A 46,313-nucleotide genomic window follows, 5' to 3' on the forward strand; every position below is an offset into this window, starting at 1 on the left:
CCGAGCGACCACTCGACCTCGATCGCCGCCCGGAACGTCAGGCCGTGCCGCTCGGCCGCGTCGGTCACGATCCGGCGCAGGAAGGTCCGGGCGCAGCCGGGGTGCCGGGCGCCCTCCTGGGTGATCCGGTCCACCGGCGCCCACGCCCAGCCGGGCTGCCCGGCCAGCACCACCAGCTGGTCGAGGTCGGGGTAGAGCCGCAGATCGCCGTCCGGGGAGCCGAGGACGTCGGTGGTGACGACGGAGTCGTTCGCGAGGAAGGTGTCGAACACCGGGGACATGCCGACACCCCAGGACACGGCCGCCGCCAGCCGGGCCGTCGGCACGGTCTTGATCCGGCAGACGCCCGCGGTGTCGACGTACGCGAGGACGATCCCGCGCACGTCCCGCGCGGCCAGGCCGGTGGTGAGCGCGGCGACCCGGCGCAGATCCTCGGGGCGCCCGCCGGGCACGGGATCGGCAAGGGTGGTCATACGTCCTCCTCGGCTACGTCCTCGGCGGGCACGGCCCGGGCGCGTCCTCGTCGGCCGCGTCCGCCCTCGCGCGGCCCGCGGGGTGCCGGCCCCGGGCCGGCGTCAGCGTTTCACGGCCACCGCGCCGAACTGCGGCACCGGCGCCGCGACGGCCGGGTCGGCGCGCCACTGCGAGCAGGGCACGAGGCCCGGCTCGACCGGCTCCAGGCCGTCGAGGAACGCGGCGATCTCCGCGCGGCTGCGGGCGGTGATGGGCGGCGTGGCGTGGGCGTTCCAGAACTCCATCGCCGCGCGGTTGCCCTCGCCGCCCACGTCACCGTCGTAGGTCGGATGGGTGAGGACCAGAGCGCTGCCGGACGGCAGGGCCGCCACCAGCCGCCGCACGATGTCGCGGGCCTCGCCTGTGTCCAGGACGAAGTTCAGGATGCCCAGCATCATCAGCGCGACCGGCCGGGTCAGGTCCAGGGTGTCGGCGGCGCGCCGCACGATGGTGTCCGGGTCGCGCACATCGGCGTCGATGTAGTCCGTGGCGCCCTCGGGCGCGCTGGTGAGCAGCGAGCGGGCGTGCACCAGCACGATCGGGTCGTTGTCGACGTACACGATCCGGGACTCGGGCGCGATCCGCTGCGCGAGCTCGTGGGTGTTGTCCACGGTCGGCAGGCCCGTGCCGATGTCCAGGAACTGCCGGATCCCGCGCTCCGCGGCCAGGAACCTCACCGCCCGCGCCAGGAAGTCCCGGTCCGCGCGGGCCACGTCGCGGATCACCGGGAACAGCCCCGCGACGTGCTCGCCGACCTGCTGGTCGACCTCGTAGTTGTCCTTGCCGCCGATCCAGTAGTTCCACACCCGGGCGTTGTGCGCCACGGAGGTGTTCAGTCTCGCCGGTCCGGCTGTGGGGGAGCCCTCGGTCACGTCGCCGCCCTTCTCGCACGCGGTTGCCCGCCGTCATTGTGCCGCCCGTTGATCGCGCTGTCCCGGGAAATGCCCGCTCCGGGCGGTTCGGGGACGCTCCGGGACGTCCCCGGTCATCGGGGACCGGCTCCGGGACACCGCGTCGCACGAGGAACGATCGCATGAGGAACACTGGACGCCGTCACTCCCCCCGACCGGAAGCAGGACATGCCCGCCACGCCCGCGCCCCTCCCCGACACCGCCGGCCTGCCCACGGGTCCCGCCGACATCCGGCTGATCGTCACCGACATGGACGGCACCCTGCTGGACAACGCCAAGCGGATGCCCGAGGGCCTGTGGCCGGTGCTCGCCGAACTGCGCCGCCGCGGCGTGCTGTTCAGCCCCGCCAGCGGCCGCCAGTACGCCACGCTGGCCCGGCAGTTCGCCGAGGTCGCCGAGGGCATGGTGTTCATCGCCGAGAACGGCACGTACGTGGTCCGCGACGGCGTGGAGCTCAGCTCCGACACCCTCGACGCGTCGGTGGCCGCGCGGATCGTCCGGACGGTGCGGGGACTGGCCGAGGACGGTGTGGACGTGGGCGCCGTGGTGTGCGGCAAGCGGGCGGCGTACGTGGAGCGGACCGACGAGGCGTTCCTGGCGGAGGTGCGCACGTACTACGCCGAGCACCGCGTCGTGGCGGACCTCACGGCCGTCGACGACGACGTGATCAAGGTCGCGCTGCTCGACTTCGGGTCCGCCGAGCACACCACCGCCCCCGCGCTCGCCGAGTTCGCCGGCACCCATCAGGTCGTCGTCTCCGGCGAGCACTGGGTCGACGTCATGAACCGCACGGCCAACAAGGGCACCGCCCTGCGCGGCCTGCAGCGGGCACTCGGCATCACGCCCGCGCAGACCATGGTCTTCGGCGACTACCTCAACGACCTGGAGATGCTCGACGCGGCCGACTGGTCCTTCGCCATGGCGGGCGCCCACCCCGAGGTCGTGAGCCGGGCCCGCCACCTGGCACCGTCCAACGACGACAACGGCGTGCTGCGGACCATCTCCCGGATCCTCGGCCTGTGACCGAGGGGCCCGGTCAGGGCTTGGCGGCGACCGCGCCGTACAGGGAGACGGGGCCCCGGTCGTCCGGTGCCGTGTCCGCGCGCCAGTCGGCGACCGACACGACGCCCGGCTCCAGCAGGTCGAGGCCCCGGAAGAACGCGGCCACCTCGTCGCGGGAGCGGGCCACGAGGGTCACTCCGCCCGCGGCGTAGGCGGCGATGCCCTTCTCGACGTTCTCCCGCTCGAAGTCCGCCGTCATCATCGACAGCACCAGCCGGCTGCCCGGCGCCAGCGCGTCCACCAGCGTGGAGACCAGCTCGTGGGCGCCGTCCTCGTCGGCCACGAAGTGCAGCAGCGCGATCAGGGACAGGGCGACGGGACGGCCGAAGTCCAGGACGCGGGCGGCCTGTTCGAGGATGGAACGCGGATCGCGGGCGTCGGCCTGGACGTACGCCGTGACGCCCTCGGGTGTGCCCCGCAGCAGCGCGTTCGCGTGGGCGAGGACGATCGGGTCGTTGTCGACGTAGACCACCCGGCTGTCCGGGGCCACCGACTGCGCGATCTGGTGCAGGTTGGGCTCGGTCGGTATGCCGGTGCCGATGTCCAGGAACTGGCGGATGCCGTCCTCGGCCACGGTGCGTGCGGCGCGCTGCATGAACGCCCGGTTGGCGCGCGCGGCGCGCAGGGCGCCCTCGTCGATCGCCGTGATCCGGCGGCCCAGTTCCTCGTCGACCGGGTAGTTGTCCTTGCCGCCGAGGAACCAGTCGTACACCCGGGCCGGATGCGGCCGGGTGGTGTCGATGCGCGATGCGGCCGGCTCGGTCCCCGTCACGTGCTGCTCCTCCGCTCGGCCGGTCCCGGTGGTCGCTCCGGGACGTGCGGGCAGCAGTCTGGCACGATCATGCCATCCGGCGCACGCTCCCGCGGACACCGGCGGCCCCCTCAACCCGCCGCCCGGCAGGGCCCGTTGGGGTGTCATCCGGGCAGGGTGCGGTCCAGGAAGCTGCGCACCTCCGCGAAGGCCGCCGCCCGGTCCGGCTCCGTCTCGTGGAACACCTCGTGCCGCGCCCCGGCGAAGATCCTCTGGGTCAGCCGCCCGCCGCTCAGCCGCTCCACGCCCGTCCGGCTGCCGGGCAGCGGCACCAGCCGGTCGTCGTCCCCGTGCAGCCACAGCAGCGGCAGCCCGCCCACGTCGCCGCTCTTCTCGACGGTCTCCAGCGTCCGGGCGAACGCCTCCAGCGTCGGCCGCTTCATCGGCCCGTGCCACACCAGCGGATCGGCGGCGTAGGCGGCGCCCACGGCCGGGTCCCGGGACAGCGCGGCCGGGCTGACCGGGACGTCCGGGATCTGCGGCAGCGCCAGCAGCCGCCCCGGCAGCTCCCAGGCGCCGATCACCGGCCCGGACAGGACCAGCGCGCTCAGCTCGGCGCCGTACCGCTGGGCGAAGCGGGCCGCGATCAGCCCGCCCATGGAGTGGCCGACCAGGACGAGCGGCAGGCCGGGGTGCGCGCGGCGGGCGAGGTCCGCCGCGCCGTGCACATCGGTGACGACGTCCTCGAAGTCCTCGATCACCACGCGTTCCCCGGCCGAGCGCCCGTGGCCGACGTGATCGGGCCCGTACACGGCGGCCCCGTGCGCGTTCAGGACGGCCGCGAGGCCGTCGTAGCGGCCCGCGTGCTCGCCGTACCCGTGCACCACCAGGGCCAGGTAGCGGGGCGCCGGGTGCGGCCATTCGCGTACGGCGATGGGGCCGCGGGTGCCGTCGAGGGTGTGCTCGCGGACGTGGGGCATGTCTCCTCCGGGCGACTCGGTGAGGGCCGGGAGGATCTTCCCAGCGGGCCGGTCCGAGGTCTATAGTCCAAAACTAGCAGTGCTAATTAATGACACCCGTCGGTCAGGAGTCCAAGCCGTGCGTCCCGTCCACTTCGCGGCCGCCCGCCGCACCCCCATCGGCAAGCTGCGCGGAGCCCTGTCGGGTGTCCGGCCCGACGACCTGGCCGCCACGGTGATCCGCGCACTGGTCGCCGGCGTGCCCGCGCTCGACCCGGCCCGGATCGACGACGTCTACTGGGGCGCGGCCAACCAGGCCGGCGAGGACAACCGCAACGTCGCCCGGATGGCGGTCCTCCTCGCCGGGCTCCCCGAGTCCGTGCCCGGCGCCACCGTCAACCGGCTGTGCGCCTCCGGCCTGGAAGCGGTCGCCTCGGCCGCCCGCACCATCGCGGCCGGCGAGGCCGACATCGTGATCGCCGGCGGCTCCGAGTCCATGAGCCGGGCCCCCTTCGTGCTGCCCCGCCCCGACGAGGCCCTGCCGCCGCGCATCGAGACCCACGACACCCGGCTCGGCTGGCGCCTGGTGAACCCGGCGATGAAGGACCTGCACGGCCTGCTGTCCATGGGCGAGACCGCCGAGGAGGTCGCCGAGCGGTACGGCATCTCCCGCGACCGGCAGGACGAGTTCGCCCTGCGCAGCCACCAACGGGCCGCCACCGCCCGGAAGAACGGCCACTTCGACGCCGAACTCCTGCCCGTGGAGCGGCCGGACGGCGTCGTGGTCGAGCAGGACGAGTGCGTCCGCGAGGACACGTCGCTGGAGAAGCTGTCACGGTTGAAGCCGGTCTTCCGGCAGGGCGGGACGGTCACGGCGGGCAACGCCTCGCCGATGAACGACGGCGCGGCCGGACTGCTGCTGGTCAGCGAGGAGGCCCTGGAGGAGCTGGGCCTGGAGTCCCTCGGCCGCTACGTCGCGGGCGCCTCCGCGGGCGTGCACCCCGACGTCATGGGCATCGGCCCGGTACCGGCCACCCGCAAGGCGCTGGACCGGGCCGGCTGGGACGTCGCGGACCTCCAGGAGGCCGAGTTCAACGAGGCGTTCGCCGCACAGGCCCTCGCCTGCGTCGACCAGCTCGGCATCGACCCGGACCTGGTCAACCCGACCGGCGGCGCCATCGCCCTCGGCCACCCCCTCGGCTGCTCCGGCGCCCGCATCCTGACGACGCTGCTGCACCGCATGCGCCGCACGGGCGCGCAGCGCGGACTCGCGACCATGTGCGTGGGCGTGGGACAGGGCAGCGCCCTGCTGGTGGCGCGGGACTGACCTCAACAGACGCTCCCCACGAGGGAGTTCGGTAGTACGAGCCGCAGCAAGGAAACGGAGCACCCCTCCATGGCAACCCTGTCCGTCGCCGCCATCCTCGCCGAGAACGCCAGGCGCCGTCCCGGAAAGACCGCCCTCGTGGAAGGTGAACTGCGGCTCACCTTCGGCGAGGTGTGGCAGCGCTCCCTCGCCCGGGCGGGCGCCCTCACCGGGCTCGGCGTACGACCGGGGGACCGGGTCGCGCTGATGGCCCCCAACACCGCCGAGTTCCCCGTCGCCTACTACGCGACCGTCGCGGCCGGCGGAGTCGTCGTACCGGTGCATCTGCTGCTGTCGGCCGGCGAGGTCGAGCACGTGCTGCGGGACAGCGGGGCGAACCTGCTGCTCGTACACCCGGCCCAGGCGGCGACCGGGCGGGCCGCCGCCGAGGCCCTCGGAGTCCGAGTGATCACCCTGGGCGAGGAGTTCGACAGGCTCGCGGCGCAGGCCGAGCCGCTGGTGTCGTACGTCAGCCGGACCGCCGACGACCCGGCCGTGATCTTCTACACGAGCGGCACGACCGGCGTCCCCAAGGGCGCGGTCCTCAGCCACTTCAACATCGTGATGAACGCGACGGTCAACGCCTTCGACGCCAACGACATCCGCCCCGACGACATCGCCCTCGGCGCGCTGCCGCTGTTCCACGCCTTCGGGCAGACCGTCTCGCTCAACTCCACCTGGCGGGCGGGCGCCACACTCGTCCTGCTGCCCCGCTTCGACGCGGCCCGCGCCATCGAGCTGATGGTCGCGGAGGGCGTCAACACCTTCCAGGGCGTGCCGACCATGTACGTCGCCCTCGCGGCGGCCGCGGCGCGGGCGGAGCGGCTGCCCGAGCTGCGGGTCTGCGTCTCCGGCGGAGCCTCGCTGCCGGTGGCCGTGCTGGAGCGGTTCGAGGAGGCGTTCGGCGCGCGGATCTACGAGGGGTACGGGCTGTCGGAGACCTCGCCGACGGCCACCGTCAACCAGCCGCTGTTCGGCACCAGGCCCGGCACCATCGGCCACCCGCTGTGGGGCGTCGACGTGGAGATCGCCCGTGCCGAGGTGGAGGACCGCGTCGAGCTGCTGCCGGCGGGGGAGCTGGGCGAGGTCGTCATCCGCGGCCACAACGTCTTCTCCGGCTACCTCGGGCGGCCCCGGGCCACGGCCGAGGCCCTGGTCGACGGCTGGTTCCGCACCGGCGACCTCGGCACCAAGGACGACGAGGGCTTCCTGCGCATCGTCGACCGCAAGAAGGACGTCATCATCCGCGGCGGCTACAACGTGTACCCGAGGGAGGTCGAGGAGGTCCTGGCCCGCCACCCCTCGATTGCCCAGGTCGCGGTCATCGGCCTGCCCGACGAACTGCACGGCGAGGAGGTGTGCGCCGTCGTCGTCCCGGCGCCGGGCACCGCCCCCGACGCCGCCGCGCTCACCGAGTGGTCCAAGGAGCACCTGGGGCGGCACAAGTACCCGCGGCGCGTGGAGTTCACGGACGCGCTGCCGCTGGGCCCCAGCATGAAGGTGCTGAAGCGGGAACTCCGGGCGACGTACGCGGAAAAGTGCGCGGATCAGTCATAGCGGTCGGCAGGGGTCACCAGGCGAGACGGTGCTTACGCCGAAGGCTTGTCCGGACATAGCATCGGTCTCCGCATGAACACGATGACGCTCTGGCACATATCCGGCGGGGAGTTCGCCGCGCTCGCCTTCGCGGCCCTCCTCGTCGGCTTCTCCAAGACCGCGGTGAGCGGGGCCAACACGGTGAGCCTCGCCATCTTCGCCGCCGTCCTGCCCGCCCGCGCCTCCACCGGCGTGCTGCTGCCCGTCCTGATCGCCGGCGACGTCCTCGCCGTCCTGACCTACCGGCGGCACGCCCACTGGCCCACCCTGTGGCGGCTGTTCCCCGCCGTCGCGGCCGGGGTCGTGCTCGGCACGCTGTTCCTGGTGTGGGCCGGCGACGGAGTCGTGCGGACCTCCATCGGCGCGATCCTGCTGCTGATGGCCGGTGTCACGCTGTGGCGGCGGCGCCGGACGGAGCGCGCGGACGAGCCGGACGGGCCGGACGCCGTGACCGGTCGGGCGGGCCGGGCGAAGGCGCGCTCGTACGGCGTGCTCGGCGGGTTCACGACGATGGTCGCCAACGCGGGCGGCCCGGTGATGTCGATGTATCTGCTCTCGGCCGGTTTCCGGAAGCTGGGCTTCCTCGGCACGTCGGCGTTCTTCTTCCTGATCGTGAACCTGTCCAAGGTGCCGTTCAGCGCCGGCCTCGGCCTGATCGACGGACGCTCGCTGCTCCTCGACGCCGCGCTCGCGGTGTTCGTCGTGCCCGGTGCGCTCATCGGCAAATGGGCTGTGAACAGGATCAACCAGCGACTCTTCGAACAACTCGTGATCGCGGCGACGGTGGTGGGCGGGGTCCAGCTGCTCCTGCGCTAGGCCGAGGGCGACGACAGCCCCAGCAGTGCCGGGAGGTCCGCGAAGGAGTCCAGGACGTGGTCCGGGCGCCCGCTCGCCCGCTCCAGGCTCCGCGGCAGGAACTTGCCCGTGCGCACCAACACCCCGGTGATGCCGAGCCGTTGCGCCGCGAGGACGTCGTACTCGACGTCGTCCCCGACCATCAGCGCCTGCTCCGCGCCGACGCCGAGACGCCCGAGGGCCGCCTCGAAGAACGCCCGCGACGGTTTCCCGGTGACCTCCGCCTCGACCCCCGCGGCCGCCTCCAGGCCCGCCAGGAACGCCCCCGTGTCCAGCCGGAGTCCCTCGTCGGTGCGCCAGTACAGGTTCCGGTGCATGGCGACCAGCCGCGCGCCCCGCCGGATCCGGCCGAAGGCCCGATTGAGCGCCTCGTAACCGAACTCCGCTCCGGCGCCGCCGAGCAGCACGACGTCCGGGACGTCGTCGTCGCGGTCCCCGACGAGGGTGATCCCCGCCAGATCCTCCCCGACGTCCCCGCTGTTCAGCAGCGCGACGCGGGCCCCGGCCAGCCGGTCGGCGGTGGCGGCGGGGGCCGTCAGTACGTCCTCGGCGCCCACCGGGAACCCCGCCCGGGCGAGCGCCGCGGCGACGGACGCCCGGGACCGGGAGGTGGTGTTGGTCACCAGGACCACCCCCAGCCCCGCGTCCCGGACGGCCCGCAGCGCCGCCACCGCACCCGGCAGCGGCTTCCAGGAGACGGTGAGGACACCGTCGATGTCGATCAGCACGGCCCGCACGGATTCCATGGCCCCGACCGTAGCGACCCGGGCGCCGTACGGGCCCGTACGACCGCCTACGCTCACCCCTATGCCCGCGCACGTCCTGATCCTCGGCGGCACCACCGAGGCCCGCCGCCTCGCCGCCGACCTCGCCGCCCGCCCCGGCGTCCGGGTCACCACGTCCCTGGCCGGCCGGGTCGCCACCCCGGGCGCGCTGCCCGGCGAGGTGCGGACCGGCGGCTTCGGCGGCGCGCAGGGCCTCGCCGACTGGCTGCGCGCCCACCACGTGGACGCGCTGGTCGACGCCACCCACCCCTTCGCCGAGTCGATCACGGCCAACGCGGCCCGCGCGGCGGCCGCCACCGGGATCCCGCTGACCGTCCTGCGCAGGCCCGGCTGGCGGCCGGTGCCGGGGGACCGCTGGTACGACGTCCCCTCCCTGCCGGCCGCGGCCGAGACCCTGCCCCGCCTCGGCCGCCGGGTGTTCCTGAGCACCGGCCGGCTGGGTCTCGCGGTGTTCGCCCGGCTGACGGACCTGCACTTCGTCGTCCGCTCGGTCGACCCGCCCGAGCCGCCGCTGCCCCCGCACACCGGACTGGTCCTCGCGCGCGGCCCGTTCACCGTCGCCGACGAGACGGACCTGCTGCGCGCCCACCGCATCGACGTCCTGGTGACCAAGGACAGCGGCGGCGGGGCCACGGCCGCGAAACTGACCGCCGCGAGGGACCTCGGGCTGCCCGTCGTCGTGGTACGCCGCCCCGCGCTGCCCCCGGACGTGACGGCGGTGCCCGACGTGGCGGCCGTACGGGAGCGGCTCGGACTCGGCCCGGCCTGACGGCCGCCCCTACTGCTCGCCCGGGTTCCTGCGCAGCAGATACGTGTCCATGATCCAGCCCTTGCGCTCGCGCGCCTCGGCCCGCACCCGCTCGATGCGTTCGGCAGCCTCGGCGATCGGGCCGGAGACCAGGATCTCGTCCTCGGTGCCGAGGTACGCGCCCCAGTAGATGTCGATGTCGTCCTCGGCGTACCTGCGGAACGTCTGGTGCGCGTCCAGCATCACCACCACGTCGTCCACGTCCTCGGGGAAGCCCTCGGCCAGCCGCCGACCGGTGGTGATCTGCACCGGCCGCGCCACCCGGTTCAGGCCCGTGCGATGCCGGGCGACCAGCGTGGAGACACTGCTGATGCCGGGGACGACCACGTACTCGAACGCGACCGCCCCGCGCGCCAGCACCTCCTCCAGGATCCCGAGCGTGCTGTCGTACAGCGCCGGATCGCCCCACACCAGGAACGCGCCGGTGCCGTCCTCGTCCAGCTCCTCGGCGATCAGCCGCTCGTAGATCCCGGCGCGGGCGCTGCGCCAGTCCTCCACCGCCGGCGAGTACGCCGAGCCGCCCGCCGTCCGGTCCCGCTCGGGGTCACGGGCCTCCACCACCCGGTACGACCCCGCGGGCAGATGCGTGTCGAGCATGTCCCGGCGGAGCTGGGTGAGATCGCTCTTCACCTCGCCCTTGTCGAGCAGGAAGAACACGTCCGTGCTCCGCAGCGCCTTGACGGCCTGCAGGGTCAGCTGGTCGGGGTCGCCCGCGCCGATACCGATGACATGAATCTTTCGCACGCCCCGAGTCTGCCGCATACCGCTGACCACGCGTCCACCGCCTCCGTACGCACGGTCGGCACGGCCGGTCGGCCCTGCCGGTCAGTGCAGCTCGCCCCACCCGAGCCGAGGCGCCTCGGCGACCGGATCCACCGGGCCGGCCCCCTGCTCCACCCGCTGCGCCAGCTCCCACGCCCACCGGGCGAGCCCGGCGAGATCCATCCCGTAGGGCCGGTCCTCGCCGCGCGCCTTCTCCCACGCCGCCACCGCCCCCGCGCCCCGCCGCAGCAGGCGCGCCCCGCCGACGGCGTTGCCGCGCGCCGCGTGGGTGAGCCCCACCGCCAGCTGGGCCAGCCCCCGCCACAGCGCCCGCTCGTCCTCGGGACCCGACTTCCAGGCGTCCTCGAAGACCTCGTGCGCGTGGAAGGGCCTGCCCGCCGCCAGCAGGGCCTGCGCCTCGGCGACCGTCTCGTCGGGCGTCCGCACGACCCCCTCCGGCTGCCGGGGCACGCCCTGCGTGCCGTAGGGCAGCGGGCGCCCGAGCCCGTCCCGGGGCCGAGCGTTGCGCGCCCGCCCGTCGGCGTCGCGGTCCCTGGCATCCGATGCGCCCGCGTTCGTCATGGCGCCGATTCTCCCCCGCTCCCCGCGGCCGCTCTTCGGCGCACCCCCGGACGTGGGGTAAAGTTCTGTTCGCGCGATCACGCGGTTCACCGCGAGCGAGCGCATCGGGACGTGGCGCAGCTTGGTAGCGCACTTGACTGGGGGTCAAGGGGTCGCAGGTTCAAATCCTGTCGTCCCGACCAGCTTTGCAGCAGGTCGGAGGTCGTCTTCTCAGGGATGAGGAGACGACCTTCTCGTTTCCGTGGGGCCGTCCTCGCCGGGGAGTGTCGGGCGATGGTCGCCGGTGGCGATCCTGGCCACCATCCCGGCGAGCTGCCCGCAGGCCCGCGCGATCTCGCGCTGGGTCTCGTTCCGCTCGCTGATGACCGCCGCGACCAGCAGCGCGGTCAGCGAGGCGGAGCCGTTGAAGGCCTGGAGGGTGATCATGCTGGTGAGCAGGTCATGATGGGAGAACGGGCCTGATCCGCGTCCGGCGGCGATGACCGCGAAGGTGGACACGGCCAGCGCACAGGGCGCGGCCCCGGCCAGCTGGAAGCGGAAGGCCGCCCAGATCAGCAGCGGGAAGCCGAGGAACAGCAGCGGCGTGTCCCCGGACTCGACGACACCGACGCCGACGGTGGCCGCCGCCAGCAGCACCCCCTCCGCCCACCGCAGGGGCAGCACCTCCTTCGGCCGGTGGGCCGAGCTGAGGACGAGCAGGACCGGCGTGACCACGAGCACGCCCATCGCGTCGCCGGTCCACCAGACCGACCACGTCGGCCAGAAGCCCTCGGCGTTCAGGACGCCCGCGAGGATCAGGGTCCCGCTGCCCGTGGTCGCGCTGATCAGCATCCCGGTGAACGCACCGAGGAAAATCAGGGCGAGTGCGTCGCGCAGTCGGTCCAGTTCGTTCCGGAATCCCACGCGGCGCAGCAGCGCGGCGGAGCAGACGGGCGCCAGGGTGTTGCCCGCCGTGATCGCGAGGACGGCCGGGAGCGACGGCCCCAGCGAGATGTTGACCAGGAACGCGCCGAGCGCGATCCCGGGCCAGAGCTTCCAGCCGCGCAGGAGCAGGCCCGCCAGCGCGATCCCGCTCGGCGGCCACAGCGGGGTGACCTGGCCGCGCACCAGCTGCTGGAGCAGGCCCAGCCTGGCCGAGCCGTAATAGAGCGCGGTCATGGCGCAGATCTCCAGAACGGCCACCGCACCACTGCGGCCGAGCCGCACCTGCCGCGCGTCGGGCATCGGGCGACCTCCGCGTCGATGTCACCCCCGAGGTCCATCATCCGCCGGTTGTCCCGGATGCTCCATGTCGCCGGGCGGTGTGCGGACGGCGAGGATGGCCATGTCGTCGTGACCGTCGCTGGGGTGGTGCTCGGCCAGGGCCCGGACGAACGCGGGCAGGGACAGCCCGGAGTGTTCCACGGCGAGCTGGGCGAGTACGTTCAGCCGCTCGTCGATGGGGTGCTCGGGATGCTCGACCAGCCCGTCCGTGAAGAAGATCAGGGTGGCGTCCGGGGGCAGCAGCCGGGAGTGGTCCGGGCGCGGCTGATCCGTGTCGACGCCGAGCGGCAGTCCGGGCTCGCCGAGCAGGTACGTCGCGCGGCGCTCACGGGTGAGCAGCAGGGGCGGGACGTGGCCCGCGGTGCTCCAGCGCAGTCGCCAGCCCGGTCCCTCCGGTTCGACGCGGGCCAGCGTGGTGGTCGTGACGGGATTGTCCGTGATGGCCTCCAGCGCCCGGTCGAGCCGGGCGAGGACCACGCCGGGCGGGTCGCTCCGGTCGAACAGCAGAGCGCGCATCATGTTCCGGGTGGAGGCCATCGCGGCCGCGGCCCGCAGATCGTGGCCGACCACGTCACCGATCACGACGGCCACCACCTGGTCGGGCAGGGGGACGGCGTCGTACCAGTCCCCGCCCAGCTGGCTCGGCTCGGCGGCCGGCCGGTAGATGGCGGCCGCGGTGAAGGGCCGCAGGTCGGGCAGGGTGGGCAGCAGCAGCCGCTGGAACTGCTCGGCTCCGACCCGGATCCGTTCGAAGAGGCGGACGTTCTCGATCGCGATGCCCGCGGCGCCGGCCAGGGCGAGGACGACGTTCTCGTCGTGCAGGTCGAAGGGCTTTCCGTCGTACCGCTCCGACAGGTAGAGGTCGCCGTAGATCTCGCCGCGCACGCTGATGGCGACGCCGAGCAGGGTGTGCAGGCGCGGATGGCCGGGCGGGAACCCGGTGGAGGCCGGGTGGGCCGGGATGTCGTCGATCCGCAGGGGTTCGGGGTAGCGGATCAGGTGGCCGAGGACCCCCAGACCGCGCGGCATGCCGGTCTCGGTCAGGGCCTTGCGCTCGCGCTCGCTCAGGCCGGCCGTGATGAACTGCTCCAGGCGCTCCCCGGACTCGTCGAGTACGCCCAGTGCCCCGTACCGGGCGCCGACCAGCTCCATGGCGGTGGTCACGATGCGGTGCAGCACCGCGGGCAGTTCGACCTCGCGGCTGATGGCCACCACCGCGTCCAGCAGGCCCTGGAGCCGGTCCATGGAGGACAGCAGGGCGCGCAGCTGCTCGTCGATCCGGCCCAGCTCGGAACGCAGGCGCGCGTGCAGGTCGGGCAGGTGCGGCTGCCGAGGTTGTCTGCCCTGCCTCTCTCCCGCCATCACGGACGCCCCGTCCTTCCATGGGCCCCCTCACCACCGGGGCCGACGGCCATCGCTGCGTCGTCTTTGATTGTGCACCTGCGCCCGGGCCGCCGCGGGCGCAGGCCACCCGGGCGGGTACGGTGCGCTGCCCGGTTCGCTGGTGAAAGCCGCAGGTCAGGAGGTGTTCAGCCCTTGTTGGAGCCCAGTGTGAGGCCGTTGACGAACTGGCGCTGGAGGGCGAAGTAGACGATCAGGGTGGGGATCGCAGTCAGGAGGGAGCCCGCCGCCACCAGGTTGGGGTCCGTGAAGTACTGGCCGGAGAGGTTGTTCAGGGCCGAGGTGATCGGCATGTTCTCACCGGTCGAGATCAGCACCAGCGCCCAGAAGAAGTCGTTGTAGATCCAGATCGACAGCAGGGTGGCCAGGGCGGCCATCGCCGGCTTGCACAGCGGCAGCGTGATCTGCCAGTACAGCCGCCACACCGAGGCCCCGTCGACCAGTGCGGCCTCGGTCAGCTCGTGCGGGAGCGAGCGCATGTAGTTGCTCAGCACGAACGCGCAGAACCCCGACTGGAACGCCACATGGATGAGCACCAGGCCGAGCGCGGAGTCGTACAGCTTGCCGCTCGCCGTGATGCCCGGCAGGTCGGTCAGCAGGTACAGCCGGTACAGCGGGGTGATGATGACCTGCTGGGGGAGGAGGTTTCCGGCCGTGAAGACCAGCAGGAGGGCGAGGTTGACGCGGAAGTCGAAGCGGCTGACGTAGAACGCCACGCAGGAGGAGAGGAACAGGGTCAGCAGCACGGCCGGCACCGCGATGATCAGCGTGTTGCCGAAGTAGTGCAGCATGTCCGACTGCTGGAACGCGTTCGTGAAGTTCGCGAACGTCAGCTTGCTCGGCCAGGAGACGTAGCCCTTGGCGCTGGTCTCGCTGTACGGCCGCAGGGCCGAGAAGACCGCCCACAGGAGCGGGGCCAGCCAGGCCAGCGCCGTACCGGCGAGGAAGACGTGCAGCAGCACCCGGGCCGGGCGGATCGGGGCGCGGCGCGTCGGCGGGAGAGTGGTGCTGCTCATGCGCGCCGCTCCTTCCGGAAGGTGGCGATCAGGTACGGGATGATCACCGCGAGGGAGATGACCAGCAGGACGACGGCGATGGCGGAGCCGTAGCCGATCCGGCTGGACTCGCCGATGATGTTGTTCGTCACCAGGATCGACAGCAACTCCGTGCCCTGGGCGCCCTTGTTGAAGACGAAGACCAGGTCGAAGGCGCGCAGCGACTCGATGATGGTGACGACGAGGACGACCGTGTTGGTCGGGCGCAGGGTGGGGAAGATGACGTTCCTGAACGTCTGCCACTCGTTCGCGCCGTCCAGCGCGGCGGCCTCGCGCAGCGACGGGTCGACGCTCTTCAGGCCGGCCAGGTACAGGATCATCATGTAGCCGGCGTGCCGCCAGGACGCGGCGATGAGGACCGCCCACAGGTTCAGGTGCGGGTCGCCGATCCAGTCGATGTAGTGGCCGGGCTTGTTGGCGCCGATGATGCTGTTGATCAGGCCGGTGTCCGGGTTGTAGACGAGCTGCCAGACGAAGCCGATGCAGGCCATCGAGATGACGACCGGCAGGAAGAAGGCGGTCTGGTAGACCCGGCTGAAGCGGATCCGCTTGTCCAGCTGGACGGCCAGGAACAGGCCGAACGGCGTCGGGATCAGGATCAGGACCACGAACCAGATGACGTTGTGCTGCAGGGCCGGCCAGAACTGCGGGTTGTCGTTGAAGAGTTGTTTGAAGTTCTCCAGGCCGACCCACTTGATCGAGTCGAAGCCGATGCCGTCCCAGGTGGTGAAGGCGAGGAGGATCGAGGCGAGTGCCGTGACCCAGACGAGGGCCACGTGCAGGATCGTCGGCACGCCCGCCATGAGGCCGAGCGTGATCCGGTCGCGGCGGGTCAGCAGACGCCGGTGGCTCCGCGTGGCCCGCTTCGCCCCGGGCGTGGGCCCCGGGGACGGCGCGGCGGCCGCCTCCGGGGTCTGCGTCGTCGTGTCAGTCGTGTCGGTCGTCATCGGGTCGCTCACTGGGACGCGAAGATCGTCTTCTTCTGGCGCTCGATGGACGACAGCAGGCTGTCCACGCCCTTGGGGTTCTGGAGGAACTTCTGCAGCCCCGGCTGCATCACCGTGGAGGTGAAGTCGGGCCGGGAGTCGCGGTCCATGAACTGGGTGAGGTTCTTGGCGGCGCCGATCATCTCGAACGCCTTCTTCTGCAGCGGCGAGTAGGCGGAGGTGGAGGCCTTGTTGGAGGCGGCGACCACGCTCGGGTCGGTCTTGAGGTACGTCTCCTCGGCCGCCGGGCTGCCCAGGTACTCCATCAGCTTCACGACACCGTCGTGGTTCTTCGGGGACTTGCTGACCATGAAGCCGTCGGTCGGCGCCTCGACCGTCTCCTGGCCGTACGCGGAGTTGATCTCCGGGAAGGGGAAGAAGTCCAGGTCGTCCAGGTCGGCCTTGTTGGTGAACTGCTGGGCCACGAAGGAGCCGAGGAGGTACATGCCGGCCTTCTTCGACACCAGCGTCTGCGCGGCGTCCTCCCAGGTACGGCCCATGAAGCCGTCCTGGTGGTAGGGCAGGATCTCGGCCCAGTGGTCGAAGACGGCCTTCACCTTGGCGTCCGTCCAGGAGGCCTTGCCCGCCATCAACTGGACATGGAAGTCATAGCCGTTGAGCCGGAAGTTGATCTGGTCGAAGGTGCCCATCGCGGGCCACGCGTCCTTGTCGCCGAAGGCGATCGGGACCAGGTTGTCCTTCTGCATCTGCTTGCACAGCGCGACGAAGTCGTCCCAGGTGGCCGGGACCTTGTAGCCGTGCTGCTGGAAGACGCTCTTGCGGTAGAAGATCGCCCAGGGGTACGTCGTCAGCGGCACGAAGTAGTACTTGCCGTCCTGGCCCTTGCTGAGCTTCTTCATCGCGTCGGGGAAATTGTCCCCGATCTTCTGCCACACGTCGTCGATCGGCGAGGCCAGGCCCTTCGCCGCGAAGAACTGCATGCGGTAGCCGGCGAACCAGTTGAAGACGTCGTCCGGGGTGCCCTGCAGATACGAGTTGATCTGCTCCTGGAAGGTGTTGTGGTCCTTGGTGTTCACCGCGACCGTGAGGCCGGACGTCTTCTTGAAGTCGGCGTAGACGCCTTCGAAGGCCTTCTTCGGCACCGCGTCCGAGGCGTTGGAGCCGACCGTGACGGTCTTCGGGTCGGAGGAGGAGCCGCTGCCCCCGCAGGCGGACAACAGGGGGACGCCGGTACCGGCGAGCAGGGCGGCACCGCCTGCCGTGCGCAGCAGCGAGCGTCGGCTGGGACCCGGGACGGAAACACCGGAGGGCGAGAGGCGCATGGCGGCTCCTGAGGAATACAGGGCTCGGTCAAGGGGATGAGTTGATCACCGAAAGGTTGTCGAAACCGCTCAGAAACCAACTCGACCGAACATCGTGGGCGTCATAACACCCCCATGTCCGCTCATGCGTCAATAGGTCGGCTCGCACTCGGGGGTCTCTTGCCCGAAACGTAATCGTCATCGTTACCTGCAACTTCGGCGAAGAGCAGGCAGAGTTGAAGGAGTCAGGGCCTGACCAGCAGCTGGAAGTCGAAGGCGTAGCGCGAGGCCCGGTAGACGTGGCTGCCGTACTCCACGGCCCGGCCCGTGTCGTCGTACGCGGTGCGCCGCATGGTGAGCAGGGCCGCGCCCTCCTTCTCGTTCAGCAGGCCGGCCTCGTCGGCGGTGGCGCTGCGCGCGCCGATGGACTGCCGGGCGCTGTGCAGCACGATCCCGGCGGACCGCAGCATCTCGTACAGGCCCGTCGACTCCAGCCGCTCCGTGGGGAGTTCGAGCAGCGCGGGCGGCAGGAAGTTGCACAGGAACGCCACCGGCTGGCCATGGGCCGAGCGCAGCCGCTCCAGTACGGTGACCTCGGCGCCCTCCGCGATGCCGAGAGCCGCGGCCACGTCGGCGGGCGCCGGGATCCGCTCGCCCCGCAGCACCCGGGTGGTCGGGCCCTGTCCGGCCGCGGACAGGTCGTCGTAGAGGCTGCTGAGCTCCAGCGGGCGCTTGACCTGGCTGTGCACGACCTGCGTGCCGACGCCTCGGCGGCGTACCAGCAGGCCCTTGTCGACCAGGGACTGGATCGCCTGGCGGACGGTGGGACGGGACAGGCCCAGCCGTGCGGAGAGGTCGACCTCGTTGCCCAGGAGGTTGCCCGGAGCCAGCGCGCCCTGCTCGATGGCGGCCTCCAGTTGCTGTGCGAACTGGTAGTACAGCGGTACCGGACTCGTGCGGTCCAGGGCGAACGTGAGGCTGTCGAGCGCCCGGTCACCCGGTGCCGTTCGCTGCGGTGTGCGGTGTACTGGGCTCATGCCTGTCAGGTGTAGGCCCGTGAAGGTCCAGATGTCAATGATTTGTACTTACATTCGGACCTGCTCGTGAAATGATGTCTTAACAAAGTATTGACAGCGGGCTCACCAGGGACTTGGATCCCGTCCCAACGCATCAGCGTCCTTCCCCCGTCGCACGCACAGTGAGGTGCTGGAAAGATGGACCGCTCTTCTCCCTCCCGGTTTCGCCGATCGGCCCCCTTCGTGGCGGTGGCCGCGGCGGCGGCCCTCACCCTCGCCGGGTGCGCCAGCGCCCACGGCGGGAAAAAGGCCGAGGAGGCGGCCCAGAACGCCTCGGCGGGCAAGGCCAACACCCCTCGGATGACCGTCGCCATGGTCACGCACCAGGCGCCCGGCGACACCTTCTGGGACACCGTCCGCAAGGGCGCCGAGGCGGCCGCCGCCAAGGACAACATCAAGCTGGTCTACTCCGCCGACCCGAACGCGGGCAACCAGGCCAACCTGGTGCAGAACGCGATCGACCAGAAGGTGGACGGCGTCGCGGTCACCCTGGCCAAGCCGGACGCGATGAAGGCCGTCGTCGGCAAGGCCGAGCAGGCGGGTATCCCGGTAGTGGGCCTCAACTCGGGACTGAGCGACTGGAAGCAGCTCGGAATGCTGTCGTTCTTCGGCCAGGACGAGAGCGTCGCGGGCGAGGCGTTCGGCGACAAGCTGAACACGACCGGGGCCAAGAACGTCGTCTGCGTCATCCAGGAGCAGGGCAACGTGGGCCTCACCCAGCGTTGCGACGGCGTGAAGAAGACGTTCAAGGGCACCACTGAGACCCTGTACGTGAACGGCACCGACATGCCGTCCGTGCGCTCGACCATCACGGCGAAGCTGAAGCAGGACAGCTCGGTCGACACGGTCGTCACCCTGGGCGCCCCCTTCGCCCTCACCGCCGTGCAGTCGGTGGGCGACGCGGGCAGCAAGGCCAAGGTCGCCACGTTCGACCTGAACAAAGACCTCGTCAAGGCCGTCCAGAACAGCAGCATCGAGTTCGCCGTCGACCAGCAGCCCTATCTCCAGGGCTACCTGGCCGTCGACGCACTGTGGCTCTACAAGAACAACGGCAACTACAGCGGCGGCGGCGTCCAGCCGGTGCTCACCGGTCCGGCCTTCGTCGACAAGTCCAACGTCGACAAGGTCGCCGAGTTCGCCGCGAAGGGGACCCGGTGATGAGCATGGCCCAGCACGCCGAGCCGGCCGTGGGGACGACACCCCCGGCGTCCGGTCCCAAGGCGGCCGACGGCCGCACCGCCCGGCGCCCCCTGGTGCTGCGCCTGCTGGCCCGGCCGGAGGTGGGCGTCTTCCTCGGCGCCGCCGCCGTACTGATCTTCTTCCTCGTCGTCGCGCCCTCGGTCCGTCAGGGCAGCTCGATGGCCACGATCCTCTACCAGTCCTCGACCATCGGGATCATGGCCCTGCCGGTGGCCCTGCTGATGATCGGCGGCGAGTTCGACCTCTCCTCCGGCGTCGCCGTGATCTCCTCCGCCCTGACCGCGAGCATGCTCAGCTACCAGCTGACGTTGAACGTGTGGACGGGCGTGATCGTCGCCCTGGCCGTCTCCCTCGCGATCGGCTTCTTCAACGGCTGGATGGTGGTCAAGACCGGCCTGCCCAGCTTCCTGGTCACCCTCGGCACCTTCCTGATCCTCCAGGGCGTGAACCTCGCGGTGACCAAGCTCGTCACCGGGAACGTCGCCACCGACGACATCAGCGACATGGACGGCTTCGACCAGGCCAGGAAGGTCTTCGCGTCGTCGTTCGACGTCGGCGGGGTGCAGGTGAAGATCACCGTGGTGTGGTGGGTGGTCTTCGCGGCCATCGCCACCTGGGTGCTGCTGCGCACGAAGTACGGCAACTGGATCTTCGCGGTCGGCGGCAACAAGGAGAGCGCGCGGGCCGTCGGTGTCCCGGTGACGTTCACGAAGATCTCGCTGTTCATGCTGGTCGGCTTCGGCGCCTGGTTCATCGGCATGCACCAGCTGTTCTCCTTCAACACGGTGCAGTCCGGCGAGGGCATCGGCCAGGAGCTGCTCTACATCGCCGCGGCCGTCATCGGCGGCTGTCTGCTGACCGGCGGCGCGGGTTCGGCGATCGGCCCGGTCTTCGGCGCGTTCATGTTCGGCATGGTGCAGCAGGGCATCGTGTACGCCGGCTGGAACCCGGACTGGTTCAAGGCCTTCCTCGGCGTGATGCTCCTCGGCGCCGTCCTGATCAATCTGTGGGTCAGCCGCGCGGCGACCCGGAGGTGAAGCGATGACTGACAACAAGGCAGCCACCCACGGCGCCGTGCTCGCCGACACCCCGCCCGCCGGTGAGGGGGCCCTGGTCGAACTGCGCGGTGCGGGCAAGTCCTACGGCAACATCCGCGCGCTGCACGGCGTGGACCTCACCGTGCACGCGAACAAGGTGACCTGCGTGCTCGGTGACAACGGCGCCGGCAAGTCCACCCTGATCAAGATCATCTCGGGTCTGCACCAGCACACCGAGGGCGAGTTCCTCGTCGACGGCACCCCGGTACGCTTCTCCAGCCCGCGCGAGGCCCTCGACAAGGGCATCGCCACCGTCTACCAGGACCTGGCGACGGTGCCGCTGATGCCGGTGTGGCGCAACTTCTTCCTGGGCTCGGAGATGACGAAGGGCCCCTGGCCGGTCCGGCGCCTGGACATCGCCGGGATGAAGGCCACGGCGGACGAGGAACTGCGCAACATGGGCATCGTCCTGGACGACCTGGAACAGCCCATCGGCACCCTCTCCGGCGGCCAGCGCCAGTGCGTCGCCATCGCCCGCGCCGTCTACTTCGGCGCCCGCGTCCTGATCCTCGACGAGCCGACCGCCGCACTCGGCGTCAAGCAGTCCGGCGTGGTCCTGAAGTACATCGCCGCCGCCCGCGACCGCGGCCTCGGCGTCATCTTCATCACCCACAACCCCCACCACGCCTACATGGTCGGCGACCACTTCAGCGTCCTGCGCCTCGGCACCCTCGAACTGTCCGCCGAGCGCGCGCAGATCAGCCTGGAGGAGCTGACCAACCACATGGCAGGCGGCGCCGAACTCGCCGCGCTCAAGCACGAACTGGCCCAGGTACGCGGCGTCGACACCGAGGAACTCCCCGAGGAGAGCGACCTCACCGCACCCGTGGCGACCTCCCCGGAAGGAAACACCTGACCATGGCGCACCCCACCCCGCTGGACCGCATCCGGGTCGGCTCGGCTCCCGACTCCTGGGGCGTCTGGTTCCCCGACGACCCCCAGCAGGTCCCCTGGGACCGCTTCCTGGACGAGGTCGCCGAGGCGGGCTACGAGTGGATCGAACTCGGCCCCTACGGCTACCTCCCCACCGACCCGGCACGTCTGCGCGACGAGGTGGCCCGGCGCGACCTGAAGGTCTCGGCGGGCACGGTCTTCACCGGCATGCACCGCGGCCCCTCCGTCTGGGACGCGACCTGGGCGCACGTCAGCCAGGTCGCCGAGCTCACCCGGGCCACGGGCGCGCGGCACCTGGTGGTCATCCCCTCGTTCTGGCGGGACGACAAGACCGCCGAGATCCTGGAGCCGCCGGAGCTGACCGCCGAGCAGTGGGCGCACCTGACCAAGGGCATGGAACGGCTCGGGCACGAGGTCAAGGAGGAGTTCGGCCTGGACATCGTGGTCCACCCGCACGCCGACACCCACATCGACACCGAGGAGCACGTCGAACGGTTCCTGGACTCGACCGACACCGAGCTGGTCAACCTCTGCCTGGACACCGGGCACTACGCGTACTGCGGCGGGGACAGCGTCAAGCTGATCGAGACCTACGGCGAGCGCATCGGCTATCTGCACCTCAAGCAGGTGGACCCGGAGATCCTGGCCGACGTGCGGGCGAAGGGCACCCCCTTCGGACCGGCCGTGGCCCAGGGCGTGATGTGCGAACCGCCCACCGGCGTACCGGAGCTGGGCCCCGTCCTGGCGGCGGCCCAGCGGCTGGGCGTGGACCTGTTCGCCATCGTCGAGCAGGACATGTACCCGTGCGAGCCGGACCGGCCCCTGCCGATCGCGGTGCGCACCCGCAGGTTCCTGCGCTCCTGCGGGGCCTGAGCACCCGGACACGTCGCGGGCATTCCTCCGTGCCCCCGGTGGATTCGGCCGCAGGACGGCCGGGAACCAACCGGGGGCACGCGGGCGTTGAGGGGACGACGGGGGAGGCCCGCGCAGACGGGAGGACGCGATGACACACCGTACCGAAGCACGCAAGGCGCCCCAGGAGGCCGACGGCGCGGCGGCCTCGCGCCACGAACGCTTCGGCTCGCTGCCCGAGCGGATACGCCCGCAGGACATGGTCGAGACCAGGCCGGCGACCGCACCGGACCCGGCGCGGGACACGTACAACCCGGACGAGTGGCTGATCCGCTACTGCGGCTGACACGCTTACCGCCGGCACACGCGAAGCGGCGCCGGGCACGCGCCCGGCGCCGCTCCCCCCCCTACTGGCTCACGCCTGCCGTACCTCGGCGATCGTCACCGGGCGGTGCTCGCGCAGGGACAGCGTGCAGGCCTCGGCGATCCAGCCGGCCTCCAGGGCGTCCTCGACGGTGCAGGGCGACGGGCGGGTGCCGGCCACGACCTCCGTGAACGCGCTGAGTTCGGCGCGGTAGGCCTCGGTGAAGCGGTCCATGAAGAAGTCGTGCGGGGTGCCGGCCGGGAAGGTCACGCCCGGCTCCACCGAGCGCAGCGGGAGCTTGTCGTCCAGGCCCACGGCGATGGAGTCCGCGAAGCCGTGCAGCTCCATGCGGACGTCGTAACCCCGGGCGTTGTGACGGGAGTTGGAGACGACCGCGATCGTGCCGTCGTCCAGGGTGAGGATCGCGCCGGTGGTGTCGGCGTCGCCGGCCTCCTTGATGTAGTCGGCGCCCCGGTTGCCGCCGACCGCGTACACCTCGGTGACCTCGCGGCCCGTCACCCAGCGGATGATGTCGAAGTCGTGCACGGAACAGTCGCGGAAGATCCCGCCCGACGCGGCGACGTACGCGGCCGGCGGCGGCGCCGGGTCCAGGGTCGTGCAGCGGACCGTGTGCAGTGCGCCCAGCTCGCCCGCCCGCACGGCGGCCCGGGCGGCGGCGAAGCCCGTGTCGAAGCGCCGGTTGTAGCCGATCTGGATGGGCACGCCACGGCCCTGGACGGCCTTGAGCACGTCCACGCCCTCGGTCATCGTCTTCGCGACGGGCTTCTCGCAGAAGACCGGGACGCCGGCCTCGACGCCGGCCAGGATCAGGGCGGGGTGGGCGTCGGTGGCGGCCGCGACCACGACGGCGTCCACGCCGGCGGCCAGCAGCGCCTCCGGCGAGTCGACGACCGTGGCGAACTCGGCGCCGAACTTCTCGGCGGCGGCCTTGGCCGCGTCCGCGAACGGGTCGGTGACGACGAGCGACTCGACGACGTCGAGGCGGGAGAGGGTCTCGGCGTGGAAGGCGCCGATGCGGCCGAGGCCGAGGATTCCGATACGCATGAGGGGTGCTGCTCCTAGGGGATCGCGAGGGTGGGTGCGGAGAGTTCTAGTCGAGGCCGCCGAGCACGTTCTGGTCCCAGTCGATCACCGAGCCCGTGACCACGCCCGAGCGGTCGGACAGCAGGAAGACGACGAAGTCGGCGATTTCGTCCGGCTGGCCGAGCTTGCCCATCGGCAGCCTCGCCGCCGCCTGTTCGCGCCAGTCGTCGCCCGCGCCGTGGAAGGCGCGCTGGGTGGCGTCCTCGCCCTCCGTCGCCGTCCAGCCGATGTTCAGGCCGTTGATCCGGATCCGGTCGAAGCGGTGGGCGTGCGCCGCGTTCCGGGTCAGACCCACGAGGCCCGCCTTGGCGGCGACGTACGGCGCGAGGAACGGCTGACCGCCGTGTGCCGAGGAGGTGATGATGTTGACGATCGTGCCGGGCGCCTTGCGGGCCACCATGTCGGCGACCGACGCCTGCATCGCGAAGAACGGCGCCTTGAGGTTGATCGCGATGTGCTGGTCGAACAGCTCCGGCGTGGTGTCCAGCAGCGTGCCCCGGGAGGTGAGGCCCGCCGAGTTCACCAGGCAGTCGACGCGGCCGTACGCGTCCACCACCGCGGCGACCGCCGCCTTCGCCTGCCCGGCGTCCGCGAGGTCGGCCCGGACGAACATCGCCGTGCCGCCGTCCGCCGCCAGCTCGCTCACCAGCGTCTCGCCCGGCCCGGTCCGCCGGCCCGTGACCGCCACGGCGGCGCCCGCACGCACGGCGGCCCGCGCGATGGCGGCCCCCACGCCCTGGCTGCCGCCGTTGACGAGCACCACCTTGCCGTCGAGAAGTGCGTCATGTCCCATGCTCTGCCTGCCCTTTCAGCTCTCGCGCCGCTCGGCGCCCGACCGCAGCCCGGCCCGCAGCCGCTCCGGCTCCCAGCCCTCGCGCACCGCGCGCCGCACCAGGTCCGCCTGCGAGGGCGGGGCCAGACCGGCCACCGGCGGGTCGCTGTCGAGGTTGGTCGGGAACGGATACCCCTCGGCGCTCGCCGCGATCACATGCTCCAGCCACGCCTCGCCGGCCCCCTCGGCCGCGCGCCGCAGCAGCACCGGGAACACCGCGTTCGCCACCGCCTCCCGGTCCACCGTCTCCATCGCCCGGCCGAACGCGGACGAGATCTGGAGCAGATTGGCGGTGCGCCGTACGCCGGCCGTGCGGTTGCCGCCGGCGGCGTGGAACAGCGCGGGGTTGAAGAACACCGCGTCGCCCTTGGCGAGCGGCAGCTGCACGTGGTGCTCCGCGAAGTACGCCTGGAACTCCGGCAGCCGCCAGGCCAGATAGCCCGGCTCGAACAGCTGGGAGTACGGCAGATACAGCGTCGGACCCGACTCCACCGGCATGTCGCAGTGGGCGACCGCGCCCTGGAGGGTGAGCACGGGGGAGAGCCGGTGCACGTGCGCGGGATAGGCGGCCGCGGTCGCGTTGCTCAGGAAGCCGAGGTGGTAGTCGCGGTGCACGCTCTGCCCGGCGCCGCCCGGGTTGACCACGTTGACCTGCGAGGTCACCTGGTAGCCGGGGCCCAGCCAGGCGGTGGACACCAGGGCCAGGACGTCGTTGGCGTAGTAGTCGGCGAACGCCTCCGGGTCGTACAGGGCCGCCTTCTCCAGCGCGTTCCACACCCGGTCGTTGGCGCCCGGCCGCGCGAAGTGGTCGCCCGCGGCGGCCCCGGAGGCGCGCTGGTCGGCGACGAGCGCCTCGAAGACGGCGGTGAGCCGGTCCACGACCGCCGCGTCCGCGAACGCGCCCCGCACGACGACGATGCCGGGACCGTCGGCGAGGACCCGCACCAACTCGGCGCGCAGCGCGCCCCGGTCACCGGCCGAGCGCAGCCGGTCGGCGTCGTACAGCGGGACGCCGTCCCGCACGGACGTGGCGTGCGGGTGGTCGGCGAGGCGGGTCGTGCGGTCGGTCAGGGCACGGAAGGTGCCGAGGTCGCAGTCCTGCTCGGTCAGCCAGGCGCGGCCCGGTGCGGAGGCGAGGGACATGGGTGTCCTCATTTCGGGGATCAGGACGTGCGGCAGGCCGGAGCTCTGGGCGTTCGGCCGCGCGAGCGGCCCGGTCCTGTCATTCTTGTCATGACAAACCCCTCGAACAACCAGCAGCCAGCCATCAAAAACCCCTCAAGGAGCCGGAGCGTGGGCCATCCGTTCCCGATCCGGGAGATCGCACGTCAGGCGGGCCTCAGCGAGGCCACCGTGGACCGTGTGCTGAACGGCAGGGGAGGGGTGCGCGAGAGCACCGCGCAGGAGGTGCACCGGGCCATCGCCGACCTCGACCGGCAGCGCACCCAGGTCCGGCTGGTCGGCCGTACGTTCATGGTCGACATCGTGGTGCAGGCGCCCGAGCGGTTCTCGACCGCCGTCCGCGCCGCCCTGGAGGCCGAGCTGCCCTCGCTGCACCCCGCGGTGCTGCGCTCCCGCTTCCACTTCCGCGAGACCGGCCCGGCCGCCGAGCAGGTCAAGACGCTGGACCGGATCGCCCGGCGCGGCTCGCAGGGCGTGATCCTCAAGGCGCCGGACGTCCCCGAGGTCACCGCCGCCGTGGGCCGGCTCACGGCGGCCGGCATCCCCGTCGTCACCCTGGTCACCGACCTACCCGCGAGCGGCCGGCTCGGCTGTGTCGGCAGCGACAACCGCGCTGCCGGCGCCACCGCCGCCTATCTGATGGGCCAGTGGCTCGGCGACCGCCCGGGCAACGTCCTCACCAGCCTCAGCAGCGGATTCTTCCGCAACGAGGAGGAGCGGGAGATGGGGTTCCGCAGCCTCATGCGGGCCCGGTACCCCGAGCGGACCCTGGTGGAGACGGCCGAGGGCCAGGGCCTGGACGCCACCCAGTACGACCTCGTCCGCGCCGCGCTGACACGTGACCCCGAGATCCGCGCCGTGTACTCGATCGGCGGCGGCAACGACGCCACGCTGCGCGCCTTCGCCGACCTCGGCCGGGAGTGCGCGGTGTTCATAGCCCACGACCTGGACCACGAGAACATCCGCCTGCTGCGCGAGCACCGGCTGTCCGCCGTGCTCCACCACGATCTGCGCCAGGACCTGCGCGAGGCCTGCCACCTGGTCATGCGGGCACACGGCGCGCTGCCCCCGGCCGCACCGCCGCCGCCGTCCGCGATCCAGGTCGTCACGCCGTACAACATGCCGGCACAGCCGGGGGAACGAGGAGAACGGTGACGCGCACCGCACGCGTGGAGCGGGTGACGATCGAGGGGGTCGCGCTGCTCGCGACCCTCGTCCCCGGCGACGGCGTCGGGCTGCTGGCGCTGCACGGCAGCAACGAGGGCGGCACCGCCGAACTCGCCGGGATCCTGGCCCGGCGCTGCGGTGCCACCAGCCTCGTCTTCACCCAGCCGGGAAACCCGCGGCCGGTGCACATCACGTCGCCGCGGATGGCTGCCGAACACTGCGCGCTGCTGCGGGAGTTCCTGGCACGGGTCTCCCTCACGGTGTCCCTGCACGGTCACATGCGCGCGGCGCACACGGTCTTCCTCGGCGGCCGCAACCGGGCGGCGGCCCGCGTCGTGGCCGAGGCGCTGGCCGCCCGCGCCCCGCACTTCCCGGCGGTCACCGACCTCACGGCGATCCCGTCCGACCTGCGCGGCGTCCACCCCAGGAACCCGGTCAACCTGACCCGACTCGGCGGAGTCCAGGTCGAGTTGCCCCTGCTGGCCCGCACGAGCGGCGACACGAACCGTCCGCCGGACGCGGTGGTGGAGGCGCTGGCGGCGGGAGTCGAGGCGCTGGGCCACGGGGGCACGGGGGACCGCGCCGACACGTCGGCCGAGTTCACAGACTGATCGCGTACGCCTTGCGCAGCGTCTCGTGCACGATCCACCGCGTACGGTCCCCCTCCCGCAGCACCGCCATGTCCCCCGGCCCCACGCGCAGCGTCGCCCCGCCCTCCACCTCGATCGTCGCCGAGCCGCTGATCACCACGAACACCTCGTCCGCCTCCGTGTCCGTGACCACGCCCGGCGTGATCTGCCAGATCCCGCGGATCTGCCTGCCGTCCGGCGACTGCCAGACCACCTTCCCGGTGACCTCCGGGTTCCCGGAGACGATCTGCTCCGGATCGAGGGGCTCGGGTTCGAGGCCGGCGTCCGGGATGTGGAGCGCGAAGCTGTGCGTCATGAGGCGACCCTAGCCAGGGCGCCGGGCGGGCCGGGGGCGACAGGGTGTGGGGCATCGGGGCCGGTCACGGGACACTTCGTCGGGGCGCCACCGCTGGCGGCCGTACCGGGCCCAAGGGACCGTGGGAAGCATGGCTGACTCCACGGCGGCCGCCGCCGAGCCCGGCGGGCCGCAGCCGGACCGGCAGCACGGCACGCGCGAGGCGGTCCTCTTCGGCGGGGTCTACGGCGCCGTCCTCGCCAGCTCGATGGTCGCCGCGCTCTCCCAGTACGGCCGCACGACCCAGGCCGGCCGCCGCTACGACGCCGTCTGGCTGCTGGTGACCGCCCTGGCCTCCGCCCTGGCCCACGGCTACGCCCACTACATCGCCGAGCGTGCCCCGCACCGCCGCTGGGACGTCCTGCGCACCCTGCGCGACGAGTGGCCGCTGGTCACGGCCGTCCTGCCGACGGTCTTCATCCTCGCGGGCGCGGGCTGGGGCTGGTGGCCCCCGAAGGGGCTGGAGTATCCGGCCTTCCTCCTCAACATCGTGATCCTCTTCTCCCTCGGCCTGATCACCGCCCGCTGGTCGGCCCGCCGCTGGCCCACCGCGATCCTGATGGGGCTGGGGGACGCGCTGCTCGGAGTGATCGTGGTGGTGGCGAACGCGGTGATCAAGTAGGGCGCCCGCGGCGGGGGCTCAGCGGCCGGTGCGCACGCCGTCCAGGGCGATCGCGAGGACCCGGTCGCGCTGGGCGTCGTCGTCGAACACCGTCGCCGTGATCCCGGCGACCATCCGCAGCAGGTCGGTGAAGTTCATGTCCGGCCGGGCCACGCCCGCCTGCTGTGCGCGCTCCAGCAACGGGCCTCCGGCGGCGTACATCGAGTCGCGGCAGGACTGGAAGATCTCCGACTCGTCGTTGAGGGCCTCGCGCACCGCGCGCTTGGTGACCATGTACCCGGCGAACCGGTCCAGCCAGGCGGTCAGCGCCTCCCACGGCTCCCGGTCCGCGACCTCCAGGGCCGCCGTGCACAGGGCGTCGACCTCGTCGGCGTAGACGCTCTCGAACAGATCGCGGCGGGTGGGGAAGTTGCGGTACAGCGTGCCGATGCCGACGCCCGCGCGGCGCGCGATGTCCTCCAGGGAGGCGTCCGAGCCGTGCTCGGCGAACGCCTCGCGGGCGGCCGCGAGCAGGGCGTCGTAGTTGCGGGCGGCGTCCTTGCGGTGCGGCCGGCGGGCCGCCACGAATGCGCCGACGGGGAACGGCGTGGCCGTCACGGCTGCCTCCTGGGGTACGTGGACGATCCAGCGATCTGGAGGGTCACCTCCGCATCTTGAAACGGAGGCATGCCTCCGTTAGAGTGGAGGCGCACCTCCACTTTAGCAATCGCTCGTGCACTCCACACTTCCCTGTCCCGGTTTTCCGGAGAGGCTCCTTCATGCCCCGCACGTCCACCCGCCTCACCTTCGCGGTCCTCGCGACCGGTGCGGGCGTGTTCTCCATGCTCCAGTCCCTGATCGCGCCGGCCCTGCCGACCGTCCAGCACGCCCTGCACACCTCCCAGTCGACCGCGACCTGGGTGATGACGGCCTATCTGCTGTCCGCCTCGGTCTTCACCCCGATCCTCGGCCGCATCGGCGACCTCGTCGGCAAGAAGCGCACGCTCGTCGCCGTCCTGCTGACCGTCCTCGCCGGCTGCCTCGTGGCCGCGCTCGCGCCGGACATCGGCGTGCTCATCGTCGCCCGGGTCGTCCAGGGCGTCGGCGGCGCCCTCTTCCCGCTGTCCTTCGGCATCATCCGGGACGAGTTCACCGCGGCCGAGGTCAGCGGCAGCATCAGCAACCTCTCCGCGGTGATCGCCGCCGGCGGCGGGGTCGGCATGGTGGCCGCCGGCCCGATCGTCTCCGCGCTCGACTACCGCTGGCTCTTCTGGATCCCCGTGGCGATCGTCGCCGCCACCGTCCTGATCGCCGTGCGCTATGTCCCCGAATCCCCCAGGCGGGCCCGGGGGACGGTGAGTTGGGCCGGTGCCGCGCTGCTCTCCGCTTGGCTGGTGGCCCTGCTGCTGCCGCTGAGCCAGGCCGGGCAGTGGGGCTGGGGCTCGCCGAAGGTGCTCGGCCTGTTCGCCGCCGCCGTCGTGCTGTTCGCCGCGTGGCTGACCGCCGAGGCCCGCTCCCGCAGCCCGCTGATCGACCTGCGCGTGATGCGGCTGCCGGCGGTGTGGACGACCAACACGGCCGCCCTGCTCTTCGGCGCCGGCATGTACGCGATCTGGTCCTTCCTGCCCGGCTTCGTCCAGACCCCGGCCGCGGCCGGATACGGCTTCGGCGCCAGCGTCACCGCCTCCGGGCTGCTCATGCTGCCGATGCTGCTCGCGATGTTCCTCTCCGGCGTCCTCTCCGGCCGTCTGGAGCCCCGCGTCGGCGCCAAGGCGCTGCTCACCACGGGTGCCGCGCTCGGCGCGCTGGCCTGCGGTGTCCTCACCCTCTGGCATGACGCCCAGTGGCAGATAGCCGTGGTCGCGGGCCTCTTCGGCCTGGGCATCGGCCTCGCCTTCGCCTCCATGGCCAACCTGGTCGTCGGCAGCGTCCCGCCCGAGCAGACCGGCGCCGCGACCGGCATGAACGCCAACATCCGCACCATCGGGGGCTCCATCGGCGCCGCGCTCACCAGCGTCCTGGTGACCGGCCGCCTCCAGCCCTCCGGCCTGCCCTACGCCTCCGGCTACACCCACGGCTGGACCCTGCTCGCCCTCCTCTGCCTGGCCGCGGCCGGCGCCGCCCTCCTGGTCCCGGCCCGCCGCCCCGGCCGTACCCCGGCACCCGCCGCGACGGGGGTGACACGGGCACCGGCACGGGTGCGGTAAGGTTGACCTGCGTGATCACGCGGGACACCCCGCGTGGATCGCAACGGGACGTGGCGCAGCTTGGTAGCGCACTTGACTGGGGGTCAAGGGGTCGCAGGTTCAAATCCTGTCGTCCCGACGTTGCGAAACGCGGGAAGGCGCCGTACCGGATCTCTCCGGTACGGCGCCTTTTGCCTGCCCCGATCGGCCTCCGCGTCCTACGACGCGTTCCGCCGGCGGCGGGCCGCGAGGATCGCGTAGCCGAGGACGCCGGCGAACAGGAACAGCGTGCCCTGGTAGACCGCCGCGTATCCGGCGCCCGCCATCAGCCACAGGGAGAAGCCGGCGGCGACCGTGGTGATCACCGCGTCCCGCACCAGCCGGGCGCGGTTCACCGACTCGCCCTTGCCGGAGATCAGGTGGAAGAGCTGCGCGGCCGTCGCCAGCAGGTAGGGCACGGTCGCCGTGAAGGTGGTGACCAGGACCAGGACCTCGAAGACCCTGGTCGAGCCCGACAGGTAGTTGTACGCCGTGAGCAGCGAGGCGAGGACGGCCGTGACGGCGACGCCGAAGGTCGGCACGCCCCGGCGGCGCCGGGCGAAGGCGGCCGGGAACAGGCCGTCCTTGGCGGCGGCGTACGGGGTCTGGGCGCTGAGCAGCGTCCAGCCGTTGAGGCAGCCGGTCATCGAGATCACCGCCGCCACCGCCACCGCCGTACCGCCCCAGCCGCCGCCGAACATCGCGTTCACGGCGTCCGAGAACGGCGCGGTGGAGTGCACCAGCCGGTCGTGCGGGACCGTGCCGAAGACGGACAGGGTGCCCAGCAGGTACACCACGGCGGCGCCCGTGGTGCCGATGACGGTGGCGCGGCCCACGTTGCGGCGGGCGTCCCTGACCTCGCCCGCGCTGACGGCGGCGGACTCCACGCCCAGGTAGGAGAAGAGCAGCAGGGCGGCGGAGGCGGACACCGCGCCGACCGGACCGTGACCGCTGGAGTTGAACGGCCCCATGCGGGACGGGTCGAAGAAGAACAGCCCGCCGACCGCGACGAGCAGCAGCGGCACGAACTTCAGCACCGTGGAGACGAGTTGGACGGCGCCCACGTACCGGGTGCCGGCGAAGTTGGCGACGGCCGGCAGCCAGAGCAGGACGAGGGCGGCCAGGCACGCGGACCAGTGGCTGCCGCCCACCGGGAGCACCACGTTCAGATAGCCGACGGCGGCCACGGCGAGCGCGGCGTTCGACACCCAGCCGGTGATCCAGTACGACCAGGCGGTCAGGAAGCCCGCGAAGTCACCGAAGGCCTCGCGGGCGTAGACGTACGGCCCGCCGGTACGCGGGTCGCGGGCGGCGAGGCGGCCGAAGACCAGGGCCAGGGCGATGGCGGCGACGGTCAGCACGCCGAAGGCGATCAGGCTGACCGTGCCGTAGGGGGCGATGGAGGCGGGGAGCGTGAAGATCCCGCCGCCGATGATGTTGCCCATGACCAGCGCGGTGGCGACCGGGAGGCCGAAGCTCCGGGCGTGCTTGCTGGTGCCGGAGGGGTCCGTGGTGTCCGCGGTGTCCGTGGTGTCGGCGTGTGTGGTGTCGACGGCCGTGGCCATGTGGGTGGTCTGCCTCTCATCGAACAGATGTCCCGGGATCGCCGGAACGGGAGTATGGTCCGGGAAGCTCCCACCCACCGCAAAATTGGCGGTCGTTCTGGTGTCCGGCCGGGTCGATGACGTAAAAAGTGCAGATCAAGAGCATCAGGGCCGTGAAATATGCGGTAGCGCCCTAGTCGCTGTCTTCGCCCGCCGCCCACAGGCTGCGGACATGTCCCAGGTGCCGGGTCATGATCTCGTGGACGGACCGTTCGTCGCGCTCCAGGAGGGCGTCGAGGAGTTCGAGGTGTTCCTGGGCGGAGGCGAGGAGCCGGCCCGCCCGCACGAGGGCGGTCAGACCGTAGAGGCGGGAGCGGCCGCGCAGGTCGGCGACCACCTCGACCAGGTGGGCGTTTCCGGCGAGGGCGAGCAGGCCGAGGTGGAAGCGCGTGTCGGCCTCCACGTAGGCGATCAGATCGCCGGCCGCCGCAGCCGTGACGATCTCCCGGGCCGCCGGCCGCAGCGCCTCCAGGGAGACCCGGTCGGCCGTGCGGGCCAGGGCGGCCACGGTGGGGATCTCGATCAGCGCGCGGACGTGCGTGTACTCGTCCAGCTGCCGGTCGGAGACGGCGGTGACCCGGAAGCCCTTGTTGGGCACGGTGTCGACCAGGCCCTCCTTGGCGAGGTCCAGCATCGCCTCCCGTACCGGCGTCGCCGAGACACCGAAGCGGGCGGCGAGCGAGGGCGCGGAGTAGACCTCGCCCGGCCGCAGCTCACCCGCGATCAGCGCGGCGCGCAGCGCGTCGGCGACCCGCTCGCGGTAACTGCTGCGCCGGCCCCCGAGCCGGGGGAGCGCCGGCAGCCCCGGGTCCGGGTCCGGCTTGTGCTGTTCCTGTGCCATGTCACGCATCACCGGCGGGAGTCTAGAGGACGAAGCCTTCCGGGAACGGGTCGGCGGGGTCGAGCAGATACTGCGCGGTGCCGGTGATCCACGCGCGGCCGGTGAAGCTCGGCAGCACGGCCGGGACTCCGGCCACCTCCGTCTCGCCGAGCAGGCGTCCTGTGAACCGGGTGCCGATGAAGGACTCGTTCACGAACTCGGTGTGCAACGGCAGTTCGCCGCGCGCGTGCAGCTGCGCCATGCGCGCGCACGTACCCGTGCCGCACGGTGAGCGGTCGAACCAGCCCGGGTGGACGACCATCGCGTGCCGCGAGAGCCGCGCGGTGGCGCCGGGCGCGTAGAGGTGCACGTGGTGGCAGCCGCGGATCGACGGATCCTCGGGATGCACCGGCTGCGCCTCGGAGTCGATCGCCTCCATCAGCGCGAGACCGGCCGCGAGGATGTCGTCCTTGCGGGCGCGGTCGAAAGGGATGCCGAAGGCGTCGAGGGGGAGGATCGCGTAGAAGTTGCCGCCGTAGGCGAGGTCGTAGGTCACCGTACGGCCGTCCGGGAGGGTGATCTCGCGGTCCAGGGCGACGGCGAACGAGGGCACGTTCCTCAGGGTCACGTGCCGCGCGGCGCCGTTCTCGACCGCCACCTCGGCCACCACCAGCCCCGCCGGGGTGTCCAGCCGGATGGTGGTCACCGGCTCCACGACCTCCACCACGCCGGTCTCGACCAGCACGGTCGCCACCCCGATCGTGCCGTGCCCGCACATCGGCAGATATCCCGAGACCTCGATGTAGAGAACCCCCCAGTCGCAGTCGGGACGGCTCGGCGGCTGGAGGACCGCGCCGCTCATCGCGGAGTGGCCGCGCGGCTCGTTCATCAGCAACTGCTTGATCCCGTCGCGGTGTTCACGGAAGTACAGCCGCCGTTCGTTCATCGTCGCGCCGGGCACGGTGCCGATCCCGCCGGTGATCACGCGGGTCGGCATGCCCTCGGTGTGCGAGTCGACGGCGTGCAGGACGAGCTTGCTGCGCATGGTCCGACTACCTCCTGCGTGTGTGGGTGCTTACGCGAGGCCCGCGGCGGCGGCCTTCTCGGTGGCCGCGCGGACCGCGGCCGCCTGCTCCGGCAGGAGCGGGACGCGCGGCGGGCGCACCGGGCCGCCGTACCGGCCGACGACGTCCATGGACAGCTTGATCGCCTGCACGAACTCCGTCCGCGAGTCCCAGCGCAGCAGGGGATGCAGCTGCCGGTACAGGGGGAGCGCGGTGGTGAGGTCGCCGGCCGCGGCCGCGCGGTACAGCTGCGCCGAGGCGCGCGGCAGCGCGTTGGGGTAGCCCGCCACCCACCCCTTGGCACCGGCCACCGCCAGCTCCAGCAGGACGTCGTCGGCACCGATCAACAGGTCGAGTTCCGGGGCGAGTTCCGCGAGGCGGTAGGCGCGGCGGACATCGCCCGAGAACTCCTTGACGGCGTGGATGTGGCCCTCGCCGTGCAGCCGGGCGAGGAGTTCGGGCACCAGGTCGACCTTCGTGTCGATCGGGTTGTTGTACGCCACCACCGGCAGGCCGGAGCGGGCCACCTCCGCGTAGTGGGCGAGCACCGAGCGCTCGTCGGCCCGGTAGGCGTTGGGCGGCAGCAGCATCACCGACGCGCAGCCCGCCTCGCCCGCCTGCTCGGCCCAGCGCCGCGCCTCGGCGGAGCCGTACGCCGCGACGCCCGGCATCACCCGCTCCCCGCCGATCGCCGCCACCGCCGTCTCCACCACCCGGGCCCGCTCCTCGGGGGTGAGCACCTGGTACTCGCCGAGCGAGCCGTTGGGCACGACGCCGTCGCAGCCGCTGTCGACCAGCCAGGAGCAGTGCTCGGCGTAGCGGTCGTGGTCGACGGAGAGGTCGGCGCGCAGCGGAAGCGCGGTGGCGACGAGGACGCCGCGCCAGGGGCGGTTCTCCGGGTGGGTCATGAGCGGTCCCCAATCCATAAGTATGTGACATATCACTGTGGTGCGGGTGAATCGTCGTCCGGCAGGCCCGCCAGCACGCCGAGCGGGACGGGACGTGCGAACGGGCGGCGTCCCGGCGTGAGCGGGCAGCCGGTCAGGCCGGCCACCGCGGGCGCGCACATCCGGCCCTGGCACCAGCCCATGCCGGCCCGGGTGAGCAGCTTCGCGGAGCGCAGGTCGGTGGCCCCGAGCGTCCTTGCGGCCGCACGGACCTCGCCGGCGGTGACCTCCTCGCACCGGCACACCACCGTGTCGTCCGGGATCCGCTCCGCCCAGCCCGCGGGCGGCGCGTACACCGTGTCGAGCGCCGCGAAGAAGGCCCGGTGCCGGGTCCTGGCCCGGTCGGCGGCGGCCCAGGCGTGCGGGTCGGGGGCGGTGCCCCGCAAGCGGGCGGCCGCCGAGCGGCCGGCGATGTGGCCCTCGGCGAGGGCGAGGGCCGCGCCGCCGATGCCGGTGGCCTCGCCGGCGGCCCACACCCCGGGCACGTCGGTGCGCTGCTCCGCGTCCACCCGCACGGCCGTTCCGGCGAGCGCGCAGCCGAGGGTCTCGGCGAGGTCGGTGTGCGGCAGCATGCCGTGGCCGACGGCGAGGGTGTCGCAGGGGATGCGGCGCACGGTGCCGGGCCGGATCCGGCCGGTGCGGTCGAGCGCGGCGACGGTGACCGCCGTCAGCCGTTCCGTGCCGTGCGCCTCCACCACCGTGTGCCGGGCCAGGGCGCGCACCCGGTACCGCGCCAACAGCCCCGCGTACCAGGCGCCTTCGGCGAGCTTGCCGGGCTGCGAGGCGAGGTCCGGAGCGCGGCGCAGCAGGGCTTCGGGGCCGGCGGACTCCACCAGCGCGGCCACCCGCGCCCCCGCCGCGGCGAGCCCCGTGGCCACCGGCAGCAGCAGCGGTCCGGTGCCCGCGACCACGACCGTACGGCCCGGCAGCACCAGGCCGCCCTTGAGCATGGCCTGCGCGCCGCCGGCTGTGACGACTCCGGGCAGTGTCCAGCCCGGGAAGGGCAGCACACGCTCGTAACCGCCGGTCGCGAGCAGGACGGCGTCGGCGCGCACGGTGACGCCTTCCTCCTGCTCCGGTCCGAGCAGGGCGTGCACCGCGAAGGAGTCCGACTCCCGCCGCACACACCACACATGATGGTCCGTCAGATGTGTGAGGCGCCCGGCCTCGGTGTGCCGGGCCAGGCCGTCCGCGAGTCGCCGCCAGGTGCGCCACTGGTGGTGCAGGGCCTGTGGGCGGCGGGCGTTCAGGGCGGGGGCGGGCTGCCGGTAGAACTGGCCGCCCGCCCGGGCGGCCGCGTCGACCAGGGTGACGTGCACGCCCCGGGAAGCCGCCGCCAGCGCCCCGGCGAGGCCCGCCGGACCCGCGCCGACGACGGCGAGACGAACGCGCTCACTCATCGCCCCGCCCCGTCCCCTCCTGGGTGCGGATCACGTCGCCCGGGTGCGCCGGGACCAGGCAAGCGCGTTGGTTCGCACGGCCGTTGACGGTCACCAGGCAGTCGAAGCACACCCCGATCCCGCAGAACACCCCGCGCGGCCGGCCCGCACCGCGCGTGCTGCGCCAGGCCGTCACGCCCGCCGCCCACAGTGCCGCCGCGACGGTCTGCCCGGGCAGCGCCGCGACGGGGCGCCCGTCCAGGGTGACGGTGAAGTGCTCGCCCGGCCGGGCCCGGGCCAACTCCAGGGGATTCACGGCGTGTCGCCTCCGTCCGAGTCGAACCGCTCCGGGCGGAACGGGGTGAGGTCCAGCTCCGGTGTCGCGCCGGTGAGCGCCTGGGCGATCAGCCGGCCGGTGCCGGTGGCGAGTCCGATGCCGGCGCCCTCGTGCCCGCAGGCGTGGAAGAGCCCGGGCGCCCGGGGGTCGGGGCCGATCGCCGGGAGGTGGTCGGGCAGATACGGCCGGAAGCCGGCGTACGTGCGCAGCGCGCGGACCCGGTGCAGGAACGGGAACAGGCCGATCGCCCCGGCCGCGAGCGCCCGTACGGCGGACAGGGACAGCGAGCGGTCGAAGCCGACCCGCTCCCGGCTCGCGCCGATCAGCACGGGTCCGGCGGCCGTGCCCTCCACGACCGGCGAGGTGCGCAGGGCGGCCGAGTCGCTCGCCACGTCCGCCACATAGTCCGCCGCGTACACCTTGTGCCGGACCATGCGCGGCAGCGGCTCGGTGACGAGGACGAAGCCGCGCCGGGGGAGGACCGGCAGCCGGACACCCGCGAGTGCCGCGAGGTCGCCGCCCCAGGTGCCGGCCGCGTTCACCACCGCCGGTGCGGACAGCTCGCCCCGGTCGGTGCGGACGCCGCGGACCGTGCCGTCCGCCCCGCGGATCACCCCGGTCACGGTCCAGCCCGTGTGCAGCGAGGCGCCGGAGGCGCGCAGCAGATGCGCCGCGGCCAGGGCGGGCATGACCTGGGCGTCCTGCGGATAGTGCACCCCGCCCGCCATGCCCGCGGCCAAGTGGGGCTCCAGGTGGGGCAGTTCGGCCGCGCTCACCGGCTCGGCGACGACGCCGGCGGCGCGCTGTCCGGCCGCGAAGTCCGTCAGCGCGGCCAGGGCGGCGGGCGCCCGGGCGACCACCAGGCCGCCCTTGGGCTCGTACTCGGCCGCCGCACCCGGCCCGTCGGCCAGGCGCTCCCACAACCGGGCCGACAGCAGGGCGAGTTCGAGCTCCGGGCCCGGTTCCTTGTCCGAGACGAGGAGGTTGCCCTCGCCCGCCCCGGTGGTGCCGCCGGCCACCGGTCCCCGGTCCACCACCCGTACGTCGAGGCCGGCCCGCGCGGCGTACAGGGCACAGGCCGCGCCGACCATGCCGGCTCCGACGACCACGACATCGCAGGTCAATCGCTTTGCCACGGGCAGTACTATGTCACATGGCGCACCGTCTGAGGAGACCTCGGACACGCCCGGCCGCAGCATCGCGCGCCGACCGGCTCGTGGACCCCCTCTTGACGTCGCACGGAGCCGGATCGACACTTCAGGACGGGAATCCTAGTGAATTGGTAGGGAATGATGGCGCGCCTCGAAACGGTCGCCGGCCGCGCAGGCCGTACGCCGCTCCGCGCCCCCCTGCTCACCTCCCGCCGCCACATCGATCTGCTGCGTGTGTGCAGCGCGATCAGCCCGCTCCGCTGAACCGGGCTCCCGCGCGCCCACCGGCCGACGCCGTCCGCCGGCGCGCCCCACCGCACACCCATCACCCGGGGAGACGCATGTCCAGCACTCCGCTCGCCGCCGTCCCGTCCGTCCACCGCGCCGCTCCCGTCTTCCGGGGGCGGATCGGCCGGGATGCCCGCAGCGGCCATTACGCCGTGGCCCACCGCTACCGGCTCCACCTGTCCACCGCCTGTCCCGACGGACTGCGCCTCGCCGTCGGACACGACGTCCTCGGCCTGGGCGACAGGTGTCCCGTCACCCTCCTGTCCGCCGTTCCGGACCGTCCCGGCGGCGGTCACGCCGCGCTGCGCCCGCTGTACGAGGCCAGCGCCCACCACTACACCGGGCCGGCCCTTGCCCCCGTGCTCAGCGACGACTGGTCCGGCCGCATCGTCAGCACCCGGGCCCGCGAGATCCTGCGCGACCTCGACCGCTTCCCGCACGCGGGGCACGCCTCGCTGTACCCGTGCGGCCAGGAGTCCGTGATCGAGGCCGTCGAGGGGATGTGCGACGACATCGAGGAGGCCGCGCAGCGGGCCGGACAGGCGGGCGGCGACCCGGACGGGCGCGCCGCCGCCCTCGACGTGCTCCTCGACACGCTGGGCCGGCTGGAGAACCGGCTGGCGGGGGAGGAGTACCTGGTCGACGACCGGCTCACCGCCGCCGACGTCGAACTGTGGGTGACCCTGGTCCAGCTCGACACCGTCCACCGCTGCCACCTCGACGCCTCCGCCGTGCACCGCATCGCCGGCCACCGCGCCCTGTGGGCCTGGGCCCGTCGGCTGGCCGCGCGTCCCGCCTTCGGCCGGCACCTCGACCTCGACGGCATCTCCCGCCGTCACCACGGCCGTTGCCAGGGGCTGGAGGCCGCCGGGGCAGCCGTCCAGATCCTGGACTGGGCGGCTCACGCCGCCGACGCCGAGGATGCTTCCCGCAGGTGAGAGCGGTGCATGAGGGACGTCGAACGTCCACTTGGCGGACGGCCGTTGACATACCGGCGGCCGGCTGCCTTAACTGACGGCCAGAACGGTCATGAGCGTCAGCGCCAAGCCCTGGCTCGCTGACCGGCAACCCTCGCAGCGCGGTGGGGTGCCCCAGGTGACGACCGGACCGGAACGACGCATTTCGGTAAGCGCGAGGGCCCCGCGGGGCCGGAACAGTGACAGGTGACGCCATGGACGCAAGCCCCCGGACGGCCCTGAGCCGCCCCCAGGGCCGCGTCCCGTCGTACGCCGGCCTCCTCGTCGCCGACCGCGCCGTCGATCTGCTCCGGGTCAACAGCGCGCTGTGTACCGTGCCGGGCACCGCCCGCCGCCGCGGCTGAACTCCCTTTCCAGCCACTCGCGTTCCCGACGCACACCGCCCGCGGTGTGCCGTTGTCCGCCCCGCCCCAGCCCCCGGTGTCCCGTGCGCCGCCGTGGGCCGCCTCGCGCCGTAGCGCCGTCGCGGCCCACGCCCGTGCGGCGTGCGACGACCGGGGCGCCGACCCAAGCCGGAGCCCCGCCATGAGTGAACCCCCAGGCGCCGCCGTCTCCCTGGCCGAGGCGCCACCCGCCGACGCACCGTCAAAATCCCTCACTGCACAGCGAGTTCTGCCACTGCACCGGCCCGGACGGTGGATCGCCACGGCCGTCGTCCTGGTCCTCGTCGCCCAGATCGGGCACGGACTGGCCACGAACCCCTTCTTCCAGTGGGACCGCTTCCGCTACTGGTTCCTGCGCCCCACCGTCCTCGACGGGCTCGGCGTCACCCTCGAAGTCACGGCCCTGAGCGCGGTGTCCGGCCTCGTCGGCGGCGTCGTGCTGGCACTCGGCCGGCTCTCCGGCAGCCCCGTGCTGCGCGCGGTCAGCTGGACGTACACCTGGCTCTTCCGCTCGGTGCCGCTCATCGTGGTGCTGATCTTCCTGTACAACTTCAGTGCCCTGTACAAGACCCTGAGCCTCGGCGTGCCGTTCGGTCCTGCCTTCGTCACCTTCGACGAGTCGAAGCTGGCCACCGACATGGCGATCGCGGTCGTCGGCCTCAGCCTCAACGAGGCGGCCTACGCGGCCGAGGTGGTCCGCGGCGGCATCCTCTCCGTCGACCAGGGACAGCACGAGGCGGCCGCCGCGCTCGGTCTGCCCAGGGGCTACCGGTTCCGCCGGATCGTCCTCCCGCAGGCCCTGCGGTCCATCACCCCGAACTACGTCAACCAGCTGATCGGGCTCGTCAAGAGCACGTCCCTGGTGTTCTACGTGTCCCTGCTCGACCTGTTCGGCTCGGTGCAGACGATGGGCAGCACCTACCCCGGCGACGTCGTACCGCTCCTGCTCGTCGCCACCGTCTGGTACCTGATCCTGACCAGCGCCGTGTCCGTCGTCCAGTTCTACGTCGAGCGGTACGTCGCCCGGGGCGCCACGCGCACCCTGCCGCCGACTCCCTGGCAGAGGGCCCGCGCGGCCGTCACCGGGTTCCGGGCCCGACTGCGCCGGGAGGCCGCCGTATGACCACCACCGCGACCACCCTCCACACCACCGCCCCCGTCTCCGTCGACGTCCACGGCGTCCACAAGTGGTACGGCGCCCACCGTGTCCTCGACGGCATCGACCTGACCATCCGCCCCGGCGAGGTCACGGTGATCATCGGACCGTCCGGCTCCGGCAAGTCGACGCTGCTCCGCGTCGTCAACCACCTGGAGAAGCCCGAGATCGGCCATGTCAGCGTCGGCGGCGAGCCGATCGGCGTCCGGCGGGGCAGCGGCGGCCGGCTGAAGGAGCTGAGCGAGCGCGCCATCCTGGCCCAGCGCAGCCGGATCGGCTTCGTCTTCCAGAACTTCCACCTCTTCCCGCACCTGACCGCCCTCGACAACGTCGCCGCCGCCCCCGCCGCCACCGGCCGGCTGACCAGGCCGGCGGCCCGGGACCTGGCCCGCGAACTGCTCACCCGGGTCGGCCTCGGCGACCGGACCGGCCACTATCCGCGGCAGCTGTCCGGCGGCCAGCAGCAGCGTGTCGCGATCGCCCGTGCCCTCGCCCTGCGGCCCGGCGTCATCCTCTTCGACGAGCCGACCTCGGCCCTCGACCCCGAACTCGTCGGCGAGGTACTGGCCGTCATCAAGGACCTCGCCGCCGGCGGCACCACCCTCGTCATCGTCACCCACGAGATCGGCTTCGCCCGCGAGGTCGCCGACCGGATCGTCTTCCTCGACGAGGGCCGCATCGTCGAACAGGGACCGCCGAGCCAGGTGCTGGACCGGCCCCGGCACGAACGGACCCGCGAGTTCCTCGCCAAGGTCCTGTGAAACCACCCCAGTTGATCCCCAGCACCCACCGAACGACAAGGACAGCCATGACCGGCCACCTCTTCCGACGCAGCCTGATCCGAGGCATCACCGCGGCGACCGCCGTCGCCACCCTCGCCACCGGGCTCGCCGCCTGCGGGGGCGACAGCGAGGCCGCCACCACGACCGACGCGGCGGGCACGGTCACCGTGGGCCGGCTGTCCAACGGCGCCGCGAAGCAGACCACGCTGAAGGTCTCCGAGGTGGCGTCGATCAGCGCCGAACTGCCCGCCTCCGTCCGCAGGAGCGGCACGCTCGCCATCGGCGTCGGCGCGCTGCCCGCGGGGTCCGCGCCGCTCGACTACGTGGGCAGCGACCAGAAGACCCTCACCGGCTCCGAGCCCGACCTCGGCCGGCTGGTGGCCGCGGTGCTCGGCCTGAAGCCCGAGGTCAAGAGCTTCACCTGGGAGAACCTCTTCGTCGGTGTCGACAGCGGCAAGGTCGACGTCGCCTTCTCCAACGTCACCGACACCGAGGAGCGCAAGAAGAAGTACGAGTTCGCCACCTACCGCAAGGACAACCTGGCGTTCGAGACGCTGAAGAAGAGCACCTGGACGTTCGACGGGAACTACGAGAACCTCGCGGGCCGGACGGTGTCCGTGGGCTCCGGCACCAACCAGGAGAAGATCCTGCTGGAGTGGAAGGCCCGGCTGGCCAAGCAGGGCAAGCAGCTCACCGTCAAGTACTTCCCGGACCAGAACGCCGTCAACCTGGCGCTGAGCAGCGGCAGGATCGACGCCTACTTCGGACCCAACCCGGGGGTCGCCTACCGCGTCCGGCAGACCGCGAACACCCCGCAGGCCACCCGCAACGCGGGCACCTTCTCCGGTGCCGGAGAGTCGCTGCAGGGGCTGATCGCGGCCACCGCCAAGAAGGGCAGCGGGCTCGCCAAACCGCTCGCCGACGCCGTCAACTACCTGATCCGGCACGGGCAGTACGCCAAGTGGCTGGCCGCCTACAACCTCTCCAACGAGGCGGTCCCCACGTCCGAGATCAACCCGCCCGGCCTGCCGCTGAGCAATTCCTGACCATGCGTCACTCGACACTTGTCCCTCGCCGGCCGAAAGGGAACGTCGCCCCCGTGCTCCAGCAGACCGATCTCGGCGGCCTCGACAACGCCGTCTGGGCCGCCCTGACCGGCCCGCACACCCGCCTCGCCGAGCGCGTGGGCCGCGCCGCCCGCTACCGCGACGGCATCTACGCCTTCGCCGCGCTCGCCGACCCGGCGGACCCGGCCGCCTGGCACGACCTGCGCACCCTGGTCGGGCCGGGAACAACCGTACGGATCAAACCCGTCGACCGGGTGCCCGACGGCTGGCAGCTCCAAGGGGCCGGGGTGGGCGTGCAGTTGGTCGACACCGCGCTGCGCGCCGAACCCGCGCCGGAGGCCGTACGGCTCGGGCCCGGCGACGTCCCCGAGATCCTCGACCTCGTCGCCCGCACCCGGCCCGGTCCGTATCTGCGGCGGACCGTCGAGATGGGCACCTACCTCGGGATCCGGCACGACGGGCGGCTGATCGCGATGGCGGGGGAGCGAAGCGAGATGGGGGTCCCCCCGGCCGGAGGCTGGGGGAGGCTGCGGCTGCCCGGCTGGACCGAGATCAGCGCCGTGTGCACCGACCCCGCACACCGCGGCCGGGGGCTCGCCACCCGGCTGGTACGCGCGGTCGCGTGGGGCATCCGGGAGCGCGGGGACACCCCGTTCCTGCACGCCGCCGCCGACAACACCCCCGCGATCCGGCTCTACGAGTCCCTCGGGTTCACCCTGCGCCGCCGCTCACGGATCGTGCGCGTCCGCAGCGCGGGAACAGCGGGTACAGCGGGAACAAGCGAAGCCGGCGGCGCGTTGTGAGTGTCGAGGAGAATCGCCGGGCAGCACGTACGGAGGTGACGGCCGTGACACGCGTACACCCGCCGCGCGCCCCGCACGCGTACCGGTCCGTCCGTCTCCACTCCCGGCCGCACATAGATCTCCAGCGCGTGTCCGCCGCACTCTGTCGTCACTGACCTTCTCCCGGGGCCGTTCCGGGCCCGGGTTCTCCGCTGCCGCACCGGCCCTCGCCGACGCCTGGCCCCGCGAGCCGGTGTTCGCCGTGCCCCACCCTCGTACGGACGTCAAGGAAGGCACCGACGTGTCCCCAACTACCGCATCTCCCCTCCACCTTGCCGTCGCGCTGGACGGCACCGGCTGGCACCCGGCCTCCTGGCGCGAGCCGGTCGCCCGCCCCCGGGACCTGTTCACCGCCGGCTACTGGGCCGGCCTGGTCGCCGAGGCCGAGCGCGGCCTGCTCGACTTCGTGACCATCGAGGACGGCCTCGGCCCGCAGTCCTCGCACCTGTTTGATCCCGACGACCGCACCGACCAGGTCCGCGGCCGGCTCGACGCGGTGCTCATCGCCTCCCGGGTCGCCCCGCTCACCCGGCACATAGGCCTGGTCCCGACCGTCGTGGCCACGCACACCGAGCCGTTCCACATCTCCAAGGCGATCGCCACCCTCGACTACGTCAGCACCGGCCGCGCCGGTCTGCGCGTGCAGGTCAGCGGCCGGCCGAACGAGGCCGCCCACTTCGGGCGCCGCACCGTCGGCCGGATCGAGGCCTACGACAGCCCGGCCGCGCGGGAGATCGTCTCCGAGCTGTTCGCCGAGGCCGCCGACCACGTGGAGGTGGTGCGCCGGCTCTGGGACAGCTGGGAGGACGACGCCGAGATCCGGGACGTGGCGACCGGCCGCTTCGTCGACCGGGACAAGCTGCACTACATCGACTTCGAGGGCCGGCACTTCAGCGTCAAGGGCCCCTCGATCACCCCCCGCCCGCCGCAGGGCCAGCCCCTGGTCACCGCGCTGGCTCACGGGACGGTGCCGTACCGGCTCGTGGCCCGGCAGGCCGACGTCGGCTACGTCACCCCGCACGACGCGGACGAGGCCCGCGCCATTGTCGCCGAGATCCGCGCCGAACAGGAGGCGGCTGGCCGGGCCGGGGACACCCTGCACGTCTTCGGCGACCTGGTCGTCCTCCTGGACGACAGCCGGGCCGAGGCACAGGCCCGGCGGGAGCGGCTGGACGGGCTCGCGGGTGCGCCGTACACGAGTGACGCCCCGGTCTTCACCGGGACCGCAGAACAACTCGCCGACGTGTTGGAGGAGTTGGCGGCCGCCGGGCTGACCGGGTTCCGGCTGCGGCCCGCCGTCGCCGGGCACGACCTGCCCCGCGTCAGCCGTGACCTGGTGCCCGAGCTCCAGCGCCGGGGCCGGTTCCGCAGCGCCTACGAGGCCGGCACCCTGCGCGGCCTGCTGGGCCTCGCCCGCCCCGCCAACCGCTATGCCGCGACCGCCGTGTCCGCCACGGCCGCCGTGTCCGCCTGAGCAGCCGGAGAGGACGACCGACACCGCCATGAGCAAGCCCCTGAAGCAGATCCACCTGGCCGCGCACTTCCCCGGCGTCAACAACACCACCGTGTGGAGCGACCCGGCCGCCGGCAGCCACATCGAGTTCAGCTCCTTCGCGCACTTCGCGCGGACCGCCGAACGCGCCAAGTTCGACTTCCTGTTCCTCGCCGAGGGACTCAGGCTGCGCGAACAGGGCGGCGAGATCTACGACCTGGACGTCGTCGGCCGCCCGGACACCTTCACCGTGCTGGCCGCGCTGGCCGCCGTCACCGACCGGCTCGGGCTGACCGGCACGATCAACTCCACGTTCAACGAGCCCTACGAGGTGGCCCGTCAGTTCGCGAGTCTCGACCACCTCTCCGGCGGCCGCGCCGCCTGGAACGTGGTCACCTCGTGGGACGCCTTCACCGGCGAGAACTTCCGCCGCGGCGGCTTCCTGCCGAAGGACGAGCGCTACTCCCGCGCCAAGGAGTTCCTCACCACGGCGCACGAGCTCTTCGACTCCTGGCACGGCGACGAGATCCTCGCCGACCAGGCCACCGGCACCTTCCTCACGGACGCCCGGGCCGGCTCCTTCGTCCACCGGGGGCAGCACTTCGACATCCACGGCCGGTTCAACGTGCCCCGCTCCCCGCAGGGCCGCCCGGTGATCTTCCAGGCGGGCGACTCCGACGAGGGCCGCGAGTTCGCCGCCGCCGACGCGGACGCCATCTTCAGCCGCTACTCCACGCTGAAGGAGGGCCAGGCCTTCTACACGGACGTCAAGTCCCGCCTCGCGAAGTACGGCCGCCGCCCCGCCGACCTGCTCATCCTGCCCGCCGCGACCTTCGTGCTCGGCGACACCGACGCGGAGGCCGCCGAACTCGCCCACGAGGTACGCCGGTTGCAGGTCAGCGGCGCGACGGCCCTCAAGCACCTGGAGTTCGTCTGGAACCGCGACCTGTCGGCGTACGACCCGGAGGGCCCGCTGCCCGACGTCGACCCGCTGGTGGGGGAGGAGCACATCTCGCGGGGCCGCGCCCAGGTGCGGATGTACCGGGACCCGGTCGCCGTCGCCCGTGAGTGGCGCCGGCTCGCCGAGGCCAACAAGTGGTCCATCCGCGACCTGGTCATCAACACCGGCAACCGGCAGACCTTCGTGGGCTCCCCGGCCACCGTCGCGCGGACCATCAACGAGTTCGTGCAGGCGGACGCCTCCGACGGCTTCATCCTCGTCCCGCACATCACGCCCGGCGGCCTCGACCCGTTCGCCGACCAGGTCGTCCCGCTCCTCCAGGAACAGGGCGTGTTCCGCGCCGACTACGAGGGCACGACCCTGCGCGACCACCTGGGCCTCACCCACCCGGACGCGGCCCTGGGCGAACGGGCCGCCTCATGACGCACGCCGAGTGAAGCACGCCGTGCGGCGGAGAAACGGCGCGGCCGCGGCCCGGCCCCCCCCCCGGGGGGGGGGCCGCCGGCCCCCCCCCCGGCCCCGCCAGTGGGGCTGGGGGGGCCCCGGCCCGAACCCCCGAGGGGGAGAA

General features: G+C 72.5%; 49 protein-coding genes, 2 tRNA genes and 1 riboswitch (1 of these 52 cut by a window edge). Of the genes, 26 read left to right on the forward strand and 25 right to left on the reverse strand.

Annotated elements, in window-relative coordinates; genetic code table 11:
• Both ACFC8N_RS30620 and ACFC8N_RS30625 read right to left on the reverse strand, forming a co-directional pair.
• Positions 1-473 carry the 5' portion of a glutamine synthetase family protein gene (locus ACFC8N_RS30620; RefSeq protein ID WP_362821777.1) on the reverse strand. The gene continues 931 nt to the left of window position 1, outside the view, so the window shows 473 of its 1,404 coding nt (coding positions 1-473); it begins with the start codon at positions 471-473; the stop codon falls past the left edge of the window.
• A 102-nt stretch (positions 474-575) separates the two neighbouring features.
• Positions 576-1,385 carry an SAM-dependent methyltransferase gene (locus ACFC8N_RS30625; RefSeq protein WP_376291425.1) on the reverse strand — a complete coding sequence of 270 codons (810 nt, stop codon included), beginning with the start codon at positions 1,383-1,385 and terminating at the stop codon, positions 576-578.
• A gap of 207 nt (positions 1,386-1,592) precedes the next feature.
• On the opposite strand from ACFC8N_RS30625, the gene ACFC8N_RS30630 reads away from it, so the two are divergent.
• Complete coding sequence (locus tag ACFC8N_RS30630; RefSeq protein WP_376291427.1) at positions 1,593-2,447, forward strand: Cof-type HAD-IIB family hydrolase; 855 nt, start codon at positions 1,593-1,595, stop codon at positions 2,445-2,447.
• Positions 2,448-2,460: 13 nt separating this feature from the next.
• Here ACFC8N_RS30630 and ACFC8N_RS30635 read toward each other — a convergent pair whose 3' ends face one another.
• Both ACFC8N_RS30635 and ACFC8N_RS30640 read right to left on the reverse strand, forming a co-directional pair.
• The gene (locus ACFC8N_RS30635; protein ID WP_376291430.1) at positions 2,461-3,258 is read right to left on the reverse strand and encodes an SAM-dependent methyltransferase; all 798 of its coding nucleotides are present in this window, start codon (positions 3,256-3,258) and stop codon (positions 2,461-2,463) included.
• Positions 3,259-3,401: 143 nt separating this feature from the next.
• Positions 3,402-4,217: a lysophospholipase gene (locus ACFC8N_RS30640; protein WP_356028444.1), complete on the reverse strand. Its 816-nt coding sequence runs from the start codon at positions 4,215-4,217 to the stop codon at positions 3,402-3,404.
• Between the two features lie 118 nt (positions 4,218-4,335).
• Between ACFC8N_RS30640 and ACFC8N_RS30645 the strand changes: the two genes are divergently transcribed.
• The 3 genes from ACFC8N_RS30645 to ACFC8N_RS30655 all read left to right on the forward strand — a co-directional run bounded on the left by ACFC8N_RS30645 (position 4,336) and on the right by ACFC8N_RS30655 (position 7,974).
• Positions 4,336-5,523 (forward strand): thiolase family protein, encoded by a 1,188-nt coding sequence (locus ACFC8N_RS30645; protein ID WP_376291433.1) that lies wholly within the window; start codon positions 4,336-4,338, stop codon positions 5,521-5,523.
• Positions 5,524-5,592: 69 nt separating this feature from the next.
• Complete coding sequence (locus ACFC8N_RS30650) at positions 5,593-7,119, forward strand: long-chain fatty acid--CoA ligase (protein ID WP_376291436.1); 1,527 nt, start codon at positions 5,593-5,595, stop codon at positions 7,117-7,119.
• A gap of 72 nt (positions 7,120-7,191) precedes the next feature.
• A complete protein-coding gene (locus ACFC8N_RS30655; protein ID WP_356028451.1) occupies positions 7,192-7,974 on the forward strand; it encodes a sulfite exporter TauE/SafE family protein in 783 nt (260 codons plus the stop codon).
• On the opposite strand, the gene ACFC8N_RS30660 is transcribed toward ACFC8N_RS30655, so the two are convergent.
• A complete protein-coding gene (locus tag ACFC8N_RS30660) occupies positions 7,971-8,759 on the reverse strand; it encodes an HAD-IIA family hydrolase (RefSeq protein WP_376291439.1) in 789 nt (262 codons plus the stop codon). The two genes, ACFC8N_RS30655 and ACFC8N_RS30660, sit on opposite strands and share 4 nt — an antisense overlap.
• Positions 8,760-8,820: 61 nt before the next feature.
• Between ACFC8N_RS30660 and ACFC8N_RS30665 the strand changes: the two genes are divergently transcribed.
• Entirely contained in the window at positions 8,821-9,567 is a 747-nt protein-coding gene (locus tag ACFC8N_RS30665) for a cobalt-precorrin-6A reductase (protein ID WP_376291440.1), read from the forward strand.
• A gap of 9 nt (positions 9,568-9,576) precedes the next feature.
• On the opposite strand, the gene cobF is transcribed toward ACFC8N_RS30665, so the two are convergent.
• Positions 9,577-10,350, reverse strand: coding sequence for a precorrin-6A synthase (deacetylating) (cobF, locus tag ACFC8N_RS30670; protein WP_356028459.1), 774 nt, complete (start codon positions 10,348-10,350; stop codon positions 9,577-9,579).
• An 81-nt stretch (positions 10,351-10,431) separates the two neighbouring features.
• Positions 10,432-10,950 (reverse strand): DUF309 domain-containing protein, encoded by a 519-nt coding sequence (locus ACFC8N_RS30675; protein ID WP_376291443.1) that lies wholly within the window; start codon positions 10,948-10,950, stop codon positions 10,432-10,434.
• 105 nt (positions 10,951-11,055) lie between these two features.
• Here ACFC8N_RS30675 and ACFC8N_RS30680 point away from each other — a divergent pair.
• Positions 11,056-11,132 (forward strand) — tRNA-Pro (locus tag ACFC8N_RS30680).
• Positions 11,133-11,160: 28 nt separating this feature from the next.
• Here the strand turns inward: ACFC8N_RS30680 and ACFC8N_RS30685 are convergent.
• The 6 genes from ACFC8N_RS30685 to ACFC8N_RS30710 all read right to left on the reverse strand — a co-directional run bounded on the left by ACFC8N_RS30685 (position 11,161) and on the right by ACFC8N_RS30710 (position 17,954).
• Entirely contained in the window at positions 11,161-12,174 is a 1,014-nt protein-coding gene (locus ACFC8N_RS30685; protein WP_376291446.1) for an MASE1 domain-containing protein, read from the reverse strand.
• Between the two features lie 21 nt (positions 12,175-12,195).
• Entirely contained in the window at positions 12,196-13,575 is a 1,380-nt protein-coding gene (locus ACFC8N_RS30690) for a PP2C family protein-serine/threonine phosphatase (RefSeq protein ID WP_376291447.1), read from the reverse strand.
• A 167-nt stretch (positions 13,576-13,742) separates the two neighbouring features.
• Positions 13,743-14,630 carry a carbohydrate ABC transporter permease gene (locus ACFC8N_RS30695; RefSeq protein ID WP_356028468.1) on the reverse strand — a complete coding sequence of 296 codons (888 nt, stop codon included), beginning with the start codon at positions 14,628-14,630 and terminating at the stop codon, positions 13,743-13,745.
• Positions 14,627-15,616 (reverse strand): carbohydrate ABC transporter permease, encoded by a 990-nt coding sequence (locus tag ACFC8N_RS30700; RefSeq protein WP_376291450.1) that lies wholly within the window; start codon positions 15,614-15,616, stop codon positions 14,627-14,629. The genes ACFC8N_RS30695 and ACFC8N_RS30700 overlap by 4 nt, the downstream gene beginning before the upstream one ends.
• 8 nt (positions 15,617-15,624) lie before the next feature.
• The gene (locus ACFC8N_RS30705; RefSeq protein ID WP_356028473.1) at positions 15,625-16,938 is read right to left on the reverse strand and encodes an ABC transporter substrate-binding protein; all 1,314 of its coding nucleotides are present in this window, start codon (positions 16,936-16,938) and stop codon (positions 15,625-15,627) included.
• A gap of 224 nt (positions 16,939-17,162) precedes the next feature.
• On the reverse strand, positions 17,163-17,954 hold the full coding sequence (locus tag ACFC8N_RS30710; RefSeq protein ID WP_376291453.1) for a GntR family transcriptional regulator: 792 nt from the start codon (positions 17,952-17,954) through the stop codon (positions 17,163-17,165).
• A gap of 177 nt (positions 17,955-18,131) precedes the next feature.
• Here ACFC8N_RS30710 and ACFC8N_RS30715 point away from each other — a divergent pair, with 177 nt between their 5' ends.
• The 5 genes from ACFC8N_RS30715 (at position 18,132) to ACFC8N_RS30735 (ending at position 22,382) form a co-directional block, all read left to right on the forward strand.
• Entirely contained in the window at positions 18,132-19,151 is a 1,020-nt protein-coding gene (locus ACFC8N_RS30715; RefSeq protein ID WP_356028477.1) for a substrate-binding domain-containing protein, read from the forward strand.
• Positions 19,151-20,230: an ABC transporter permease gene (locus tag ACFC8N_RS30720; protein WP_356028479.1), complete on the forward strand. Its 1,080-nt coding sequence runs from the start codon at positions 19,151-19,153 to the stop codon at positions 20,228-20,230. Before ACFC8N_RS30715 ends, ACFC8N_RS30720 begins: the two co-directional genes overlap by 1 nt.
• 4 nt (positions 20,231-20,234) lie before the next feature.
• Positions 20,235-21,146: an ATP-binding cassette domain-containing protein gene (locus ACFC8N_RS30725; protein WP_356028482.1), complete on the forward strand. Its 912-nt coding sequence runs from the start codon at positions 20,235-20,237 to the stop codon at positions 21,144-21,146.
• A gap of 2 nt (positions 21,147-21,148) precedes the next feature.
• Entirely contained in the window at positions 21,149-22,057 is a 909-nt protein-coding gene (locus ACFC8N_RS30730) for a sugar phosphate isomerase/epimerase (RefSeq protein WP_356028485.1), read from the forward strand.
• A gap of 130 nt (positions 22,058-22,187) precedes the next feature.
• The gene (locus tag ACFC8N_RS30735) at positions 22,188-22,382 is read left to right on the forward strand and encodes a hypothetical protein (RefSeq protein WP_362821791.1); all 195 of its coding nucleotides are present in this window, start codon (positions 22,188-22,190) and stop codon (positions 22,380-22,382) included.
• A 69-nt stretch (positions 22,383-22,451) separates the two neighbouring features.
• Here the strand turns inward: ACFC8N_RS30735 and ACFC8N_RS30740 are convergent, their stop codons facing one another.
• From ACFC8N_RS30740 to ACFC8N_RS30750, 3 genes are read right to left on the reverse strand one after another with little or no spacing between them, the layout of a single operon-like run.
• On the reverse strand, positions 22,452-23,465 hold the full coding sequence (locus ACFC8N_RS30740; protein WP_376291457.1) for a Gfo/Idh/MocA family oxidoreductase: 1,014 nt from the start codon (positions 23,463-23,465) through the stop codon (positions 22,452-22,454).
• A gap of 46 nt (positions 23,466-23,511) precedes the next feature.
• Positions 23,512-24,297 (reverse strand): SDR family oxidoreductase, encoded by a 786-nt coding sequence (locus ACFC8N_RS30745; protein WP_376291460.1) that lies wholly within the window; start codon positions 24,295-24,297, stop codon positions 23,512-23,514.
• 15 nt (positions 24,298-24,312) lie between these two features.
• Positions 24,313-25,479 carry a phytanoyl-CoA dioxygenase family protein gene (locus ACFC8N_RS30750; protein ID WP_376291463.1) on the reverse strand — a complete coding sequence of 389 codons (1,167 nt, stop codon included), beginning with the start codon at positions 25,477-25,479 and terminating at the stop codon, positions 24,313-24,315.
• Between the two features lie 150 nt (positions 25,480-25,629).
• Between ACFC8N_RS30750 and ACFC8N_RS30755 the strand changes: the two genes are divergently transcribed.
• Both ACFC8N_RS30755 and ACFC8N_RS30760 read left to right on the forward strand, forming a co-directional pair.
• Positions 25,630-26,673, forward strand: coding sequence for a LacI family DNA-binding transcriptional regulator (locus tag ACFC8N_RS30755; RefSeq protein WP_376291465.1), 1,044 nt, complete (start codon positions 25,630-25,632; stop codon positions 26,671-26,673).
• Positions 26,670-27,296, forward strand: a complete 627-nt coding sequence (locus ACFC8N_RS30760; RefSeq protein WP_356028499.1) for a poly-gamma-glutamate hydrolase family protein — start codon at positions 26,670-26,672, stop codon at positions 27,294-27,296. The genes ACFC8N_RS30755 and ACFC8N_RS30760 overlap by 4 nt, the downstream gene beginning before the upstream one ends.
• Here the strand turns inward: ACFC8N_RS30760 and ACFC8N_RS30765 are convergent.
• Positions 27,286-27,630, reverse strand: coding sequence for a cupin domain-containing protein (locus ACFC8N_RS30765; protein WP_376291467.1), 345 nt, complete (start codon positions 27,628-27,630; stop codon positions 27,286-27,288). The genes ACFC8N_RS30760 and ACFC8N_RS30765 overlap by 11 nt on opposite strands.
• A 130-nt stretch (positions 27,631-27,760) precedes the next feature.
• On the opposite strand from ACFC8N_RS30765, the gene ACFC8N_RS30770 reads away from it, so the two are divergent.
• Entirely contained in the window at positions 27,761-28,291 is a 531-nt protein-coding gene (locus ACFC8N_RS30770) for a hypothetical protein (protein WP_356028504.1), read from the forward strand.
• 18 nt (positions 28,292-28,309) lie between these two features.
• Here the strand turns inward: ACFC8N_RS30770 and ACFC8N_RS30775 are convergent, their stop codons facing one another.
• Complete coding sequence (locus ACFC8N_RS30775) at positions 28,310-28,888, reverse strand: TetR/AcrR family transcriptional regulator (RefSeq protein WP_376291469.1); 579 nt, start codon at positions 28,886-28,888, stop codon at positions 28,310-28,312.
• Positions 28,889-29,049: 161 nt separating this feature from the next.
• On the opposite strand from ACFC8N_RS30775, the gene ACFC8N_RS30780 reads away from it, so the two are divergent.
• Together ACFC8N_RS30780 and ACFC8N_RS30785 are read left to right on the forward strand one after the other, a co-directional pair.
• A complete protein-coding gene (locus ACFC8N_RS30780; RefSeq protein ID WP_356028509.1) occupies positions 29,050-30,477 on the forward strand; it encodes an MFS transporter in 1,428 nt (475 codons plus the stop codon).
• 44 nt (positions 30,478-30,521) lie between these two features.
• Positions 30,522-30,595: transfer RNA gene (locus tag ACFC8N_RS30785), tRNA-Pro, on the forward strand.
• Between the two features lie 79 nt (positions 30,596-30,674).
• On the opposite strand, the gene ACFC8N_RS30790 is transcribed toward ACFC8N_RS30785, so the two are convergent.
• The 7 genes from ACFC8N_RS30790 to ACFC8N_RS30820 form a co-directional block, all read right to left on the reverse strand.
• Positions 30,675-32,060, reverse strand: a complete 1,386-nt coding sequence (locus ACFC8N_RS30790) for an amino acid permease (protein WP_362821798.1) — start codon at positions 32,058-32,060, stop codon at positions 30,675-30,677.
• Between the two features lie 172 nt (positions 32,061-32,232).
• On the reverse strand, positions 32,233-32,949 hold the full coding sequence (locus ACFC8N_RS30795) for a GntR family transcriptional regulator (RefSeq protein ID WP_376291473.1): 717 nt from the start codon (positions 32,947-32,949) through the stop codon (positions 32,233-32,235).
• 13 nt (positions 32,950-32,962) lie between these two features.
• Complete coding sequence (locus tag ACFC8N_RS30800) at positions 32,963-33,964, reverse strand: proline racemase family protein (RefSeq protein ID WP_376291475.1); 1,002 nt, start codon at positions 33,962-33,964, stop codon at positions 32,963-32,965.
• 30 nt (positions 33,965-33,994) lie between these two features.
• Positions 33,995-34,891 carry a dihydrodipicolinate synthase family protein gene (locus ACFC8N_RS30805; RefSeq protein WP_356028517.1) on the reverse strand — a complete coding sequence of 299 codons (897 nt, stop codon included), beginning with the start codon at positions 34,889-34,891 and terminating at the stop codon, positions 33,995-33,997.
• A 32-nt stretch (positions 34,892-34,923) separates the two neighbouring features.
• Positions 34,924-36,330, reverse strand: a complete 1,407-nt coding sequence (locus tag ACFC8N_RS30810; protein ID WP_376291477.1) for an FAD-dependent oxidoreductase — start codon at positions 36,328-36,330, stop codon at positions 34,924-34,926.
• Positions 36,323-36,625, reverse strand: a complete 303-nt coding sequence (locus ACFC8N_RS30815; protein WP_376291479.1) for a (2Fe-2S)-binding protein — start codon at positions 36,623-36,625, stop codon at positions 36,323-36,325. Before ACFC8N_RS30815 ends, ACFC8N_RS30810 begins: the two co-directional genes overlap by 8 nt.
• The gene (locus tag ACFC8N_RS30820) at positions 36,622-37,782 is read right to left on the reverse strand and encodes an NAD(P)/FAD-dependent oxidoreductase (RefSeq protein WP_376291480.1); all 1,161 of its coding nucleotides are present in this window, start codon (positions 37,780-37,782) and stop codon (positions 36,622-36,624) included. Before ACFC8N_RS30820 ends, ACFC8N_RS30815 begins: the two co-directional genes overlap by 4 nt.
• Positions 37,783-37,938: 156 nt before the next feature.
• Between ACFC8N_RS30820 and ACFC8N_RS30825 the strand changes: the two genes are divergently transcribed.
• From ACFC8N_RS30825 to ACFC8N_RS30870, 10 genes are all read left to right on the forward strand, one after another.
• Entirely contained in the window at positions 37,939-38,061 is a 123-nt protein-coding gene (locus ACFC8N_RS30825) for a putative leader peptide (protein ID WP_356028525.1), read from the forward strand.
• A gap of 77 nt (positions 38,062-38,138) precedes the next feature.
• Positions 38,139-39,023, forward strand: coding sequence for a glutathione S-transferase C-terminal domain-containing protein (locus tag ACFC8N_RS30830; protein WP_376291482.1), 885 nt, complete (start codon positions 38,139-38,141; stop codon positions 39,021-39,023).
• A gap of 87 nt (positions 39,024-39,110) precedes the next feature.
• Positions 39,111-39,223, forward strand: a riboswitch (SAM riboswitch).
• 33 nt (positions 39,224-39,256) lie between these two features.
• A complete protein-coding gene (locus ACFC8N_RS30835) occupies positions 39,257-39,406 on the forward strand; it encodes a hypothetical protein (protein WP_362821806.1) in 150 nt (49 codons plus the stop codon).
• 181 nt (positions 39,407-39,587) lie between these two features.
• Positions 39,588-40,568, forward strand: a complete 981-nt coding sequence (locus ACFC8N_RS30840; protein WP_376291485.1) for an amino acid ABC transporter permease — start codon at positions 39,588-39,590, stop codon at positions 40,566-40,568.
• Positions 40,565-41,362 (forward strand): amino acid ABC transporter ATP-binding protein, encoded by a 798-nt coding sequence (locus ACFC8N_RS30845; RefSeq protein WP_376291488.1) that lies wholly within the window; start codon positions 40,565-40,567, stop codon positions 41,360-41,362. Before ACFC8N_RS30840 ends, ACFC8N_RS30845 begins: the two co-directional genes overlap by 4 nt.
• Positions 41,363-41,409: 47 nt before the next feature.
• A complete protein-coding gene (locus tag ACFC8N_RS30850; protein WP_362821809.1) occupies positions 41,410-42,429 on the forward strand; it encodes a transporter substrate-binding domain-containing protein in 1,020 nt (339 codons plus the stop codon).
• Between the two features lie 2 nt (positions 42,430-42,431).
• Positions 42,432-43,253, forward strand: coding sequence for a GNAT family N-acetyltransferase (locus tag ACFC8N_RS30855; protein ID WP_376291490.1), 822 nt, complete (start codon positions 42,432-42,434; stop codon positions 43,251-43,253).
• 44 nt (positions 43,254-43,297) lie between these two features.
• Entirely contained in the window at positions 43,298-43,408 is a 111-nt protein-coding gene (locus ACFC8N_RS30860) for a putative leader peptide (protein WP_356028542.1), read from the forward strand.
• 125 nt (positions 43,409-43,533) lie between these two features.
• Complete coding sequence (locus tag ACFC8N_RS30865) at positions 43,534-44,766, forward strand: LLM class flavin-dependent oxidoreductase (protein WP_376291493.1); 1,233 nt, start codon at positions 43,534-43,536, stop codon at positions 44,764-44,766.
• Between the two features lie 28 nt (positions 44,767-44,794).
• Positions 44,795-46,168 (forward strand): NtaA/DmoA family FMN-dependent monooxygenase, encoded by a 1,374-nt coding sequence (locus ACFC8N_RS30870; RefSeq protein WP_376291496.1) that lies wholly within the window; start codon positions 44,795-44,797, stop codon positions 46,166-46,168.
• Positions 46,169-46,313 lie beyond the last annotated feature (145 nt).

Origin of the sequence: Streptomyces sp. NPDC055966 (assembly GCF_042269865.1) — a bacterium.
GTDB lineage: Bacteria > Actinomycetota > Actinomycetes > Streptomycetales > Streptomycetaceae > Streptomyces.

Bases quoted from the DNA above. Each gene is read 5' to 3' on its own strand.
- ACFC8N_RS30640 (WP_356028444.1), bottom strand. From the start codon at position 4,217: ATGCCCCACGTCCGCGAGCACACCCTCGACGGCACCCGCGGCCCCATC.
- ACFC8N_RS30750 (WP_376291463.1), bottom strand. From the start codon at position 25,479: ATGTCCCTCGCCTCCGCACCGGGCCGCGCCTGGCTGACCGAGCAGGAC.
- ACFC8N_RS30725 (WP_356028482.1), top strand. From the start codon at position 20,235: ATGACTGACAACAAGGCAGCCACCCACGGCGCCGTGCTCGCCGACACC.
- ACFC8N_RS30835 (WP_362821806.1), top strand. From the start codon at position 39,257: ATGGACGCAAGCCCCCGGACGGCCCTGAGCCGCCCCCAGGGCCGCGTC.
- ACFC8N_RS30780 (WP_356028509.1), top strand. From the start codon at position 29,050: ATGCCCCGCACGTCCACCCGCCTCACCTTCGCGGTCCTCGCGACCGGT.
- ACFC8N_RS30650 (WP_376291436.1), top strand. From the start codon at position 5,593: ATGGCAACCCTGTCCGTCGCCGCCATCCTCGCCGAGAACGCCAGGCGC.
- ACFC8N_RS30740 (WP_376291457.1), bottom strand. From the start codon at position 23,465: ATGCGTATCGGAATCCTCGGCCTCGGCCGCATCGGCGCCTTCCACGCC.
- ACFC8N_RS30770 (WP_356028504.1), top strand. From the start codon at position 27,761: ATGGCTGACTCCACGGCGGCCGCCGCCGAGCCCGGCGGGCCGCAGCCG.
- ACFC8N_RS30700 (WP_376291450.1), bottom strand. From the start codon at position 15,616: ATGACGACCGACACGACTGACACGACGACGCAGACCCCGGAGGCGGCC.
- ACFC8N_RS30825 (WP_356028525.1), top strand. From the start codon at position 37,939: ATGGCGCGCCTCGAAACGGTCGCCGGCCGCGCAGGCCGTACGCCGCTC.
- ACFC8N_RS30805 (WP_356028517.1), bottom strand. From the start codon at position 34,891: ATGACCCACCCGGAGAACCGCCCCTGGCGCGGCGTCCTCGTCGCCACC.
- ACFC8N_RS30810 (WP_376291477.1), bottom strand. From the start codon at position 36,330: ATGAGTGAGCGCGTTCGTCTCGCCGTCGTCGGCGCGGGTCCGGCGGGC.
- ACFC8N_RS30730 (WP_356028485.1), top strand. From the start codon at position 21,149: ATGGCGCACCCCACCCCGCTGGACCGCATCCGGGTCGGCTCGGCTCCC.
- ACFC8N_RS30660 (WP_376291439.1), bottom strand. From the start codon at position 8,759: ATGGAATCCGTGCGGGCCGTGCTGATCGACATCGACGGTGTCCTCACC.
- ACFC8N_RS30705 (WP_356028473.1), bottom strand. From the start codon at position 16,938: ATGCGCCTCTCGCCCTCCGGTGTTTCCGTCCCGGGTCCCAGCCGACGC.
- ACFC8N_RS30655 (WP_356028451.1), top strand. From the start codon at position 7,192: ATGAACACGATGACGCTCTGGCACATATCCGGCGGGGAGTTCGCCGCG.
- ACFC8N_RS30765 (WP_376291467.1), bottom strand. From the start codon at position 27,630: ATGACGCACAGCTTCGCGCTCCACATCCCGGACGCCGGCCTCGAACCC.
- ACFC8N_RS30685 (WP_376291446.1), bottom strand. From the start codon at position 12,174: ATGCCCGACGCGCGGCAGGTGCGGCTCGGCCGCAGTGGTGCGGTGGCC.
- ACFC8N_RS30710 (WP_376291453.1), bottom strand. From the start codon at position 17,954: ATGAGCCCAGTACACCGCACACCGCAGCGAACGGCACCGGGTGACCGG.
- ACFC8N_RS30675 (WP_376291443.1), bottom strand. From the start codon at position 10,950: ATGACGAACGCGGGCGCATCGGATGCCAGGGACCGCGACGCCGACGGG.
- ACFC8N_RS30665 (WP_376291440.1), top strand. From the start codon at position 8,821: ATGCCCGCGCACGTCCTGATCCTCGGCGGCACCACCGAGGCCCGCCGC.
- ACFC8N_RS30830 (WP_376291482.1), top strand. From the start codon at position 38,139: ATGTCCAGCACTCCGCTCGCCGCCGTCCCGTCCGTCCACCGCGCCGCT.
- ACFC8N_RS30855 (WP_376291490.1), top strand. From the start codon at position 42,432: ATGCGTCACTCGACACTTGTCCCTCGCCGGCCGAAAGGGAACGTCGCC.
- ACFC8N_RS30790 (WP_362821798.1), bottom strand. From the start codon at position 32,060: ATGGCCACGGCCGTCGACACCACACACGCCGACACCACGGACACCGCG.
- ACFC8N_RS30795 (WP_376291473.1), bottom strand. From the start codon at position 32,949: ATGCGTGACATGGCACAGGAACAGCACAAGCCGGACCCGGACCCGGGG.
- ACFC8N_RS30630 (WP_376291427.1), top strand. From the start codon at position 1,593: ATGCCCGCCACGCCCGCGCCCCTCCCCGACACCGCCGGCCTGCCCACG.
- ACFC8N_RS30850 (WP_362821809.1), top strand. From the start codon at position 41,410: ATGACCGGCCACCTCTTCCGACGCAGCCTGATCCGAGGCATCACCGCG.
- ACFC8N_RS30845 (WP_376291488.1), top strand. From the start codon at position 40,565: ATGACCACCACCGCGACCACCCTCCACACCACCGCCCCCGTCTCCGTC.
- ACFC8N_RS30735 (WP_362821791.1), top strand. From the start codon at position 22,188: ATGACACACCGTACCGAAGCACGCAAGGCGCCCCAGGAGGCCGACGGC.
- ACFC8N_RS30690 (WP_376291447.1), bottom strand. From the start codon at position 13,575: ATGGCGGGAGAGAGGCAGGGCAGACAACCTCGGCAGCCGCACCTGCCC.
- ACFC8N_RS30800 (WP_376291475.1), bottom strand. From the start codon at position 33,964: ATGCGCAGCAAGCTCGTCCTGCACGCCGTCGACTCGCACACCGAGGGC.
- ACFC8N_RS30715 (WP_356028477.1), top strand. From the start codon at position 18,132: ATGGACCGCTCTTCTCCCTCCCGGTTTCGCCGATCGGCCCCCTTCGTG.
- ACFC8N_RS30840 (WP_376291485.1), top strand. From the start codon at position 39,588: ATGAGTGAACCCCCAGGCGCCGCCGTCTCCCTGGCCGAGGCGCCACCC.
- ACFC8N_RS30720 (WP_356028479.1), top strand. From the start codon at position 19,151: ATGAGCATGGCCCAGCACGCCGAGCCGGCCGTGGGGACGACACCCCCG.
- ACFC8N_RS30695 (WP_356028468.1), bottom strand. From the start codon at position 14,630: ATGAGCAGCACCACTCTCCCGCCGACGCGCCGCGCCCCGATCCGCCCG.
- ACFC8N_RS30745 (WP_376291460.1), bottom strand. From the start codon at position 24,297: ATGGGACATGACGCACTTCTCGACGGCAAGGTGGTGCTCGTCAACGGC.
- ACFC8N_RS30870 (WP_376291496.1), top strand. From the start codon at position 44,795: ATGAGCAAGCCCCTGAAGCAGATCCACCTGGCCGCGCACTTCCCCGGC.